The following is a 57671-nucleotide window of genomic DNA, read 5'->3' as shown; positions in this document are numbered from 1 at the left end:
CACTTATTTTAATTCGCTAATAACCTTTATTTCCCTAGACTACTTTAATACAACAGCCATAAAGAATCGATTGAAATTTATTTAGGTATTATGCTTGATCTGATTGTAGAACATGTACATGGTTTTATATATTTTCAACCGAATATTGTCTAAAGGAACTGGAGACATTATTAAATACGAAAGGAGGGAAAATCATGAAGAAAAAACTTTCATTTATTTTAGGTGCCCTTTTACTAACTATTATGGTTTTTGGTACAAGCGTCCATGCTGAATACGATGGATATAATACGAATAGAGTTAACGATAATAATATTACAACTCGAGTTAATGACTATAACACAAATAGAGTTAATGACTATAACATGAATAGAGTTAATAATGATGTGAGAACTCGAAATGTAAATACGACAAATGATTTAAATGATAATCGTAATAAAAATAATAATTGGACTTGGCTTGGTTTATTGGGACTACTAGGATTATTTGGTCTTAGAAAAAAAGACAAAGATCCAGAAACACGTTAATGTAGAACATTGTATTTAATTTTAAAAGATATTTATTTATCAAAAGAATGCAAAATGAATACATTATGAATCGCCTTTAATAAGGCGATTTTTTATTTTTTAAAATCAATAACAATCACATAAAAACGGATACAATGAATTTCTTAACTTGATGGTAATGGAGCATTACTTCCATTTGACGAACTACGCTTCTTTTTATGCCGTTTCTTCACTTACCCATATCTTATATTGTGTGTAACTAAGCCAAATGCTATAGCCCTTATTATTCATTGTTTCATATCACTTACCTTTTTGAGTTACACAGTACGATAAACATGGGTAACTATGAAGCAATAATCTTGTTCATCTCCTATCTAAAACTTGTATTTCCTTTAAAAAAAAGAAGCTGTAAAATAACTACAGCTTCTTTTTTTTAATCGCATTTTTCTATTTGGTCGCCTTCTTTGCCTGCATTTACTGCCGAACTATCCGTTCCTCCTCCTACTGCATGTTGCTGTTTAGTATTAGAACTTTCGATAGCAGCGTTGGTTCCAGCTGCACTGTCATCTCCACCACCACTTGCCACTTGAGTAGCACTAGCCTGTTCCTTACGGGTTTTATTAATTTGATTATTGATGACAATTACAAATTCTTCCTCTTCATTCGAAGTTTCTTTTTTCATTTTATGCGGCTCAATCTGGTCCCCACTAATTCCCTTATTTATGGCTTCGCCTCCCGCGCCCACCGTTTGTTGCTGTCGGGTATTCGATGAATCTATTGCTGCATTACTTCCTGCTGCACTATTTTGTCCGGCTCCACTGGCAATTTGTGTTGTATTTGGTGCAAATGTTATCTGATTATTAATGACAATGACAATTTTTCGTTTACCAGCAAGATTTCCCAAATTAATTTCTTCTCCATCTTTTTTTACAAATCGAAACGTGATTTCTTCATTGTTTTCCATGTTCTCCCCCCTTTGTAATATTAAATGACTGGAGAATGATAATGGATTGGACAAGCGTATTTTTTTATAAATATGTGCCCCCGCTCACAATGAAGGATGTATTATCAGATTCCGGTATTTTGCTCATTTGAGGTACGTCGACTTGACGACAGTCCAACATCCGCCAAATTTCGGGATGCATAGAGAATAATCTTACAGGAGATATAGAAAGAGAGATTAGTAGAAACATTGGTATATAAAGGTTTCATTTTATTTTTCTACTTTCCTTTTCTTATTTAGATCTATCAGCCAAATATCTAGCGTAGTGAATTAAATTTCTAGCTACATCTAATTCAAGATTAAATATATTAGGTACCCCTGGTCTCCAATTCACCTCAAATAACCACAATTTTTGATCTTTATCAATCCCTACGTCAATTCCTAGCTCATCAAATAATACATCCCTAAATAAAGAATTAAAATGGTTAGAAAAAGTTACTGCGAATCGTTCTAAATACCTTTTAATATTATACCAATCGTTATCAAACTCCGATTTTAAAAAAACATCTAAATAAGTACTATAACCACCCTTAGCCATATTTGATACAATACTTCCTAATGGACCTATTCTCGGGAATATAGAAGTAACAACCCACCTACCTTCCCCATTTCTTTGAACATGCAATCGAAAATCATAAACATGACCAGATTTCATTTGACATGAGATAAACTGCTGAACTATGTATCCTTGCTCTTGAATTTTATCCAATATAAAGCTCCGTAATTGTTTTTTATTAATAGTTGAAATTTGTTCTGACTCATTCATACTGTAATCTATTCCATTTTTTTCAATGAAAACAATACCACTACCTTGATGTCCAGAAATAGGTTTAATAATAATTTTTTCATAACAATTAATCAAGTCAAAAAACTTATTAACATCATTTAATTCATAAAAAGGAATAAGATATTGCTTAAATTTTTTTGCTCTATTTATTCTGTTATATACACTTAATTTATTTCCAATTGAATGACTTGTAAAAGGAACTTTGTCATGCAGATAATCATAGATTTGCTGAGTTTTATCACTAATATGAACACTTGCATTATAAATAACATCTGGAAAAGAAAATTCTTTTTCAATCCATTTACCATTTTCATAAGTTTTACCTAAAATCTTCTTCGTTTCTAAATTTACTTTCCCTAAAGTGAAATAAAAAAAATCCACACCTTCAGCTTTAGCTACAGCAGCGTAAGTATATGCTTTCTTTACGTCATTCGGATCTTTCCGATGATGAAGCATACCAATTATAGTCATGTTAGTTCTTCTTCCCTTCTTTCTAAAAATCTTTTTCAAAACAAATATCAAATTCATTATATATATATTCATGTTCTCCCTCATTCAACCATTTTTCGAAAAATCCGGAACAAGCTTAACCTCATTTTAATATTCTACCTATAGAAATAATAAACCTGAGGTTTTATAAAATGATAAATGATAAAGGTTAAGGTGACATAAAATGGATACTATCGTTTTCATTGAAACAAATAAATCCGGATCAAGTAGGGAAGCAATCAAAGCAGCTGAAAAACTTAATTTCTTTACTGTTTTATTAACTAAAAAAACAAAATTTATTAATGAACGCACTATATTCCCTGATGTACATCAGATGATTTTCACTGATATAAATGACTATGATAATATAATTACAACAATTGAAAAATTGAATAAATCAGGAAAAAACATAAAAGGGATTTTTAGTTTTATTGACCCTTATGTTTATACGGCTGCACGTTTATCAGAAAAATTTTGCTCAAATATTGTATCTACTAAAGCTATCCATCATATGGAAAACAAAATATTAACTCGTAATGTACTTAAAGATTTACCAATCTCACTCAACTATTCAATTTACAAACCAACAGAATCATTATCATCTTTTTTAAAAAAAAATAATAAGATAAATTTCCCTCTTATTGTGAAATCCCCTAAATCAACAGGATCAAAAGATGTATTATTAGTAAAAAATAAAGATCAATTAATTTTATCTATACAAAGTCTTTTAAACAAACTACCTAATGAAGAGATTTTACTTGAAGAATATATAGATGGACCTCAGTACTTAGTTGAAATTTTAGTTCAAGATGGAAAAGTCCATATTATAGCAGTAATTGAACAAGAAATTACATTTTTTGAACGATTTATTGTTACTGGTTATTCTTTACTAGGAAGGGTAGAAAAAAGACTATATAATAGTCTTTTCAATGCAATTAATTCTGTTATTCAGGCTTTTAATATGAAAAATGGAGCGTGTCATCTAGAACTCCGGAGAATAGATAATGTTTGGAAATTAATTGAGATAAATCCCAGAATATCAGGTGGAGCAATGAATGACATAATTGAAATTGGGCATGGAATTAACTTAGTGCAAGAGACTATTCGGTTAATGTTAGGAAATAAACCTTCACTAGTAAAAAAACATTATAAATATGTGTACGCTCATTACCTAACAGTTAAATCTACAGGAAAACTAATTCGAGTTACAGGAAAAAACCGTAGTTCTAAATATCCTGGTGTAGAGAAAGTTTTTATAAAACCTAAAAAAGGAACTACCTTAAAACCACCTACATCAATGGGACATCGATGTGGATACGTTTTAGCAGCAGCCGATTTTAAAGCAGAAGCTAAAAAAATAGCTTTAGAAGCAGCTAAAGAAATTTCATTTGAAATCCAAGAAGAATAAGAACAACTTATATACACCAACAGATAAAAATATAATAAAAATCATATTTCATATAATTCTAATTATCATAATCTATCATTATTTATAATAAAAAAAGTCACTACTTATCTATTTTTATATAAGTAGTGAGCTTTTTTATTATGAAATTTTAATTTATTTACTAAATAGATAACTGCAAAATGATTTCTTACAAAATATTATTACGTTCATTGTTTTCCTTCAGATATTCTTTAATCTGTTGTATTTGCTCCTGATCACGTATTGGTTGAACGAAATTCATTATTCAATACCTCCCGTTTCTTCTGTCTCGTAAACTTCTAATCCAAGTGCAAAAGCAAGTTTATAAAATGCTTTATACTTCCAACGTCGATAAGTACGCTCAGACATCCCTATTTCGTTATAAACCATGTAATCACATACGTCCTCTTCTTCTAAATAACGTTTATAAATAATATCTCTTTGAATGCTTCCTGCACGTCCGTTCCCTAATCGATTTAGAAACTGATCAATACGTACTGACATTCTTTCAAGCCACTCTTCTCGTTTGCTTTGTTGGATATTTGCTATAGCAACATCTTCTAACAGCTTACCAACTGTATGTGTAGGACCGTGCTCACGTATTTCATAAGAAGGAGTGACTTTCATTTCTTTACGCATCATCCCAAATTGTCTATGTATACGTACACTTTCCAACACACCTTCTAATTCCTCTTGTGTCGCTGTTCTATCAATTTTTGGTAAGAAAGATAATTGTTTAGTCATGTAAGACCACTCCTTTTTATTTTTAAATTACTTTTGTCTTAATGCTCCACGTCTGCGTTCATAACAAGGTCTATGCACCCCCATCAAATCCTCAATTTCACGAGTACTAAATTTCTCTTTTGGTTTTTTCTTATTTTTCTTTTTCGATTGGTTTTTCCATTCACGTAGCTGATTCTTTAACACCTTCATTTCCCCATCTCCCTTTCCAAAATAAAAAAAAGGACACCTATTCCTAAAGCAGCTTGAATTGCTGCTTTAATGAATTGGTGTCCTCTAGTTTTCTAGCCGGACTATATTTGTTTTTCGTTCGCTTAAAATACCAGCTTGTATAAAAATATTACTCATATCTTTTTCCGTTGTAGGTAACAAACCTGACTCCCTTTATTTCCACATCTTTTTCAAGCTCTTTTATACTACCCGTAACATGTATAACGTGTTTTATTGTTTCCATACTTCCACTTCTTTATCTAATTAACGACCTGTCCACATATCTTGTACAATTCCATTTTCAAATAATTCATATGGGAAATAACAATATCCTTTATCTCCCCACTCTTCTCCCCAGCTGTTTCGAATAATAACAGTTTTCTTATTATCATCATATCCAGCAGCACAAACAGCATGTCCTGCCTGTTGACCATCTTCAACAATTACATCATCTGTTCCTGATACCGGAACTATACCAGTCTTTTTAACTTCTTCTGACATAAAAGATTTTGGCACAGCAAATCCAAGTACAACAACTAATCCATGGGCAAGTGCAGCCTTTAATCCCGATAAATCTTGAATACGATGGTAGGTTCCAATTTTATAAAGCGTTGCATCTGATTCAGCCTTTGGTGATGGCTTATCTCTAAAATTCTCAGTATAAGGAAAATCCTCTTCAGGACATACCCCAATTTTTTTAAGAACATCCATACCATCACGAACATTCGCTCCGCTATCTTCCTGAATATGTCCTTCTATTTCTCGCTCATGATAATATAAAAACAAACGAGATAAGCAAGTAAATGGACGACCTGATTGTAATAATAGGTATTCTCTTAACCCTGAAACAATTGCATTCGCCGTACAAGAACCTATATTCCATTGGTTTACTATACCTGACATTTTAGGACGAAGATCGACTTGCGTTGGAAAATCCGCCTCATTACTAAACAAGTAACTCCGAAATATTTTGTCTCTTAAATCAACAGGGTCTTTTCTTACATTAAGGTACTTTACAATATCTTTGTTACTGGTAAAACTGAAATTTGATTCATTTGAGCTCATTGCAAAAATCCATCCTTTCTTTATATCTAGATGATTCATTTCTTTTCTATACTTAACTTAAAAATTAAAATTATACCTTTTTAATTTTAATTTCATTTGCATTCACTACATCCAAATTTTTAATTATTTATCTTTTTAATTATCAATTTCTATTTTCAATTTATCTCACAACCACTTGAACTCTATATCTTTTTTCTTCCTTATTTGTTTCGATTACTTTTTCTATTCACTTAATTGATCTCTTAACACATTCATTTCCCCATCTCCCTTTTCAAAATAAAAAGGACACCTATTCCTAAAACAGCTTTAATGGCTGCTTTAATGAATTGGTGTCCTCTAGTTTTCTAGCCGGACGATATTCATTTCAAAGGATTATTTTATAAAAATATTAACTAGCAAAATAATTAATATTACTAAGCTATTACTCCAATCGTTCTATTTAATTTATACATATATTAATAGTAATTTGAGAAAAGGAGGTGTTTTTATATGGCTGAGCATACAAAATGTGTTTGCGAACAATTAGAAAGATTACAGTTAGGTACAGAAGTAGATGTTTTCCTTACAGGAACAACACTAGAGGATCTTATTTTTACTAACTTTAATCCAGATAATTTTTGTGTAACATTTGTGGATAACACAACAGAACCTGGCTCTATAATTGTTTTGGACTGTCGTGATATTCAAGCGCTTAGAATTGAAGCTGAGTAGAGTAAAGATGGGGCTTTGAAAAAAGCCCTATTTCACACAGCATATTTCAATATAAATTATAAAATAGAGGAGCCGGAAAAATGTCAGTTTTCATCAACTATGCTATTACTCCCAAAGTATTCAATCCTAATCTAACATCTCTTCCAAATAACCGACGTTCTTTTATCCCAACCCAAAAAGAGAGTTCTAAAAATATTTGCTATCTTTTAGAAACATATTACTTAGGAAAAAAAATAAAACAGCTGTTAGTTAACGGCACAATATTAAAAGCTTCTATATTTGTAGGATTCCATAATAGATCCCGCCTTGCTACATTTATAGATGAAAACGGAGATATCACTGTAGTTAACTGCGAGCGTATTGATGCGATTCTACTCTAATTATGAATTTACATTTAAATAAATAATCATTATTTTCAAGATACGCGTTAGTTCTTACACATAATACCAATAACTGTTACCATAAAAAACTTGGTCCAAAGTGCACTTATATACAGTACCTTTTTTATTTGACCGAATAAGCCTCCAGATTCCGTCAATAATGTAGACAACCCATTAAGTTACTTTCTCCTTGTTCCCCCTTGGAGAACCGAACAGTTAGCTTTTGCTAGCTGCTCTTTGTTAGTAAAAACGCACTCAATTGACTGGATACACATATAATATTTTGTGCTTCTCTCTTTATAAAATGAAGGTTTAATTTAGTTTTCTTTCCTGCATAATATTTTGGTATTTGTTTATACCATAGATGTAACTATTTGTTACAACATATATCTGTATCCAGTGAACTTCTAAAATTGTACAATAAAGCAATTAGCTACTTCAGCTAGCTGCTTTGTTGTGCAAAATAAAGGTTTTATTTCTCAACAACCATTATTGGAATTAAAACCCCAATAATGGTAATATGAAAATACCTTTCAGTCATAATTTTTAACATGTCAAGTGTTGTTCCCTTTTAAACTTGTTCCTTTCTAAAATAGCGTTTTTATTAAAAACTTCTCACATTTAAACCGGACAAGCATATGTTATTCTATCGAGGCTTTCCATTCATAGCATTCTACCTTTCTTATTTGAGAGCACGCTTATATGTGTGCTCTTTTTATTTAAGATAAAATAAGGATTTTGTTTAAAAACCGCACATTTATTAAGAACATACATAAAATATCATGCGGTATTCTTTTTTAATATTAGTTTTGGTTAAAGAGCGCCTTAAAAGCGCTCTTTATATTTGTTAATAAATAACCATTTTTCTCAAACACACTCACGGTTTGTATAAGCCAATCATATATTTACATAGACAAGAAATAGCTTTTTATTATACATGCGCAATTTTTGTGCATGTTTTTTCTTTAATAAAATAACTATTTTGTTTAATTTTTAACATACAACCGCTTGTCCATGTCACTTTGCTCAACGCCTACATTTACTATCAGTAATATAAATTTTTTAGAGGTGAATTATATTGGACGAGTTTTTATCTTCTGCTGCATTAAACCAGAATTCGATTGGACCAACACTCCCACCTATGCAACCTTTTCAATTCCCTACTAGACCGACCGGTAACACCGGACCACCTGGCATTGTTTCAGTTACATTTAACCAAAGTCATATTCCTGCAACTAGCCCAACTAACCTCGTATTACCAGCTATTAGTGTAGGCGTTAATCAAATAGTAAAGTTAGAAGGAGTTTTCAGATCTGATTATGTTTCCCTAAGTCCCCTTACAGAATTTACTGTATCTTCAATTCTCGCTCTAAAAAGAGGCGTCTTTACTATTGCGGTTCAGATGGAGCTTCAAGAAGATATTTAAAAACCAGTAAATGTTTCAACAAATTTAACACACAACGTTTCAATAGTCTGGATAGATACCCCTCCCCCTGGTACTTATGTATACAGGCTATCTCTGAATGCCACGGGAATTGGTACATCCACTAACACTATTAGTGAAAGAAACATAACTGCTACAGTAATAAACATTTAAAGTGTAATTCCTGGTCTATAAATCGTAATATGAAGTAAAACAAAAACAGCTTGTAGAAACAAAGCACCTTATTCCATGTTCTAAATTTTGAATACTAGAGCAGTGCATTTTATACAAACAGTTACGTAGTTTTGTTACGTTTCAAAATTAATCAATAGTAATAAAAATAGATTATTAAATTTGTTAATCCCAATAAATAGCTTTTAAAGTTGCGCTCACTTCCACCATTCATACTGATTTTCACATATTTCATATAAAGTATGAGAATGAGCAGAAAATCAGGTATAACAGCAAAAGATCGTAAAGATGCGGGGAGAAAAGCATTAAAATCGGCAGTTGTTAAAGGTTGGATAAATGTAGGTAAATGGGGATTATTTGGTGACATGGTTGCATTTATGGACAGATATTATACAGGCTATAAGAATTACAATCTTAAAAAGAAAAGAGAAAGAAGGGCTGATAGCAGCTCTTCTTTTTGGTTCTGGTGCAATAAATCTGCTTATAAAAGTCAAAGGGTGCGTCAAGAGTATAATACATAAAAAGACATTCGATTTTTGATTTGAAATAAAGTCACAATGTTTATAAAAGGTTGGATAAATTATTTCTCTAAATTAAAAGATGCTACGTGTGTTTTGATTTATCTCTTTTATAAAATTGTATAACGCTTTACAAAGTAGATTCCTTTTCTCTCTTATCAATATTCATATGTTACAATAGTACCAGTAGTATCAGTGGTACCATTAAAACCATTAAAACAATTAGAACAACCACCACAACTACCACAACCACCACAGCCGCCACAACCAAAACAACCGAAGCAACCAATACAACGGAATCCACCACAACGGAATCCACCACCACCACAACGACCTCCACAACCGCCACAACGACCGCAACCGCCACATCGACGAGCAGCATCTTCAAAATAGTAGTATGGATATTGGTTTTGCTGGTCCCAATACACAATATTTCCAGACTGGTAATCATTAAGGCTTAACGCTTGTAGTTCTTGTTGAAACTTATTCATTTTCATGACCTCCGTTTATAAACTTTAACCTCATCGATGCTTTCCAATATTTCTGTTCGTTAAATCTAAGTAGAAATAACGCTATAAACTAAGTTCAATACGTACACCTATAAAGTATGACCTATCACTAGACGGTGCACCTTGTTCATATACCTATTTTTACTATGGGCTCATGTTTATAAATAGAAATTATAAAATGTGAATTCTTGCGTCATATCTTCATGCTTACTAAGTTCAATTCATTTCTCAATAACCATGATGCCGTATCCTATGTATTCCCGTATGCCGCTTAGATTTTTCTGTACTGTAAATGCCTCTCGTTATAACACTTCCATATACTTTCTGAGAGCACCTTCGGATATTCCTAACTTTTTATATACTTCACTAGGCGAATAAACAATCTAGTCCGTCGTAGCGTCAAAACACCTACTAGTGACAGGATTCAATGACGGTTAAGAAATTCCTACAAAAAAAAGCCCTGATTAGGACTTTTCATTCTACTTTTCCAGCAAGCTCTCCATGAAATTGCTAATTGAAGAAAATTGAAAAAAAGACGCACTTAGATTGATACGTCTTTTTTGCGATACCCCTTTTTTGAAATCATATAAAGAGGTATTATCCATACATATGTATAACAATACCTCTACTCTTTATCCAATTACATCTTTTACTTCTGTATCCACTGGCCATTTTTCTAATGTATAAGCCATTTCCCAAAATGAATATTCATATTGACTACTAATAATGAAATGCTGTTTCATACGCTTCTGATCAGACTCTGTCACTTGTTCAGCGATAGTATCTAATCGTGTAATTTGCTCTTCAACTAAAGTACGGAACCAATCAGATCCATAAGCAGAAATCCACTCTTTATAAATCGGCTCTTCTGGCTGGCATTCTTTTAAACGTTCACCAATTTCATAATATAGCCAGTAGCAAGGTAAAATTGCTGCGATAATATCCCCTAAATGCCCTTCATACGCCGCACGGTACATATGTGAAGTATACGCATATGCAGTTGGAGCAGGGATAAAATGACCTTTTTCTTCTTCCGTAATTCCTAATTTCTTTGCGAAATTCTCATGTAATGATAATTCTGCCTCGTATGTATTTTGAGCATGGTGTGCCATCCGAGCTGTCGTTTCTAATTCTAGAGCCTTTGCAGCTCCTAAAGTTTGTACTCTAGCAAAATGACTTAAATAATATGAATCTTGAAGTACGTAATAACGAAAACTTGCCAAATCTAACGTACCTTCACCAAGTTTTTTTACAAAAGGATGATGAAAACTTGCCTCCCAAATAGAATCTACTTCTTTACGTAATGTTTGTGAAAAAGTCATTTAAATTCCTCCAATAATGTATAAAATATACGTATTTATCCACAGTTATTAAATCTGTAAAACAAAAAAAACTTTCTTTACAGGCGTAAAGAAAGTGAAATAGACAATATTAATGTATTCTTTAAATATAATCGTCTTCCCACTTCCCTACGCTGGTATTAACCAGATCAGGTACTAAGAGTCTCAAAATTATGTTTGATCTCAGCCTACAAAAGGCCCCCCTAGTGGATAAATATTTAGTTGTCGTATTGTAATTATCATAGCATACTTCGTGAAACTATCAAAAGTTTTAATTGTATAATTATCTTAAAAACCTTCTTCTTTCCTCACTCTTAATGAAGTTTCAATTATCATATCTAATAGTTTACTATAATTAATCCCCGCGGCATCTGCACTTTTTGGCAGTAAACTTGATTGGGTCATCCCCGGTAATGTATTAACCTCCATTACATATGGAATTCCGTCCTTCACCATCATATCAACCCTTGCATAAACACTACATTTTAATGCTTTATAACAAGCCAATGACGCTTTATTTACACGTTCCTTAATTTCAGTTGGAAGTTCAATAACTTCTTCAATTGTACTAACATCATCGTATTTTGCATTGTAGTCGAAAAACTCAGCTGCATGTCGAATTGAAACGATAGGTAACTGTTTACCATCAAAAATTGAACATGTAATCTCGTCACCCTTTATATACTTCTCAATTACTACTTCAGAATCCCATTCGAATACAGTTTCCAGCATTGAGATCAATTCATTTTTATCATTGACGATCTTTACGCCAACACTGGAGCCGCCAGAGTTTGGTTTTACCACTAACGGAAATCCTAACTTATCTAAATCATCAAGCTTTAGATCCGCCATTTTTGTAAGTTCAATCCAATCTGGTGTTTCTACTCCTTCATAACGCAAAATCTTTTTCGAAATATTTTTATCCATACATATACCGCTAGATAACATATTGCTGCCGCTATATGGAATACCTAAACTCTCAAGCGTCCCTTGAACCGTACCATCTTCTCCGTATTTTCCGTGTAATGCTAGCAATGCAAAATCAATGTCTTTCGCTTTTTCAATTAAATCCATTTTTTCATTTAACGTAATTGGAACGATTTCATACTTATTTTTATCTAAATGTGCAATCATTTCATTTCCAGTCATAATTGATACTTGTTTTTCAGAGGATACTCCTCCCATAATAACGCCAATTCTCATTTTCTCAACTCCAAGTTTCATTTTTTAAAGTTTCACCAATTATTTGAATCCCACTAACTATTTCCTTCTCCTTCAAACGTGAAAAACCTAAGCGGAATGTATTCGCTCCCCCTCCATCAGAATAAAAAACATCTCCAGGAGAAAACGTTACACCTTTCTCATAACACTTTTGTAAAAGTGTGCGAGCGTGAATTTTCTCTTCCAACTCTATAAACAAATGAAGTCCGCCATCTCCAGTCATCCTTTTAAACGGAATGTACTGATTGCAAGCCCCAACGGCTAACTCATATTTTTTCTTGTAAACAGATCTTGCCTTTTTCAAATATTTTTCAAAATATCCTTCATGTAAATATTGAAACAGAACAGCTTGATCTAACGTAGATGTGTGAATGGTTCGTGCTCTTTTAACACTTTCTAAATAATGAATCAGTTCTTTATCGGCAATAATCCACCCTACACGTAAACCAGGGAAAAGTACCTTCGAAAAGCTACTAATATAAATCACATTATTACCAGCCCCAGCAAAAGTTAATAATGGCGATAAATGTGAACCTGAATAACGTAATTCTTCATTAAATCCGTCCTCTATAATAGGAACCTTATATTTCGAAAATAACCGCATCAATTCCGTTCTTTTCTCCGAACTTGTAACAATACCAGTTGGATTATGATAAGAAGGAATTAAATACGCAAAATCAAAATCCTTTTCACGTAAACTTTTTTCTACTTCAGTCGTATCAATACCATCTTCATTCATATCTATCCCATGAACTTCAAGTCCATGTAAACGAAAAAGTTTCAATGCAGCATGGTGAGTTGGATTCTCACAAATCACACGCCCTGATTTTTTCGCTAAGGAAGATAGTACAATATCTAATCCTTCTGTAAATCCATTTGTAATTAAAATATCTTTGTTCGAAATATCTACACCTTTCATTTCCATGTAATGAAGTAGATATTTCATTAACGGTCGGTAACCTTTTGCATATCCGTAGTTCAATACGATATCCCCTTCAATGGACATACGAGTAAGAAAAGCTCTTTTGAAATTTTCAACATCAAATAGCTTTTCGTCCGGGGCTATACTATTAAAAACAACCATTCCTTTTTCCCAGCGAACTCCATGCTTCATTAAGTCTAATTCATCCGCTAATGTGGTAACTGTATTAAGTTTATTTTTCCAATCTATTTCAACAGACGAGGTGTTAGATATATCCACCTTCGCAACGAAATTTCCTTTTCCTTTAACTGCATAAATAAGTCCTTCTTGTTCTAAATCCGCATAAGCAGAGAGTACTGTATTTCTGCTCATTGATAATAATTCACTCAGTTCCCTTGTTGATGGGATTTTTTGATCACCGAGCAAATGCCCTTTCATAATCATCTTTTTAAAATAATCCTTTAATTGAATATAAACGGGACGATCTTTTACAACTTTAAAATCTTTAAACAATTTCTTACCCCCTGCAATTATTTTTGCATATTTATTTCATTCTCAAAAGGTCCACTACATATGTATTTTTTATTAACAGCGGTACGGTCTTATAAAGTGAAACTTTAATCCGTGGGAATTTTATTCATCCCCCACCGATTTTTAGCCCGAATCGGACATATATGGGCAAAAAGGCTCCCACCTAACTTTTTTTCTCCATCCGAATTTTGAAGGTGTGAATTTTACTTCTATAAATCTCTACGATATAAGTTAATTACATCTTTTAAAGCAGCTGCTGCGGCTCCGCGTGGATTAGAAGCTCCACCAATTGTAGTAACTTGTCCCATTGTATCTGTAAAGAATGTTATTCCTTTTTCAGTTCCATTTACTTTTGCTAGTGGATGGTCTTTTTCTATTTCAAGCGGTTCTACATTAAGATTCACTTTACCATCCATATCCTTATATGCTGAAGCTATTAATTTAATATAATTGTTTTGTTCCTTAGCATGTCGAATTTGTTGTTTTGTAACATTTTCGATTCCTTTTATATGCATATCAGTAAGCATATTCTCAACACCCATCAAGCTGTTTGCCAAAAGTAATAATTTACACGCACTATCCGAACCACTTACATCTAATATTGGGTTCGTCTCAGCAATTCCTTTATTTTGCGCTTCTTTCAGTGCTTCTTCAAACGTAACATCTTCTTCATACATTTTTGTAAGAATATAATTAGTTGTCCCGTTTAATATTCCTTCTATTTTTTCAATATTGCAGCCAGCCAAACTAAATTGTCCAATATCTAATGTCGGTAGTGCTGCAGCAGTTGCGCCACTATAGCGAATTCGTACATTCGCTTCTTTTGCTGCTGCCTTTATTTCTCTCCAGTTAGTAACGAGTGCACCTTTTGAAATTGCAACAATATCCATATGTTTCTCAATCGCTTGTTTTATATATTTTTTTCCCGGATTTCCATCTTTAAGATTTGTAACTGTTGATTCTACCAATACAGTACCACTTATCCCTCTTGTTGCACGGTCTTTCGGGTGATGTTCTATATACTTTTCAATTGATGCAGTACCGCTACCATACATTAATAAATGATGAATAGACAAACCTTCCTCATTATGTATTGCAATATTTCTACCTAATACGCCACTTACAACTAAATGGATTCCATATGTTTCGTATATATATAAATATTTTTCGTTTACCAATTTTATAAACTCTCTTCCTACTGTCCCGTATCCTGATAAAACAACTTGTATTTTCATAATATCCCCCCATATTTTTCTTCCATATCCCTCTTTCAATATAATATAAAGCGCTCCCGAATTCCATCGAGAACGCTTTATTATTAACTATTGCGGTAACCGTGATAACTTTTCTGCAACTGTTCTATAAAACTCTTGAATATTAGAAAAACCTAACGTGTCTGAAACGCTTAGTCCTACCATGTCTAAATGATCCCAATTTTCTTTCGTTTCAATATGATTCCATTTTCCAACCTGTAAAAACTCATTATTATTTACAGCAATACTAGTTGAAGGCGCAATCATAGAATTTGTATTTACTACACCGTCATTTTGCCACCAAGATGTATCAATTAATGGGCGATTTTCTTCAAATCTTGCATAGGAACCTAAGAAAAATGCATTCCCCATTAATACTTTGTTCATTGTAATATGAGGTAGTTGTAAACCGGTTATAGGTGCTGCTTGTGATGCATGTCCACTATACGATAAGTAATACACATCCGATTGCGTCTTTACCCAACTATTTAACTCCCTTGCTCCATCAGTACTTAAATCCCATTGACTAATATCTTTTGTATTTTCCCAAATTGAACTATTTAAAATCCGATCAGTATATTGGAAGAAGGACTCTCCAGCGTTTTTTTTCATACCCCATTGGTCCAATTTAAAATCATATAATGATAAATTATTGTTTCCTCCTAAACTCGCAGCTGTAATGAGTAAATCTTTAACGAACGGCAATAGAAGACTTCCGTCCGCGAGTGTTGTGCCATTATGAGGAGTTGCTAAAGTTGTAACACTATGAACATACGATTTACCGCCTTCAAATAGTGGTGATATCTTTGCGTTCGGATGATTTTTCACATAGTCTTTTTCTTCATAACTGCCTTCTTTTAATAACTGCACTAATGTTCTTGTCGTTTGTCCACCCATGCTATGCCCAACTAAATGAACTTTATTTGCTTCACTCCAATTCGGTACAAATCCACTATAAGTTCTACCAAAACGATTATGTCCATGTTTCTCAGCGTGTGCCGCACCATAGTCTACAATTCCACCGTTAATTTGTGCATATAATTCACATGCACGGTCCCAGTTACTGGAAACAGGACCAACAGCAGCCGTATGTACTGTATAACCATTTCTTTTTAAATCTTCCTGTATATCATGAACACCACCCCAATATTTTACCCCTAACATTTCTTCCCTACCCCATCCAGCAAATCCATTCACTAAAATGATAGGATAATTATTTTGTTGCCTCTCTTCAGCGTAAGTTGTTTTCGCTATGAATGAACAAACAGTCACTAATGTGAAAAAACATACTTTTAAAAATAACTTCCCCATACTTTCTCCCCCTAATTAAACGCTTTCATTTTTCTATAAAAAATATTGACACATTCAGTTTTTAACTTACACATAATGTAAAGTATTTTATATACGTTGTATATATAGAAAACATACACAAATGTTGATAAATATTAATTCAAGTAAACATTTGCTTTTTACAATATAACTTGTAAATCTGATTATTTGAATTTATAATTGAATGTAGTTTCCTCATGTTACGTGGATTTAAAAATCATAAGAAAACTAATTTTATTGCTTGAAAAGGAGGAAAAAACATGCAAATCGGATCAAACATTCATACATTAGCTCAACCTACTAAAATAACTCCATCTAACCTTGAGCATAATACTATCTCTTCTACTAAACTTGAAGGTAAGAAAGCAAATGATCCTATCAAGTTCGATATTCGTTCATCTGAAAAAGAAATGAAACAGCCTGAGCATAAATTTAACGAATTAGATTTATGGAAGATGTTAAAGGATAAAGGTGTTCCATTATGGATCATCCTTGAAATGCTACAAAAGTCTCGTAAAGAAAAAGAAGCTCAAAGTAATTCGGTTCAAAACCCAAATGTGATTGAGGAAACAAACGAGACTCGATTAAATGAAGTAATGTAATCTAAATGGCATAAAACTAAAAAGGGTTCGAGGTTGATAAAGTTTCTATCAACCTCGAACTCTTTTTAAGATTTTTCTCCAATCGTTACAAACTGAAAAGATACTTCTCCTTCCAAACCTTTAATTAGCTTTTTTACTTTGACATTTTCATTAACCATTGTATTATCTGTCGACATTTTAGGTTTTTCGTCACCTAAAGATTTCTTAAATTGAAGAAGATGCATTTTCGTTTCTTTTGCTTTTATTTCCTTATATACACTATTTTTTGCTACGATCACATACGATTGCGTTGGATATTTACGATTGTTACCTATCCAAGCGTCACTATCGTATGTAACAGCAATCTCTTTTCCTTCTATTTTAATACTTTTCATAGTCTTTTCGTCTTCACTTGTAAACAGTAGCGATCCTTCTTTTGGGAATTTCGGTAACGTATCTATAATATAATCGGAGTCATTATCTCGTTTACGAAAAACTTTTTCTTTAATCAACGCTAGTGCTGTAGATTCATTTAAAATTAAGACATGTCCATTTCCAACTTCACTTTTTTTCACAGAAAACACTTCATTTTCTTTCGTAATTTCCTGATAATGATTAATAATTGGTGAAATATTATTTTCATCTCCAATAATTAATACACCGTTTGCAGGGAATGCGTTGTCCTTTTTAGAGCATGCACTAAAGCTTATTAAAAGTATTATAGTTAACATAAAAATAGTTAAAGTTCTTTTCATCACGGTTCCTTTCATAATTCATATCATTTTTTACATGTTTTTTTGTAATTTTATTAGTTAATATCCTCTATCTCGCATTAACGGGCAGTAAGACCCCCACCTCAAAATTCAGCGAGAGCAAAGAAGTTAGGTGGGGGCTCAACTGCCCGCAAAAGCCCGATTGGTGAAGGCTAATAATCAGTGGGGGATGAAGGAAACCCCCACTGATTAAAGTTTCACTTTATTGCTCCATAGTCTTATAAAGCTTTTGTAGGTAACGCCAACGAGTGATAAAAAAATATAAAACTTGTATACATATAAATGAAATTAAAATAAAGATCGAGCTGTTTAAAATAGAAAAACTGACTAATTGTTGCAGTGCCGTATACGCAACTACAGTATGAATCACTGCAATGATAATTGGTAAGAAGAACATTAATACTAACTGTCTCGTTACAACTTTTTTTAACTCTCGTTTACTTAATCCCATTTTCGAAATCATTTTATATTGTTGTTGATCACGGTCCAAATCAGTATATAATCGGAAATAAATAAAACTAGCAGCAAATGTAAAGAAGACGATTCCGACTAAAACACTTGCCATGAGTAATAAACCATTCTTTTGCTTTGCCTCTAACAAGTTTAATGTTAAAGCTTCAAAGTAGAAATCTCTGTCCCTAAGATCTTTATCGAGTATACTCTTTAATTGATTTGAAATCTCTTTCGTTTTTATCCAATCATCTACAACAAATCCATAAGTACGATGTTGAATATTTTCATCTTGTGGATTACTCGTCAGAGGAATTTCATCATACACATGATCTTGAACAGCAATATAAATACTACTAGAATCATGTGGTAAAACTAGATCCCCCACAGTTTTTTTTACACGAAATGTCTTTGTCCAATCTCCTTGAATAACTTCAATATTTTTTTTATAGTCACCATTTTTAAATTCTTGTTTTTGTGACACCCTCCCAGGGATTAGTAAAATTTCATCTTCTTTTTCAATCGTTTCTTGTTGATACCCTAGTGCTCTCGTAAGTTCGTTATATTCACTTAATTTCAATACATTTACGTTACTTTCTGTAAATTTACTTGAAGATGAAGCCATTCGGTACGGAATATTTGCATCAGAGAGATGTTTTTTTATAATAGAGAGATGTTTATCTACTAATTTGTTGTTTTCAGAGCTTTCATACAGAAATGTATATGGGTTTGTCATCCACACTAAATTCCTATTACCAAGAGCGGCTGTTGTACCTATTGCTGTAAATGCAACTGCTGAAATAATAGATACTATAAAAAACATCGTTGCATTATCTTTCATACGGTAAATCAATTCTGAAAATGTTAATATATTTGTTCGCTTTAAAAAGAAAGATTCTCTCCTTTTAGCAAGATACAATATATAAACGCTATACTGTGTATATAAAAAGTATGTTCCTATAATGACTAGAAGTACACCCATTCCGAGCGTAATAAAATTAATACTTGGGATAAAGCGAAATACTGAAATATATCCATAGCCTATACTAATTAAAGAAAGTAGCGATAATAAAATGGAAAATTTCGGTTCAGGCTTTGGCTTTTCCTCTGCTTGAATAAGTTCCACAAGTTCCGTTACTTTTATCATTTTAAAAGTAACAAGCGAAACGATTAAAAATAAGAAAAGAAATGTGATGAGTGTTAATAGTACGGCCTTCACTGGTATATAAAAAGGTAAGCCATTACTAATCATTAATACACTTGCACTAATCAATAATACTAGTTTAGAAAATATGAGACCGATGAAAATCCCTATACAAATTGACCCAAGTCCAATTAACATATTTTCAATTAATAATAATTTCTTTAGTTGCCTCATTGACATACCTTGCATCATTAAAATGCCAAATTCTTTCTTACGCGTTTTTAAAAATGAACTTACTGAATATAGAATAAAGAAAAATGAAAAGACAAATATCAAGCCTTGCGAAACTGTAAATCCTAATGTACCAAATGCACTTATTGTTGCACTTGTCGATTTCAACTCCCCTTGTAAATCAGGATGAAATAACAAAAGGGCATACGTAAAGAAAATCATAATAGAAAATGTACAACTTAAAAAATGAGCAGCATATGTACGCTTATTACGAAAAATATTATTAAATGCGAACTGACGAAAAGTCATGCCTTTTCCCTCCTAACAAAGAAAGGACATCCATAATCTTTTGATAAAAGGCTTGCCTGCTTTCACCACAATAAATTTCATTATATAATTGACCATCTTTAATAAATATAACTCTGCTGCAAAAGCTCGCTGCATACGGATCATGTGTAACTAACATCATCGTTGCTTTTTCTTCTTTATTAAGAGTATCGAGCATCTCCATTACATCATTTGAAGATTTAGAGTCTAAATTCCCTGTCGGTTCATCTGCAAGTAATAATTGCGGTTTATGAACGATAGCACGAGCGATTGCAGTTCTTTGAGCTTGCCCCCCTGATATTTCAAACGTTCTTTTACTCAATATATCTGCAATATTTAATTTCTCTGCAATATCTTCCACTCGTTTGTTCATTTCTTGTACAGATACACCATCTAGTGTCATCGGCAATACAATGTTTTCTTTCACTGTAAGTGTGCTAAGTAAATTAAATGATTGAAAAACAAATCCTAATTGTTTCCTACGAAATAAAGCTAAACTGTCTGATGATAACTGGAAAGGATTTGTACCATTTATTAATATTTCTCCCGATGTAGGAGAATCAATAGTAGATACCATATTTAATAACGTTGTTTTCCCGCTTCCTGATGGTCCCATAATCCCTACAAATTCACCTTCTTGAATTGATAAATCAATATCTACCAATGCCTTAAAAGGTATTTTCCCTTTATATACTTTACTAATACTTTTTGCATGTAAAATTTCCATTTATATTCTCCCTTCATTTCCACTGCTCACTATAAAGTGTAAATGAATTGTCTTATAGCACATATTGATTCATCTTTCATTTATCTTACACGCTTGTAAGATTTCTAAAAAAACTGATAACAAATCTATTTCCAATATATAATCAATGTATATCTATCTTATAATATTTGTATAGTGGTATGGAATACAATGCTTCTTATTTCTAGTCGCTGAAACAACTTGTATTCTTTATTAGCAACATGCAATATATTATAAAGAATAACTATACAACTTCAAAACAATGAATAACAACTTATCATATAGTACGAAAAAAAGCTCAGAGTTTTAGCTCTAAGCCTTTTTACTGATTTCATATGCAATATAGCTCCCTTCAAAGAGCTATATTTTTTATCCACTCTGATTTACTCAATACATAATGATTATATAGTTGATTTTCTATCGTCTGTTCACTCATATAAGTAAACCCACATTTTTCAATAACTTTATTTGATGGTACATTGTTAATTAAAGCTATCGCATTTAAGACATCTAAAGTGGTGTTTTTAAACAAATAGTCAATTAAGCCTTTAGTCGCTTTTGTAGCATAGCCAGTATTTTGATATTCACTTGAGATAGCATACATTATCTCTCTGTTTGGTGTAGGGAGTTCTTCTTTAATACCTGTGCAGCACCATCCAATGAATTCATTTGTAGCTTCCTTAAATATTCCTAGCTTTAACATATGATTATCTATGTTATTCGTAGTTTTCACTGCCTCAAGAAATGCTTTGTTTGCTGGTATTTCATCATTGATAATCCAATTAACCCTCTGTTCTTTCGTTGATTTCCAGTCTGGCAAAAATTTTTCTATTTCCGGTTGATTCGATATTTTATAAATACTCTCAGCATCTTTCATAGTAAACTCTTGTAGGTATATATCTCCACAGTCTATTCTAAATAACTTAGTTGAACTCTCTGCTCCCATGTTAATCCCCCTAAATAATTATAGCGCCTTAATCTGTTTCGTAAGTTCTATGAATCGTTCGTCAAGTTTTTTATATTCTTTATCATTAGAAGTTAAAAAGCTTAATTTTCCTAATACTTCTTGTCTCTCTGTTTCTAACGTTAAACGTAGCTCTTCAATTTCATCTCTTGTTTTAGGAGGTTCTTCTAGCTGTTTTTGTATCGTATGATTTGAAAACGCGAGTTTTGTGTTAGTTGTTTTCTCTAGAAAATATCGATCGTGAGAAACGATAACTAGTGTTCCATTATACTCCGCTAATGTATTTTCAAGCTGTTCACGTGAAGGCAGATCAAGGTGATTTGTCGGTTCATCTAAAATGAGTACGTCTTTTTCATCTAAAATATAAACCATTAACTTACATTTCACTCGTTCTCCCATGCTCATATGTTCAATCGGCTCTTTCCATTGAGAAGCTTGGAACCCTAAATGTTTCATTAAATTTTGGACTTTCCCTCTTTCTTCAAATGAATCTTTAAAAAATAAATCTTCTGGCGTTTTATCAAGTGGTAAATCAAATACTTCTTGTGTTAAATAACCGATGTTTGCAGATGGTGAAACCCATACTTCTCCTTCCACAGTTTCCGTTCCCATAATCATCTTTAGTAATGTTGTTTTCCCACTACCGTTTGGTCCAACAATCGCAACCTTCTCACCGTGCTGAATTGTAAAATTAACGTTTTCAAATAATATTTTTCCATGAAAGTCTTTTTTTAGTTGTTTTACTTCTAAAAAGCGTTTTCCTACTTTTTTACTCGCTTGAATAGAGAACTCAACTGAGTACTCCTCTTTCACACGTTCTACTTTCGTTTTCTCTAGCTCTTTTTCGAGACGTTTTCGTTTTGACTTAACTTGCGCATCCATTCGCTTCGCTTTTACACGATAAAATTCTTTAACACCTTCTTGTTTTGTAGACTGTGCGTGTGCCTTTTGTGACCATGAACTTAATTCTTTTATATGTGTTTCTACTTGTTCAATCTTCTTTTGCTGCTTTTCATATTCACGTTGTTGCGTCAGTCTTTTTTGCTCACGTGCTTTCATATAACTCGTATAATTACCGCTATGCTCAATTAATTTTTTATCCTCAATTGACCATATTTTTGTTGCGACAACATCTAAAAAATATCGATCATGCGATACAACGATAACTGTACCTTTCATATTTTTTATTTGTTTAATGAGAAATTCCGTACTCATCTCATCTAAATGATTTGTCGGTTCGTCTAATATTAAGACATTAGGATTTTTCGCAAATCCTTTCGCTAAGCGAACTTTCAGCTTTTCACCACCACTTAAAGTATGAAAATCGTTCGTTGGCACGCCCCATTTTGCAAGAAGCTCTGCTTCTTTTGCAATCACTTCCTTACTAATAAAAGATTCTATTTCTTGTTCAACATATGCTGTTGTCATATTCATTTGCTGCCACTCAACATTTCCTTTTGATGGCTCAATCTTCCCAATTATTAATTGAAGTAACGTTGATTTACCAGCACCATTTTTACCAATTAATCCGATTACATCCCCTTGTTTTACTACTACATTCATTTTTTCTAACAAAGCATTTTCCTTTATATCAACATACACATCATTTAATTTTAAAAGCTCTTTCATATTACCGATCCCTTTCATAAAGGGAGAACAAAAAAATCCTCCCAAAGTAATTTTGGCAGGATTAGTCATTACATTATTTATACCCAAATAAGCTATTACGCAAATCAAATAGCAATACCGTTGAATGGAATTGGGCAGACTAATCCTATTTTTTACAAATTGAAATTTATTTAATTTCAACATTTAAAAATAAGATTAGTTAATCATCGTCCACCCATCATTCCTTTCCGTCGTTAGTAACCATATTGTACCATAATAGTACTGTATGAGTAAATGTAATTATATGTGCTTTTAAAAAGATTGCTTTCTTTAAGGTCTATTTATCAATTCTAAACTTCATATTGAACAAGCATACACCACATTTGTTGTACTACTTGTTTTAGATTCCCCTAGTAATAAAATTCTAAACATCCCCCTCTTATATAATTTTTATATAGATTCATCATAAATCATATATTATACATACTAAATTTCAGTTCTTATAATAAAGGTATCATTTTTAAGGGGGGATTCTACAATGGAATTTAGCAAACTCGGAAACAGTGGGTTAACAGTAAGTAAGATTGCATACGGGAACTGGATAAACCATGGCGGAAAGGTAAATGAAGATACTGCAAATAATTGTGTGAAAACCGCACTAGATGTCGGAATTACAACGTTTGATACTGCTGATGTTTATTCGGACACGATAGCCGAAGAAGTACTAGGCCGGTCTTTAAAAGACATACGGAGAGAAAGTATAGAACTATGTACAAAAGTATGTCATCCGACCGGACCTGGAAAAAATGATCGTGGATTGTCGCGAAAACATATTATTGAAAATTGTAATGCATCATTAAAACGGTTGCAGACAGACTACATTGATGTCTATTATGCACATAGATTTGATACAACAACTCCCCTTGAAGAAACGATGTTAGCTTTTGCTGATCTTGTAAGACAAGGTAAAGTCCTTTACTTAGGCATAAGTGAGTGGACATCAGAACAAATCACCCGTGGTGCAGCACTTGCACGAGAATTAAGCATTCCACTTATCGCTAGCCAACCTCAATATTCGATGTTGTGGCGAGTTATTGAAACTGATGTAATACCAACATGTCAACGTGAGGGACTTGGTCAAGTTGTTTGGTCTCCCCTTGCACAAGGTATTCTCACAGGAAAATATCAACCTGGTAAACCATTGCCGAATCAATCACGTGCTAACTCTGATGCTGGTAAACCATTTTTCCAAAAACTCGTGCAACGCTGGATGAGCGATGATGTACTCAATGCAATTCAGAAACTTAATCCCATCGCGCAAGAAACTAATCTTACCTTACCTCAACTTGCAGTTGCTTGGGTATTACAAAATCCAGCTGTTTCCTCTGCAATTATTGGTGCATCAAATCCAGAGCAAATAAGAGAAAACGTAATTGCTTCTAGCGTTAAATTACAACCTGAAATTATGGATCAAATTGATGGTGTACTAAAAGATTTCATTGAGTATGATCCGAGCAAAACAGGTTAAAACACCTTTTTGTTCTACCTATAAAGAAGCTTTCCTTTTCAAATCTACACTGCCCATCCTATACAGATGGGTTATTATCTTTTACATTCACATTGTGAAGTTGTATAAACCTCTCTAACAACAGTTAAAAAGTTCTCTAACACAACAGACTGTTCATCTAGTCTCCATCCAGCATATAAATTTATTTTTGGGGTATTTTCTTGAATTTCTTTATATATAACTCCCGTTTTTTTATAACTTTCCACTGATGACGGAACGACAGAAATCCCCATTCCTGCTGCAACTAAATTCACAATCGTTTGCATTTGAATCGCTTCTTGAACAATATTTAAACTTACTCCATGTTCCCAAAAGTAACTAATAATTACATCATAAAAGTTTGTACCAAAATGACGTGGAAATAAAATAAATGGTTCATCCACTAATGATTTAATTGGAATGTTACGTAACATAACGAAAGGGTGCTCTTCATGCAAAACCAATTTTAAATATTCTACAGAACAAACTTCGGAAGTTAAAATTTCATTATTCTGCTTGGAACGAATAAATCCAATATGAATTTGTTTTTCATAGAGTGCTTTTATTTGTTGATCTGTTGTCATTTCGCGTAATATAAGCTGAATTTTAGGAAACCGTTATAAATTTTTTTAATACATTTATAACGGTTTCTGTAGAATCGACAAACCCAATTATTAAATGTCCTATCTTTCCTTCATCCGCAAGCTGTGTTTCTTTAATCGTTCTATCAACTTGAAGCAGCGTTTGTTGCGCACCTTCTAAAAATATTTTCCCGGCATCGGTAAGCTCAACCATTCTCTTTGTCCAGTAAAAAAGTTGAACCCCTAATTCATCTTCTAATTTACGAATCTCTTGGCTTAAAGGCGGTTGTGCCATCATAAGACGCTCTGCTGCACGACTAAAGTTTAATTCTTCTGCCACTGTTATGAAATATTTCATTTTTCGAATATCCATTACAATCCCCCTAACATTCACAACTAGTAAAAAATCCCTCCTTCTAATAAATTGTAAATAAAAACAGGAGGAAACTATATCAATCCCTTTTCTTTTTTATCATAAATCATTTCATTGTAAATACGAGATGAAAATCATTAAAAATTCTAAATTACAAGTATAAGAGTGAATGTTATCCTCAAGAGCATCTTATGATAAGTTGAATTATGTGTTTTCAGCAATTTTATTACTTGCATTTATTATTTCATTTACCATTTTGGTTGAGTAACTAGTTTTGATATTTTATTCACCTAATTATAAAAACAAAGCACCATTCGTTATTCAATATTTTTTTATTGTTTTTCGATAAAATTCGATTGATTATTTTTCCTTAATAAGCTATTATAAGTTTACAGAAAATATTAAAGTAAGGATTGAATTTATGGACAAGACATTAAAAATCATAAAATCAAATATGTTTTTAAGGATTTTTCTCATCCCGATTATAGTAGGGGTTTTTGTTGGTATACTAACTAAATTGGGGCAGGGTATACTTCCAGGACATTGGAATTCATTAGCTAATCTAGGAAGTGTTTGGTTAGTTCCATCCTTTTTTGTGGCTAGTCTTAGTTATTCTAAGCGTACAGCTATGCTTTCCGGTATACTTGCGCTGCTAGGTATGGTTTTAGGCTATTATGGTTATGCAATAATTATTAAAAATGTAGCTCACTCTATTTATTTTATATCTGTATGGATTGTATGTGCATGTATAGGAGGAACTATCTTTGGAATTGCAGGTTTTCTATGGAAAGATACTACAAATCCACTTCATAAATTCGGAAGCGCACTTTTAAGTGGAGTTTTTGTAACGGATGGACTTCACATTCTTTTAAATTTTGACGACTATAGTCACATGTTACCTGTTGGATATACCGAAGTCATAGTTGGGATTATCTTGATTCTTGTATTAGAACACTCTAATGCTAATCGAATTTCTTCTTTTTTAATGATGATTCCTATCATTATTTTAGGGTTAATTGGATATAAAGTATTAAGTTTGCTTACTTAATTACAATACTATATCATGAAAAAAAATAAACGACTAACTCTATTATAATCCACAAAATTTATCACGAATTCGTACATTATACTTATTAATGTTGATGCACTTATTCATAGGATGGATTCATGAAGCTATCTCTTTCAAAGGGGTGGATTTTTTCTTACAAAAACTATTTATCAGCTTTTTATTAAATCCTTCTAATTTAACAATCGTATTTATTAGCGTTTCATTATACATACCAAGATGACCTTTTACCATTTCAAATAATCGCTATAAAATAAGGCTAAAAAACTTATCTTCAAAGTTCTTTAGCCTAAATCACTTATTTACACATTAAAAAATATAATTCGTACAACGGTACCTTTACCAACTTCTGAATGAATTTCTACACGATGCCCTAATTGTTTCGTAATTTCATATACAAGATATAACCCCATTCCAGTTGATTCTTTAAAATCTCTACCATTTTCTCCTGTAAAGAACGGTTTAAATACTCTTGGTAAATCTTGCTTCGGTATCCCGACGCCACTATCGGCTATTTCAAGTACAACAGTATTACCTTCCTTACATGCTTTCACTTTAATCTTTTCTCTACTACCTGATGAGTATTTAATTGCATTCGATATAATTTGTCCAATTAAAAATTGTAACCATTTCGCATCACTTTCTACAGTAATACCCTTATCAATTTCAAGCTCTGGATATACGAAATTCCGGATAAAAAAGCGTTTATGTTCATGTACAGAATCATTCACTATTTTATGTAGTTGTACTCTTTCCACATAAAAATCTTGTGTAAATGCCTCTAAACGTGCGACATACAGTGCCATCTCTAACCCCTTTTTCAGCCGATCTGTTTCCTCATTAATACTTTCAAAACGCGAATCCACTTCATCCTGTGTAATTAATTCTATTACAGATAGAGGTGTTTTCATTTGATGAATCCACTGATTCATAAAGGTTAATTGATCATTATTTTTTCTCTCTTGTAATTGCAGCTGATTTTGATAATGACGATATTGTGCATCAAGTAAATCTTGGAGAGCAGTAGATACAACTGCAAAATCAGATTTTTGAACGGATTCATCCAAAGATTGCAATGGATTTGCTAAACGCTCATAAAAAGAACGATGTGTAAAATAACGAAATATTAAGTAGCTTACCATAAAAAAAGCACCTAAAAACATTGCATATAATGCTGTTGTAATATGATTATGTCCATCAAACCAATATACGAGGAATATGGCTAGTAGTTGGAGCACTGTAAAACAAATAAGTGGTATATGGTCACGTATAAACAGCCTTATCATTTTTCCACACCATTTTCCCAAGTAATATGCAACCTATATCCAACACTACGAATTGTTTCAATCGCATCCTCAATATGTAATGTTTTTAACTTTTTACGCACACGTGTTGTATTTACACTTAATGTATTATCATCAACGTAAGATTCACTATCCCATAACTTATTAAGCAACACTTCTCTACTCACAACACGCGGATAATTTTTCATTAACATTTCTAATAAAATGGCTTCGTTTCTCGTTATATCAATCTCTTGATTTCGCAACTTCAATACAAGCCTTTCGGGATATAAACTAAGTCCTTGTTGCTCAACCATTCGTTCTTCTAGTTTCGGTGCATAATCACCGTAAGCACGTCTTAAATGGCTACGAATTTTTGCCATTACAACTTCATAATGAAAAGGCTTCGGAATAAAATCATCGCCACCATTTTCTAACGCCATAACCTGATCCATCGTACCTTCACGGGCCGAGATAAATAAAATTGGACATGTGGAAACTCCGCGAATTTGACGACACCAATAGTAACCGTCAAAGCTTGGTAAATTAATATCTAATAAAACTAACTCTGGTTGTTCTTCTAAAAATATGTCTAACACATTTTGAAAATCCGATATTACAATTCCTTGGTAACCGTATTTCGCAACATAAGTTGATAATAGCTCCGCAATTTTCATATCATCTTCAACAATCATAATTTTGACCATTCTTAAACTCCTTTTAATTCACAATCTCAAATATACTTATACAAAGTAAATACTACCTCTTTTTATTTCATCCGTAAATTAAAAAAGGATACTTTTAAAAAACAGCATCCTTCTTCTAGTATTCTTATTTAATATTAAATTTACTCCAATTAAAACCTAGCTTTTCCGCATATTCCATTCCTAGTTCCATCCGCGTCGTTTTTAGTGGATCCACAACTTGGCAAAATTTTAAATTACCCGCTACTGATAATAAAAGAGTTGCATCTGCTTTAGACATTTCTAATTCCTCATGTAAAAATGTCACCATATTATGTACAGCACGATTCGCTGCATCGTCTAACAATTTCTCTGAAGCAATCGTCATTACTTTTTCTTTTTGGATAGCCATTGGTAGTGGCCATTTCTTTCCTTTTATAATCTGAACTGTTACCGTCACCTCACCAGCAACCTCTACTCCACTAACACCAATTTCACCATCACCCATCGCTGCATGTAAATCGCCTAATGCTAATAGAGCACCAGGAACATTTACAGGTAATAACAATGTTGTCCCTTCTTTTATCTCTTTACAGTCCATATTTCCGCCATGGTCATGCGGTGTTCCACAGGAAATACTCTCCTCTTTCGGCGCAGTACCAATCACACCGATCATTGGATTAATCGGAATTTGCAGTTCATTTGAAAACAAAACATGTTTATTATGTATTGGGACGATTTTCACTGTATTTTCATTTAGCACTTCACCCATTACACCGAGGTTCGCACCTGTAGTTAAAACACCCTGCTCTGCAATTTTAATCTTTTCAATCGTTACGGCCAATATATCATCCGGTTCTGCACCTGTAATATATACAGGCCCAGTCGCTGGATTAATTCGGTTCCAATCTAATTCTTGGAACACAACATCTTCAGAATCAATTTGGTTTTCAAAGCAATCATATGTTTCAAATACAAGACGGCTCCCAATTTCCACTTCCATACACGGCTTATTTTCTGGTGACATTGCGTAAATAATGTCATCTTTATGAATTCGATACATAATACCTCTCCCCTTTTCTATTTATCTACTATTACTAATTAACTTTTTTTATACAAACTCCTATTAAAATCAAATATTATTTTTATGTAAAAAAGCACGTAGCTTATTTTATAACATACACTCTTTACTATAACAGAAAGGTGGTATCACTATGCCCCTTATTCCATATAACGAAAGCGATGTTGATTTACTAGCTCGTTTAATTCGTGCTGAAGCTGAAGGAGAAGGCCGACAAGGTGAACAGCTTGTTGGCTGCGTTGTTGTGAATCGTGTATTTTGCGATTGCTTAGATTTCAAACAACTCCGTACCGTTCGTGATGCTGTATATCAAAGCCCCGGTGGATTTGAAGCGGTACAATATGGATATTTTTATCAACGCGCTCGTGAGTCAGAAAAAGAAATTGCAAGAAAGGTTTTACAAGGTGAATGGCGCTGGCCAGCACGATGGGCTCTTTGGTATTTCCGTCCAGTTGGAGCTTGCCCACCTGAATGGTATAATCAGCCGTTTGTAGGGCAATTTAAAAGCCATTGTTTTTATGAGCCAAGTGGTGATGAATGTCCAAAACTGTATACACGGTAGTAAAATTTACAACGCAAGCACTTAGATCTTTGAGTACTTGCGTTGCTTTTAGCTATATATTAGAAATCTAATAAAGTGATGACTTTTTTGATGCCTACCACATGTATTAATAACGGTATACGTGGGCCACTTGATTGATTCATAACGAGCCTATATATAATGGTGAATAATAGCTTTTGATTTCCTTTCATTATTTTTTTATTTTCATGATGACAAATCGTATACAGTTGCTCCATTAAATTAGAATATTCTTTATTAGAACGAAGTGTTTTACAAACTTCTTCCACCCAGTTTTTCTGTCTATCTTCTAATGTGTTATAAAACTCCGTATTCTTCTCTTTATTTACCGTAATCAATTTTTTAGATTGAAAATTTCTTATCCAATACTCTGCACGATTACTTATCGCAATCATTTCAGGTAATGCATAACTCCTATCTATTTTCTCTAATATATTTTGTAAAATAGAGGAATCAAAATTTAATAGTGGTAAAGTACTTGCAACTTGATTAAACTTTGGATATTCTTTGAATCGGTTATCAACTCTAGAAAGTTTAATTGCATCAAATAAATCTTCATTTTTTAGTGCTTCATTTTCATAACTATCTTTCAATCGTTCATACTCTGTATAATTTCGGATCACATCTTCATCAAGACCAATATGAAAAGCTGCGCCTGGCCTATATTTTGCAAACATAAAAAGAATTACTTCTGGTACATACACTTTTAATAAGTCGCTAGGTGTAATGCTATTTCCTGAAGAACTAGACATTTTTTCATGATTACCTTTAAGACCAATGAAATCATAAGCAACGTAATAAGGCGCTTCACGATTGAATATTTCCCTTACAATTTCTTTTGATACATTGTAACTACCTGTTTCCGATGAATGATCTCTTCCGCCGGGTTCAAAAATAACATCCTCTATCATCCATCTCATCGGCCAATCAATTTTCCAATTCAGTTTCATTTTATTTGTATTTACTACCGATAATTCATTTTCATTTCCGCATTCACATGCATACCGTACTGTTTCTAATACTTCATCAAATTGTGTAATCGTTGTTGCATCTTTCCCGCACCTCTCGCAATATAACGTAACTGGATAAAATTTTTCTCTATCTTCTTCAAAGTGAACTCCTGTTTTAAAACGCATTAAAATATCATATATTTCTTTTCTTTTATGCAAAGCCTCTAATATATTGCCATTATACCTTCCGCTTCTATATTCAGCATGTTGATATATGAATTCCACTTCAATCCCAAATGCTTGAAGCGATTTCTCAAACTCTTTTTCAAAATGCTCTGCATATGAGTTATGACACCCATGCGGATCAGGGATATCACAGTACGGCATACCAATGTATCTTGCAAAAGATGGATCAATATTTTTAGGAACTTTTCTAAACCTGTCATAATCATCCCATGAAAAGATAAAACGAGTCTTTTTCCCTAAATTTTGCAGAGCTCTTACAACAAAATAAGTCGTTACTATTTCACGGAAGTTTCCAATGTGAACAGAACCAGATGGACTAATTCCAGATGCACAAACAAAAGTTTCTTTATTTGGATGTTTTCTAATTAATTCATGTGCTACTTCATACGCCCAATGCATATGTCACTCACCTCAATTATTTTTTGTTTTCACATTTTCAGTTTTATACAACAAAAAAACTCCCACCCCCAAGATTATTCATCTTGAGGACGAGAGTTATTAGCTTCGCGGTACCACCTCAGTTTGTTAATACGTCACCATATTAACCTTTTCAGGTACGGCAAAATATGCTTATACCCTATCTCTATAACGGGAGAACCCGTCGCACCATCCCTAAATAAATTAGTTCCTTGCGCAGCTCCAAGTCTTTTTTCATTAAGATGTATACCGCTCTTTCTCAGCTACCAGAGCTCTCTGTACGTATTCTTTCTTAACTACTCTTCTCTTCCATGCCATTTTAAATGTTGATTTTTACATATGATAATTTATTACACGTTTATTGTCAAATTTTTCTGAACGGTAATACATTACATATAATTATCTAAAAAAATGTTTTATCGCTTCTAATTGAATCTTGTGGCTACATTCATCACAACAATATATCCCTTTCGATTTCTCTTTAAACCGCTTATATTGTTCACTACCTTCATATACTCGGAATATATTTTTACAAGAAAAGCAAACAACCTCATAAAACATCATATGCATTTTCCTCTCTGTGTTTATACACTTTTTTAATATGAGAAGGTCTGTTTTCTACATTGCAAATCTTAAGATTCTCTCGCTAAAAGGTTTACCTCTATTTTTATCGAATTATATAAATATCTTATAATGCGAGGTGAACATCTTGTTTAGTAATATAGAATTAGTTTTAGATGCTAAAGCAACTTTAGCTGAAGGACCATGTTGGAATGAAAAAAAGCAACTTTTATATTGGGTTGATATTATGGAGAAAACATTATGCATCTATAATCCCACTAACAATACAAACCGGGTAATTGCCCTTAATCAGCAAATCGGCTGTGTTGTTCCATATGTAGAGGATGTAGTACTTTTAGCAATGGAAAACGGATTTTACTCTCTTAACCTGAAAACAGAAAAACTGACACATATTTATGATCCTGAACCACATTTAGTAGAAAATCGTTTTAATGATGGGAAATGTGATCCAGCTGGTCGCTTCTGGGCGGGTACTACTGATTTAAATGGAATAAATGCTGCAGGTTCCTTATATTGTTTATATAATAATTTGAGCGTTGAGAAAAAAGTTTCATATGTAAATACATCAAATGGAATCGCTTGGTCACCTGATCATACATACCTTTATTTTATTGATACACCTACTAAAAAAGTAGTTCGTTTTCATTATGATATACGTACTGGAGAAATTAGTAATCCAACTGATGTTATCCTTTTTCCTGAAAATGATGGTTTACCTGATGGGATGACAATCGATGAAGAAGGTTGCTTATGGATTGCACATTGGGGTGGTTCGAAGATTACTAGATGGAATCCTTTGACTGGAGAACAAATATTAAGTGTTCCAATTCCTGCCTTATATGTAACGTCGTGTACATTTGGAGGCCCTAATTCAACTGACTTATATGTTACGACAGCCAGAACAAGAATGACGGATGAAGAATTAAAAAAGTACCCACATGCTGGTGGTATCTTTCGAATTCAAACGAATATAAAAGGCTGTCCTACCTATTCATTTTGCAGTGAACATATTGGAGCTGAAACAATATGAATCGTATCGATTACATAAGACAAGAAGAAAAGAAATATCATGACCTTTGTTATGAACAATATAAACTATTTGAGACTGGATCTTGGCTTTACAAACCAGTTAAAACAGTTATGGACATGATGGACTATTTCGAAAGACAAAACAACTTGCAAGTACTTGACCTCGGATCTGGCGTTGGAAGAAATAGTATTCCAATTGCACAAAAGATAAAAAATTGTAGCGGCACTGTTACTTGTGTCGATTTACTTCATTCTGCTTTAACAAAGTTACAAGTTTATAGCAAAGTACATGGAGTATTTGGAGTAATAAAAACGGAACAAATAGCAATTGAAAACTACGATATTCCTCCTAACACTTATGACTATATCGTTGCAGTATCAAGTTTAGAGCATGTTAAATCAGAAGAAGATTTAACAAACGTGCTCCATTCTATGAAAAAAGGGACAAAAAACGGCGGTATTAATTGTTTAATTATTAACTCTAACATACAAGAAATTGATTTAAAAACGAATGAAGAATTAGAAGCTTTAATTGAAATTAATCTCCCAACCGAAGAAATGATACGTCTATTAAAAAGTATTTATAAAGGATGGAAAGAAGTAAAAGTTGAAATAAAAGAATTAGCTTTTGATATAGTTCGAAATGAAAGACACATTCAATTAAAAACAAATGCTATTACTTTTGTCGTTCAGCAATAATCGTATAAAAAGAGAAGAATATTTCTCTCGGACTCATTTTTATTATATAAAATTTGTATATTTAAATATTTATGAAACAAAACGAAAAAACCATGCTTTGACGTTGTCTATCTAAAGCATGGTTCCTATTCGAGATACTATAAAACTACTCAATTATTAAGAGAATTCATTAACTGGAAGAAATAATCAGGTTCATGAGTCTTATGTAAGTTATACCATGAATGAAGTGTATCCGGTGCGAGTACATCCAATTTTTTCAGTACTTCCATTGCAAACTCCAGAGGGGCTACTCCAGATGCAGTAATGAGATTTTGGTCAGATGCTACAGGTCCCATTTCATACAAATTTTCTCCATTATAATTCGGGCAAACCATTTTCATATAATCTAAACTATTACTTGTATGCTTTCTATCATCTAAGAATTCGTAATTTGCAAGCCCTATAGTTGCACCGCAAATCGCAGCAACAATTACGCCCATCTTTAAAGCTTCATCAACTTTTTGCAAAATAGGTTTATGTATATTTTCACTCCAAGTATTTCCTCCAGGTAAAATTAATAGATCGTTACTCTCAAACACACATTCATCTAGGAAAATATCTGGCTTTATATTCAAGCCTCCCATTGAAATAACCGTTTCTTTATTTACTCCTACTGTAATTACTTTTAAAGGCGCTAAACCTTTTTTGAAATATCTTCCTGTATTCAGTTCAGCAATTAAATGTCCGTATTCCCAATCTGACATCGTATGAAATACATATAAATAAGCTTTTCTTGTTTGCATTCAATAACACTCCGTTCAAGTACTTTATTCTCTATTACAGCACAACTATTAATTTCAACAAGTGCTACATTAAGTTTAACATTATATTCTATATTTATGGTTTAAAATTCCAAATAGAATACCCATAAAAATCTATTATCACATAAATAAAAGAGCACTCGTTTCCGCAAGTGCTCTTTTCGGGGATTTTGAGATATCCTATTAACGAAAGTTAAGGTTACTTAAAGTTAAGAGGTATTTATAATATATGCTCGTCCTCTTTATTAGTTCATATTCAACATATAGAGATTGTTAGTAATGCTTACAATTCTTTATTTATTGTTCTTTCTTACATTTTATCATTAAAAAATTGATTGAAGGCTTATTTTCCATGTTCTTATTTGGTTCGTCAATTTCCGAAACTTGTACTAGTCCATATTCATTAAAATCACGTTTTATAGATTCAGAATCATAGAAGAACATTTTTACACCTTCCATTATCTCAAAATAATCTTGGTCCAACTGTTTCCCTTTTCCGTACATTGGCGCTTTTTTAGAAACCGTTGTAAAAACCATATATCCGCCTGGTTTTAACTGATTATAACAATCTTTAATAAATTTCTCACGCTCATGCTTATTCAACAAATGAAGAAGTGCATGACTAAATATCCCATCATAAAGATTGTTATCAAAAGGCATATCATTTACTGAACCGTGATACATACTAATATTTTCTAGTCCGTTTTGCTTTGCTAAATCGATGGCTGTTTTTGAAATTTCAATACCTGTTACATTTATCCTATTATCAATAAAAACCTTTGCATTTCTTCCATATCCAATACCCGGAACTAATATATCCTTAACGTTCTTTTCAAGAAAAAAATCTTTCGTCATAATTGCGGATTCTGTAGGTTCAAATCCCCACATCGTTTGTTTTTCAATAAAACTTGATTCCCAAAATTCCATTATGTATCTATCTCCTTATTTTCAATCCATTTTTAGTATCAAAGTAAAGGCAAATTTTTTGTGTTGTTGGTATATAGTTTTTTCTTCTATTCATACGACTTACCTTAGTCATCGTAGCCCCATTGAATATAGCATAATAATAAGCCTATATCTATTATAAAGATTGGTTAAAAATCTCCCCTATTTTATTAATCCTTACGTTTATAGAAAATAAAAAAACAGCCTATATTTTTATTGTAGTATTGGCTGTTTCTCATGAAAAATTATCTTTTTATATTGTACTGATCTAATACTTTTTCTAACATTTCTAAAGTTATTGGTTGTGCTTGTTTTATTAATTGATAGCCAATACGCCCATTCGGTTCCGCTGTAACTTGCTGTAAACGCTTTACATCATGGATCCCTTTTTCTCTTAATTGCATATAAAGTTGTTGTTCTGACATTTTTGCCCGTATCAAATTTGCTTTTACAATCTTTCCGTTTTCAACAATTACAATGCTACTTCCATTTAGAAATTGCTCCACCTTCCTTGATTTCAATTCAAAGAAATGAATGATAAGTAGAATGCTCGAAAATATGATAGCGGCAAAGATAGATGGAACTACTTTCCTACTTAATACAGGTTCTACAATAATACGTCCAATTGATACAACTATAATTATTTCAGCTCTCGTCATTTGGCTAACAGATGTACTACCTGTCATTTTTAAAACAATAATTCCAGTAAGGGTTAAAATAATACTTTCCCAAATTATATTCATAATAGCCCAATCCTTTAATGGTGAATGTTAGTAGCATTCCCATTAAAGGATTATTTTACATACTTATCAAATTTTTAAATCCTTCAGACCATGATGGAAATAAAGGTGTCCATCCATACTCTTTACGTGCCTTATAATTTGAGGCTCCTCTTTCCCAACTATTTTTCCCAGCTTGAGCTTTAGGAGCCGGTGCCCCAATTGCAGCTGCGTATATTGGTAACCATTCTTTACTAGTTGCTGGGGAATCATCTACAATATTTACGATTCCTGGAGGCCAATTAAGAGCTAACATAGTTGCTCTAGCGGCATCTTCGACATGTATAAAAGAGCTTATCCCATCTGTTGCAATCATTTCATTATTACGAACTTGATTTGCAATTAAGCCGTTTTCCGCATACCATGTTCCCGGTCCGTATAGTGTACCGTAACGAAGAATAATCGATTCTGGTAACTCAGAAACAGCTGATTCTAATTTTAATATGCCATTAACAGTGATTTGCCGAGGCATAGGAGCATTAATATGTAGTGAATCTTTTTCTGTCGCAAATGTATCCCCTGCTTCATACGCCCATGAAATACTTTGAGCGATTATTTTCTTTACCCCTACATTTTTTGCGGCATCGACAAGGTTACGAGTGCCTTTTGTTCTAATTTTTGCATTATCCTCAAAATTCCATGTAGACAATGACGTTAATTGATGTATAACTACATCGGGAGTTGTTTCTTCCAATACAGAAAATACAGCCTGTCGATTAAACACATCGGCTATTACTGGTATAGCACCAATTTTCTTCATTGCTTCTACTTGTAATTCATTACGAATCATTGCAAATACCGTATGCCCCTCTTTTATTAACATAGGTAATAAAGAACGTCCTATAACACCCGTTGCACCTGCTACAAATATTTTCATATATGTTCCTCCTCATTTAGTAATCATAAATGTGACGAAACAGATGTGAGGTTTGTGACAAATATTTTCTCTATTTTTTCGTTATTCATATGAAACATATACTTTTGTTTAATTACCCCTGATCTCAATTCTTCAAAACATTGTGTGAGTGAAGTATAATATATTTCATGTGGATGTTTTATCCAAATTTTAAGCTATAACGTTGGCTAGCACCCAGCAGTGATAACATGATAATTGAATTTGATGGATATGGAATAAATGAGTATGTTATTGGCCATAACTGTTCTATTAACGAATTAATAACAATGTATTTAAATATAAAAAATGAAGAGATATCTAATGAGGACCTTCTAAGCTTATTTTGTGTACGATATCAATACGAAAAAATTCCAAAATTATTACAAGAAGACGTCATAAGCGATGTTGTCATCGATTTAGATACAGACTATATTTATACACCTAATAGATAACAGTAAGCTAGATTGAATGATTAGAATTTACGATTCAGCTAAGTGTTTAATAAAATAAGTAATTGCCCAAATTAATGTCGCAAATTGAGTGACAAAATACATTGTCCATTCGAAACCACTCAATTTTCTCTCTCGTTTAATCTTTTTTAAATATCTGTAAAATATAAATGTACTTAAAAACATAAGGAACAAAGATAATTGCTGTAAATCATCGACTATACGTACCGCCATAGACTCCATCACCCTCCTATTCAAAATAAAAGCTATATTTTAAGGATATCATTTATTGGTATCTTTTTCCATGTAGTGCACTTATGTCATACACAAAAAGAGCACTTAACTATTGAGTGCTCTAAAAAATTATCAATTTTGATTTAACATACTCACCTTGCATTGGTTTAAAATGATTCTTCTTACTTTTTATACTCTATCTTTATTACTTTTGGTATATGTTCATTATCATATTTTCTCGTATAAATTCCGCCATCTGGAGTAACCACTTGTAACGCAATTTCACCACAAACACCATGTGGTATCTCAAATTCACCTTGTGCATTTGAAATACTACGTTCCTCACTTTCAATAGAATCTTCATAAATTTTCACATTAGATATAGGTTCGTTATTTTGATCTACGATAATACCTCTTGAATATTTTGCAACTGCTATGCACTGATCATCATCTATATAATATTTAATAACTACCATTGCTCCAATACCTAAATACATACAAGGTTATTATTTTCCCTCTCACAATAAACCTCCTTATTCGTATTATTCTTTTTTAAATTGAAAATCTAGACGTGCCGATTGCTTTACTTCCTCGATTACTTTGCGAATTCCTTCTTCAATCTTATCTTCTTTTACATTCGATACGTTTAACTTTAACAATCTCTCTTTAGGAAAACCTTTGACGTAATTTTTATCAATAGAATCAATATTTATTTGAATGTCACTCAATTTCTCAAAAAACATTTCCGAAATACTTGTTTTATGTATTTCTAAACAAGTATGAATTCCTATCGTACTATGCTTTTTATATGTAAATAAAAGTGGGTTTTCATTTTGCACTTTTTCTAATATTTCTGCTAGTTTTTTTGATCTATCGTAATAGGAAGAATTAATTTTATTTTTATGGCGTTCGAACATGCCACTCTTTATATAAATTTCTAATGCAGCTTGGGATATCATTGGACTATCGATATCTAAAATCTTTTTATATTTATGAAAAGCATTTGCAATAGCTGGTGGAATAACCGCCACACCGACTCGTAAACCAGGAAAAATAATCTTCGAATAACTTTTCAAATATATGACATGATTACAATTATGTAAGCTATATAAAGGATCTGCTTTTGAATCATTTTCTAAATCTGCTAAATAATCATCTTCCACTATAAATACATTATACTTCTTAGCCAATAGTACGATTTTTTCTTTCTCATCTTTAGAATAAGAAGTTCCAAGTGGATGATGATATCTTGGTATCGTATAAAAAAATTTTATTTTTCCTGTTCGAAATATACGTTCCAACTCATTCAAGTCGATACCTTCATTCGTACGTTTAATACCTATTACAGGAATTTTATTTATTTCTAGATATTCAATATATAGATGATAGGTTGGCTGTTCAATTAATATCGTTTCATTTTCATTCGGAAATGGTATAGATGTTAATATAGCAAGCGCTTGCTGTACACCTGACGTTATAAAAATATTTTCTTCTTTTGTGAAAACTTGATAGTTTGTCAGCTGTTTTTGAATAACTGGAATTAGAGTTGGTAAACCTTTCGGCGTTCCATATATGAACAAATCGTTTTTATATGTATCAATGGCCTTATTAATACAATGTTGAAAATCTAAATACGGAAACACATCTGGATCTGGTGCTGAGGAAGCAAAATCAATTATCTCGTTAGTTTCTATGATACTCCCGGATTTCTTAACAACGTAGTATCCACTTTGAGGGACGGAATAAATAATATGACGCTTTTCTAATTCATGAAGTGCACGTATAACTGTCGCCTTATTACATTCATATTGCGTAACTAAAGCCCGAATAGACGGTAATTTTCCCCCTTCTTTTACCTCTCCATTTTGAATCATACTTTCTAAGTCGTTTAAAACATGTAAATACTTATACATCATTACCACCTCAACCTTTAATTTGTACCGGTACAGTTTGTATTTGTTCACATTGTAGCACTAGATCAGAAAGATTACTATGTACGTATACTGGCCAGTAAGAAATCAACTACTATGAGGTGAAATTATGAAACATACAACAAAGGCATATTTATCAGCATTACTCTATTCATTTATTATTGGATTCTCCTTTATGTTTGTGAAATTAGCATTAACAGTTACGAGCCCCCTTGATACTCTTGCTCATCGTTTTACAATTGCTTTCGTAGCTGCAAGCATTCCCGTTATTTTCGGTTTTGTAAAGTTAAATATATCGTTTAAAAACATACTTGCCCTTTTACCAATTGCAATATTTTATCCAGCACTATTTTTTGCTTTCCAAGCGTTTGGCTTAGTGTATACAAGCTCATCTGAAGCTGGAATTATCCAAGCGGCAATTCCTATATTTACGATGATATTAGCTTCTTATTTTTTAAAAGAATATACGAATATATGGCAAAAAATCTCTGTTTTCATTTCTGTCATCGGTGTCGTTTATATATTTATCATGAATGGTTTAGGGGCTCATGAAACTAGTCTCATCGGTGTTAATCTTATTCTGTTATCGGCATTATCATCTGCTTGCTATAATGTGTTAGCTCGAAAAATGACAAAGAATTTCAGGCTAATGGATCTAACTTACACAATGACAGCGATTGGTTTTATTAGTTTTAATGTAATTGCTATCACTAGCCATATAAACAAAGGTACATTAACTATATTCTTTAAGCCATTTATGAATGGAACATTTCTTATTTCCATTTTATATTTAGGATTACTATCTTCTTTACTGACCGCATTGTTATTAAACTATTCATTATCTTATATTGAAGCAGCTAAAATAAGTGTTTTCAGCAATTTATCTACACTTATTACCATTATCGCAGGAGTTGCATTCTTACATGAACAAATCGCATACTACCATATCATCGGCACAATTCTGATTGTTCTTGGAGTAGTGGGCACAAACTTTTTAGGAAAAAAAGGGATTGTAATAAAGAAAAAGAATACTTCCTTAAGTAAATAAAAAGTGAGGGATATATAATGCAGCGCGTAAATACGATTGATATTAGTAATATACTTGAATTGGAACAAGCTCTTTCAACTTTAATAAATAAAAAGATTTCTTCAAAACTAGACCTTGAACACTGGTTAAAAGAACAATCTACATTAATTTGGGAAATCGAAGAACAATTACGATTACACTATATCGCCTTTCAAAGTAATACAGATAATAAAGAAATAAAAGATACTTTTGAACATGATCAACAATTTGTAAAGCCACTTTTAAAACGTTATCAAAATTTATTTAATAATAAATACTTACAGTCACCATTTCGAATGGAATTAGATTCTAAAGTATATGGTTTATTAGATGTAAAAACAAAAAATGCTCAAACTTTATTTTGCGAGGAAAATATCGAATTAGAAATTAAAGAAGACCAATTAGTAACAGAGTACTTTGAAATTACAGGAGGACTAAGTGGAAATTGGGACGGCGAAGAAAAAACGATAACGGAATTACAATCCTATTTACAAAATCCGAATCGTGACATCCGTAAAAAAGCAAAAACAATTATTTCTGAACAGTTTTTATCTGTTGAAAAAGAACTCCAAAGCATCTTAAATACATTAATTAACATTCGCCACCAAAAAGCAAAAAACATTCAAGTAGAGAATTATCGTGATTATATGTTTAAAAAATATGAGCGTTTTGATTATACAGCGAAAGATTGCTATGAACTAGCCGAATCAATACGAGAGTACGTTGTACCACTTAAAGATAAAATATTACAAGAGAAAAAAGAGAAACTACAAGTAGATATGCTTCGCCCATGGGATGTAACAGCTGTAGCACCTGATCAAAAAGTGCTTAAACCAATTGCAAATGAAAAAGATTTAATTGAAAAATGCACTTATATCTTCAATAAACTAGATGTTGAATTTTCAGCTTTATTAAACCAAATGTATACTCATGATTGCTTAGATTTAGGAAGTCGTAAAGGAAAAGCAGCTGGTGGTTTTTGTGAGTACTTACCTGCTTCTCAATTATCTTTTATTTTTATGAACCTAAACTATACACAAGATGATATTATTACTTTCATACATGAAATGGGTCATAGCATTCATAACGAGTGCGTAAAACCATTAGAATTACGACAGTATATAGAAATTCCCGCTGAAACGGCTGAACTAGCTAGTATGACAATGGAAGTATTCACAATAGACTATTGGGATACTTTCTATACAGACAAAGAAGATTTAAAACAAGCAAAAATCAACTACTTTAAAGATGTTATTTCATATTTACCTGTTATGCTTATCGTAGATCAGTTCCAACACTGGCTGTATGAAAACCCTAATCATACTACTGAGGAAAGAAATGGAAAATACTTACAACTTCAAAAACATTATCAGTCTAGCGTCATACATATTGATGGTTACGAAAACTGGATAGCAACGAGTTGGTTGCCAGTACTTCATATTTTTGAAGTACCATTCTATTATATTGAATATGCAATCGCACAACTTGGTGCACTGCAAATGTATAAACAATATAAAGAAAATCCTAAACAAGCACTAAATAATTATAGGAAGGCATTATCACTAGGAAGCTCAAAATCTATAAAAGAAGTGTATGAAGCAGCTGGTATTCGTTTTGATTTCTCTGGTGAAACTATTAAAGAATTAATGCTATTTGTAGAAGAAGAGTTAGATTCACTTGAACGTATATAAATAGAAAGCTGCACCTATATTTTAGGTGCAGCTTTCTTCTTTATTTTATTAATAAGTTCTATGTACTGAGAATCTCCATATCCGATTGCGGGAAAAAGATGAAACAACTTTATTAATAATTCTTGGTTTGATAATTCTTTATTTTTGTAGATGAATTTTGTTACAGCATTATCTTCTTTTAACATCTCTAAATATAACTTTATAGCCTGATACATCACTGGGAGTAAATCCACAGATGGTTTTCTTTGGTTTACCAATACCTCTTTGTATACAGAACAATAGTTACCTAACTTAAGTTCAGTTTGACTGACTTTGAATTCATCTTCCCTAAAGCTATTTAAAATCACTCTCCCCTCATAGCCTGACTGCTCAAGATAAGAAAGTATTGTCACTAGGTTCATTTGGCAAAACATATCTTCACCAAACCATAAAACAATACATTCATAATTATTCTTAAAAAACTTTTCTAATGGATCTATAACCTTTTTTATATAATTCTCTACTGAACTATTATGCCCCCTCGCTCTTACTCCAATGAATTCTTCATCAAAAATTTGTGTACTAGAAGCATTTACACACATCGCTTCATTAAATGGGGCGTAATCAGACTCTCCCATTAATTTTTCGTTTTTAAATTCTTCATACATAAATTGGCCATTTAATATATTTAGTACGTCTTTATCGAACAGTTCACATTTCCTATTTCGCAACTGCTCAACCTCTATTTTTCTAGAAATATTCATTTTAAACTCCTCTTCTTTATTTATATTGAGTTTAACAAATGATTGAACAGGCATCTTGTTAAGTTGGAAATCTTTTGGGGTTATACCAAAAACAGTTTTAAAAGCTCTACCATAAGCCTCTTGCGAAGAGTAATAGTAATCCATTGCGATATCTATTATCTTTCTACCGTTCGTCAAGTCCTCCGTAGATAAATACAATCTTCTAAGAAGAACATAACGCCTAATGCTGACACCTGTTACTTGATGAAATTTGAAAGAACAATAATAAGGGGAATATCCCATGTAATGCGATAATTTATCCAATGAGAATGCCTTCCTCAAATTGGCCTCAATCCAATCAATCATTTGCTGTATATGCTCATTCATTTACTTCACTCCTCACTAAAAATAATAAGAGGTATACGTTTCTTTCATTTGATATTTCTTGTGGTTTATAACATGATCCATTCCCTAAAATCTTTAAATACAATATGTAATTATTAGTTTTATATTTAAAAGTAAACATTCCCTAATCAATATGTAAAGCAGATGTTGTTTAACGACTAGTATATCTATAGTTGAACAACATTATATATACGTAAATTACTTGCTTACAAGGTCGGATTTTTAAAAGTTATACATACTGATCTAGCACTCCATTTAAATAAACTGCGTTTTGCGGAGATATCTTCTCAGCAAATCTAGCTGTAATAATAATTGGAGCCCATTGAAAAATCTCATCTCGTGATAAGCCAGTATTTCTACAATACATATGTAAATACATTTCAGCTAATTCTACTGAGGCCTGAGCGTACAATAAATATGTACGAAATACATCTGCACGAATATCACCTGAACTTGCATCTATCCAGTCTATAATTTTTACGTTATCGTTACTCAAAATCAAATTAAATGGATGAAAATCTCCATGACATAGCCTAGAATCAAATACAATTGAATCTAATTTTTGTAAAATATTTTTCTTTTTGCTTTCATCCAATGTATGTACAGATTTAATTTGACGCTCTAACCTTTCTCTCATTGGTTCCATTTCATCTATATTCACACATATAGCATGAATCTTATTTTGTTCATTAATACAAATATTGATGTAATGTTCTGCCTTATTTAGATTATTAAGCAGGAGTTCGCCAATACTTTCCCCTTTTACATATTCCATAATAATTGCCTGTCTATTTTGTATCTTTGTCACTTCAAATACGTTCGGAACTGGTAGTCCACATGAATAAGCATATTTTTGTTTTTTTGCTTCATTTGTAGACTCTGTATCTGGAAGATATTCTTTAAATAATTTCACAATCTTATTATCATACATATAGATTTCCGCTGTATTCCCTTTTGCAATTGGATTACCTAAAATCACTTCATTTCTCCCCTTAAAATAAATTAGAATAACACCTTGCACTTCTCTATAAATTCATTATAATCCTAACTAAAACCCTCTTCACGAATATACAAAAAAACTTACCGCTTTCCATCCTTAAATAGAAAGCGGTAAGTTTAATTTCTTAGGAATATCGGAATGAAACTCTGGCGTATGCACAATTGAAAATACATATCCCTGCTCAATAAATAATACTTCATTATGTTTACATTCATATGGAACACTATTTTTCTTCAAATTATTTTGTATTCGTTGTAAAAATGCTTGATCTGGTGTTCCGAAAGAACCATGTACTTTCGGTGGTAAAGCTTTCATCGCAATTGGAATCCAAGGTCGCTGCCACCAAGTTGCAACGATGTATGCAGTGCCACCTATAACAAAATTGAAAATGTCCCCATCTTCCATCGTTCTCATATTTAAATTTGATTTCAACCACTCCGTAAATACAGGTACACTTTTAACAGGAAGACCAATTTCCCTTACGTATAAAACGTTTAACGGTGAATGTGGAACTAATACCTCTTCATTAATATAACTATGTGCGATAATTTCAAGAAGATTTCCATCACCGTCTTTAAAGTATAAATTGAATAGACCATTCTCTTCACCAATTACATTTCCATTTTTCCATTTCACAATGAGTAATCCAGCGTCCTTTAACCATCTTACTGTTTCATGGAATTTTGAATATGGGATTTCAAAAGCAAAATGTGCAGGTGCGATTGGTTCATACACTTCTTGAAAACTAATTGTTGTATAAGGTGTTACTTCAAATTGAATAAATGATGCTGTTTCTTTTTTTATTGGAAAAGATAATATGTCCTTATAAACTTGTTTTACCCCTTCTATGGAAACCGTTTGTAGTTTTATATCTGATATATGTGTAATCACTTTACATTCCCTCTCATTTCTTATTATCTATTCGTATTGTATTACACTTATAAATAGATAAAATCAAACGGAAGGATGGATTTTTCATATAGAAACTACAACTTTAGTATGAATATGTTAGCTCCAATTATTTTTTATTTCCGCTATAATAATTTCTGGTTTATCCCAGTGCAACATGTGTGTAGTATCAGGTACTACTTTTACTATACTGTCAGTTTTCTCTTTGAAAACATTTACTGTCTTATCTCTATAATCCGCCCAAACTTGTGGAACTGTAGCTCGAAGTAATACAATATTAGCTGGCAGCTTCTCATATATATCTATCGTTTCATCCTTATGCATACCTCTTACGATATTACCAGCTGTTGTACCCCTCGCATGCCACCATACTTTATTATCTATTTCTATACCAAGATCCTTAACTGCAAGTTCTAATAATGGAGACCATCTTGTATACACTTCTTTTTCACTTTTAAAGAAATTATCCCAACTATTAAAAACATACTCTTCAAAGTCCTTTTCATAATAAGCAATTTCTTCTTCCAACGTTTCTTCTTGAAGCCTTTTCGTTTGGTACCCTCCATCAATGAGAATACTTCCTAATACTTTTTCTGGATTATGTAATAAATAAAATAGCGCTACAAAACTTCCCCACGAATGTGATAGAAAATAAAAATGTTCAATTTTTAGTTCATTTATTATTTCATTTAACCAATTTGCTAAGTTTTGCATCTCATAATCTTTTGTTCTTTCAAAGGGCGGTGTTTTACCATGCCCAGGTGCATCAATGGATATAAGTCTATACTCTTCCTTTAGTTCTTCTGCGATTTCTATAAAACTTAAACTTGTACTACCTAATCCATGTAAACAAAAAATAACGGGTTTATCCTTTTCTCCCCATTCAGTAATATGTACGTTTAATTTTTCATTGTTAATATAGTAACGTTTCAAAACAATTATCCTCCATATTTCGATTTTTTGATTAACGCTTAACTTATTTCTATTATTTTCAAGTTTTTCCTGCATTCTTTTCCATACAAAAAAGCTTATTTTCTTTAATAGAAAATAAGCTTTCACACTAAAATATATTATAATTTAACAGCAATAATCATAAACCTCTTTGAATTCGTATGAATCCCCTTTTCAGAACTATTCGGGTCGATGAATTTTTGTAAAATAGTAAAATCCTCTTCCCCTTCTCCAAAATTAGGAATAATAGGCGTATGTTTTAATAAGAAAATGAGATCTTCAGGTGTACTGTAATAATCAGTAACATCATATTCACGTACTTGCACGAGTTCAAATCCTGCACTAATAAGTTCACTCATATACTTTTCTTTTAAAGTGCCATCTCTTTCACCTAAGCATTGTCCTCTGCCAAATGCTTCTTTAAGGTTTAATTTATCATGTTCACAAACTTGTTGTGTTAAGAAAAAAGCACCTTTTTTCATTACTTTTGCTAACTCAGATGCTAGAAACGGTGCATGACAACTAGAAGCAATATCAAAATAAGCATGCGGAAACGTTAAAGCTTCAGAACCCATTTGGAGAAACTCAACATTTTGTACACCTGCTTTTTTCAAGTTGGAATGTGCTGTTTCAATCATGCCATTAGAATTATCTATTCCAATTAACAATTTAGCTGAAGATGCTATGTTAAGTACATTTTCTCCTCCACCTGTACCTACATCAAGTAGCATGTCTGATGGTTTGCATCTTTCTTTCACTTCGCCATAAAAGTCCCAAGTGTCTCCTACCGTTTCACATTTCAGCTTACTGAAATCCCACCCATTTAATCTTCCTACTTTATCATAAAAGTTTATGTACTCTAATTCGTTCATTTTATTATTTCCCCTTTGTAAAATGCATGAAATGTTTAATACTGATGATTCTCAATATAGACTCATAGTTTATATTTTCGTAAAGCTTCTTTTATATCAAGTATGCATTTTTCATCCCCGAACTACTAGTTACTTCTAATAATATAGGATTTCATCTACCCCACCTCAATTGGAAGATTTTATGTGTAATAACATTATTTAATTATATATTATAAAATACAAATTACTAAAAAAGTACCTTTCTACAAAAACATTTAGTTTACATAATAATTTTATAGTCTATTATTATCAATAAATTCTAAATGTCCCCTACCCCAACCACACATACTATCCAACACAGCGCTTACCGTTTTTCCATGTTCAGATAAGCTATATTCCACTTTAGGTGGTATTTCTTGATACATTTCACGTTTTATTAGTTGATCTTGCTCTAATTCACGAAGCTGCTTCGCTAATGTTCCTTGAGATATATCGGGTATTAATCTCTTTAATTCACCAAACCGTTTCGTTCCATCTGTTAGCAAAATAAATAAAATCAATGGCTTCCATTTCCCACCGATTATTTGTAATGTCGCTATTACCCCTTTTAATTTAGGTTCTTGTAAATCCATCTTCTCACCTCTCCTCTCCTCTCCTCTCCTCTCCTCTCCTCTCCAATCCCATCATAGATCATAATAAATAATTTTTCATGTTATTTCTCCGTTCACTGACTCATTAGTACGAAAGTTGCGACTAAGTACAAGTAAAGTGCGTACTTTTCAATAACCATTTTTTAACGAATAATAAAAACAACACACATTTATTTTTAATTTTATATTAAGGGAGAGACTTAATCATGTCTTTTACTACATTAAAAGATAAACGAATCGTTATTATTGGCGGGAGTTCTGGTATAGGATTAGCAACAGCTACACAAGCAATTGAACAAGGTGCACATGTTATTATTGCCGGACGCTCAGAAGAAAAGCTAAAGGCTGCTCAAGAATTAATAAATAACAATCACCTTCAAACTTTTGTATTGGATAATCAAAATAAAGAGCAATTACAAGATTTTTTCAAGGATATCGGGAAATTTAATCATTTATTCACACCTGGAGCTTCTTACACACTTGGGCCAATAACCGCTACGGAGGAAGTTGCTGAAAGTAGCTTTATCGGAAAGTTTTGGCCTCAATATTATGCCGTAAAATATGCCATTCCTTTTCTTTCAAACTCTGGATCTATCGTGTTAATGTCTGGTGCATTTAGTCAAAGACCACTTAAAGGCGCACCTGCTTATGGAGCTTGTAATGGTGCTATTAAAAGTTTAGGAAAAGCTCTAGCTGTTGAATTAGCTCCGATTAGAGTTAATGTTGTTTCTCCTGGAACGATACGAAGAGAGAATGAACAAAACGAAAAAAGACTAGCTGCTTATGAAGATTATAAGTCTCTTTCTCTTGTACAGAGACCTGGGCATAATGATGAAATTGCACATACTGTCCTGTATTTAATGCAAAATGGGTTTACTACGGCTAGTGTATTATTTCCTGATGGAGGATACACATATCATTAAATTATTTAAGACAAAAGCCCCTTATTACGGTCGCTTTTGTTGCTAATGTAAACACTGCTGAAATTTCCAAAAAGATGGCTGCATTTCTTTAGTACCAACAGGTTGGTTTTTAGAGGATTCATTAAAGGAATCCATTACAATCCGCTCATTTTGTACATTTGCAAATAAAGTAGTGCTAGTAGTTGACGAATCGAATCTAGAAGTAATTTGTCTTAATATTTATGGATAAGTTGATAAAGAAAAAAGGCATATAAATAATGCCTTTTTTCTTTATCATCATTTAACTGGATAACAAACCTCTGTAACCCACTTATTAGGATCCGGTTCCATCGCTGGGCTCACATGATAAATATTAAACATCGGGCCTGCTAATTCGTAACCTTCCGTCTCAATCCATTTTGCGGCTGCTTCATTTACGTTTGTCATTTGTTCATAACTTCCGCTTACTGTTATAGAAGCTACTTTGATTGGCTCTATTTTTTGAAAATGAACATCTTTTGTATTTTCATGCTTTCCTAAGATATTTAGCTGTATTTCTATATCCACATCATTTTCTTTGTATTCTTGATCATGGAAGACAGCGATACTATAACTCGGGTGAGCCATACTAATATTTTTCATATGAATTTCTTGCATTAATATACTCCATAAATCGCCTTCACAATTATACGATGGAATAACCTTTCTAACAGTAGCTACATTTCTTTCTGGAATTTCTTTTATTGAAACATGATAATTCATCTTAACAACATCCTCTCTCATCGTTTTCATTGAGTTTTCGAGGAGACGTAATTGTTTTTGGAGGTTATTCATGTCTTCTTTAATTTGAGCACTACGATTTAAAAATTGCTCTTTTTTACTATCTATATTATCGCATTCTATTATTTCTTTGATGGTAGCAATATTAAACCCCATACCTTTTAACGTTTGAATTTGATTTACTTTCTTTAGTTGAGCCGCTGAATAATATCGATAACCACTTTGCTCATCGACTTTTACTGGCTGTAATAGCTCCACTTTATCGTAGTGTCTCAACATACGTATACTAATGGAAGATAATTTTGAAAAATCTCCAATTTTAAACATGGTTTCCTCCTAAAAATTCCCATCCACTTCGAAGCTCAACTTCATTTTAAACAATGACATCGTGTGAGAGTCAACTGTTTATAACAACTTGAACTATAATTCTTTAATTAATTACCTTCTTTCTGCCTTCTTAAGGCAATTAAGATTGATATTAGTCCGTTTACAGCAAATAAGATTATTATAATTCTAGTTAGTAAAGCTACATCTGCTGAAAATACTTCAATCGTATGCCACGGTGAATTTGTGCTATAAGTAAGAGATGGGATTAAAATAATTGATAATATTAGAAATAGACTCCCTATGAAAAACCAATTGAATTTTTTACGGTTTTTCTTATGTTTATATTTTTTAATTAACATAATTGATGTAACGGAAAGTGTAAGTATAACTAACGACATAACAATTTGTGTGATTGGGATATTTTTAGGAACTTCATGAGGTTCTTCACCATTCAAAATACTAATAATTCCCTTTTTCAATACCACTAGTGTCGCCTCTTCTAATACATGATTTTTATTCGTTAAAATCACACCACCCCAGCCGCTATTATTGAAAGTAAACATTTCAGCATGAGCATCGGGGGTAGATCCTGAATGCCAAATCATCGTTTCGTTGTCATTTAAATTCGTTGTTCTTAATCCAAACCCATAACTTTTTTCTGGATTTATTTTATAAAGTGGTGATAGATAAAGGTCAATGTTTTCTCTCTTTAAAAATTGAGTGTGCTCTTGGCGATTTAAAAACATAATATATTGAATCATATCTTCCAAATTCGCCGTAATATAACCATACGGTGCCCCAGCATTATCATAGGACACTTCACTTTTTCTTGGTATACCAAACCAAGATTGATAGCCTGTTAAATATCCTTTTTCATATGCACTATCTTTATTTGTTGCCGCACCATTCATTTTTAATGGCTGAAAAACATGCTTTTCCATATATGAAGAATATGTTTCATTTGTTACTTCCTCAATAAGTGCACCTAAAACAATATAATTCGCATTACTATATTGATATATTTCCCCTGGTGGAGCAGTTAATTTAACATTTGAAAGTTTCATTACATTTTCTTTTAATGATGTAGAACTTTTTAATTGCTTATCTGATAATGCTAAACCTTCAAATGTATTTATTCCACTCGTATGAGTTAGTAGATGTTGGATTGTTATATTCGAGGTTAATTGAGTATCTTTTAGTTTAAACCAAGGGAGATGTTGTTGAACTGGATCCTCTAGTTTTATTTTTTTATCTTCTATTAACTTTACTATAGCTAAAGCTGTTAAAGATTTACTTATTGAACCGATGGCAAACGGTGTTTTACTAGTTACCTTTTTTTCAGACTCTCCAGTAATTCCCCACGATTTTGCGAAGAATACATCTTTATGATGTACAATTGCAACAGAAGCTCCTGGAATGTTCTGCTCCTTTATAAATTTTTCAATGTACTTATCTAAAGTAACTTTAATATTTTGCTCAGCATAAACTTTTGGATGTACGATACATAATATTAATACATTACAAAGAATACAAATTTGAAATACTTTATAGATAATTTTCTTCATTATACTTTGGATAGCTTTCTTTTTTTATAACTTACTAGGCTAATAAATACTAATATAGAGAGTGTAAAACTAATCATTATTAATACATAGTTCCACCACTGATTCTCTGCTATACGATATAAAAGATTATAATTAAATGAATTTTTACTATGAGTTGAATGAAATGATTCAGTTAAAAATATTGAAAGTGTAGTTTGTGAGATGAGGTAAGTAATAAATGCGATGAATATGCCACTTAATAGTAGTGCATTTGATTTTCCATTTTCATTTTGAAATTGTTTCATTTTTACTCGTATATCAATTTCATTTATTTCCAAAAAATCTTGAACAAATAATTGAGGAGTTCCTAGATTATTTATACTATCCTCGCCATCTTCACGACATTCTTGAAAATGTTCTAATAATTGTCATTTAATATTTTCCCTTTCTTCTATGCTTATATCGTATTGCTTTAACTCTTTAAGTACGTCAGTTAAAAATTGCTGTTCTTTACCTTTTAGTTCATTCCTCATTTCAAAAGGTCTCCTTTCAAACCGCTTTTTAATAATGTTTGAATATCAGATTGCAATTCTAGCCACTCATTAATTTTCTTCTCAAGTCTTATTTTCCCGCTGTCATTAATTTCATAATAAATTCTAACTTTGCCACTGGCTGTTACTTCTTGATATGTATTAACCCATTCTTGATTTTTCAACTTAGTTAAAATGGGATAAATACTTCCTACTCCTTTCAACTTTAAATTGTGTACTTCAAGCTCTTTCATGATTTCATATCCATAACTTTTCTTTCTCGATAAAATCGATAATACACACATTTCTAAATGGCCTTTAATTAAACTTGTTCTGTCCATAGGATAAATTTAACAGAAATATATACTTCATTCAAGTATATATTTCTGTTAAATTTAAAAAATCAGATAATAAAACAAAAAGGTTTACACACAATCAGCACTCATGACCTATATTTATCTCTAATTTCCACTTTTATAATATAATTATTACATAATATATCAACCTTTTATCCCTTTTAGTTTTCATTCTCCCTTCCACTTATACTTCTTTCCGTAGTGAGAAATATTGTATGTGGGACATAAAAATACTAAAAAATCCAACTTCTTAATTTTGATATTAAGAAGTTGGATCTTCTTTCGTTATTTCGTAATAATCATACTGTGCTATTACATTCACCATTAAGAATATACGCTTAATATTAATTGTATTAGTGGTTTTAATAACACATAAACTAATAAAATTTTACTTGTTAATCTCCAGACATTCATAAACCGCCATCATATCTCGTTTATCCAACTCACGAATACGATTAAAAATCGGTATTTGTGCAACAGCCTCCGTTAATAAACTTTCATCCACAACATCACTAACTGTTCCAGTTAACCATGTTTGCACATCTATGCCATCAACAATTTCTTTAAGCCCTTCATCATTAATACCACTTGCATTACAAGTTACACATGGAATTGTTAATTTAAACACGCCATCATGTAGATTATCTTCAGTTATAACTTTCTTTCCGTTACAAAATGGACATGGGTTGCTTTTTTTAACTTTATTAATTTGTGTAACTAATTTTTTGTAACCAAATGCTTCGTATACATATGTTAGTTTTTTATATTTTCCATTTGTGAAATACTGATCTATAATGGTTTCTCTTGTTTCATAAACATTAGAAAAATCACAAATAGTTACTTGATTATTGGCGCTAATGGATTCTATATTCCCTTTAATTTCGTCCCAGAATGGTAAAACATTTTGTAACACCATTTCATAGTTTGAAAAACTTGCTTGTTCTAATTCAAACATTTTCAGTGCGACTTGTGCTTTTCTTGGCAATAAAGAAACATCTTCTGTCAATCTCATATCTCCACCTATTATAAACTTCAATTTAACGAGTGCCGGTAAATCACCAACTGTGTTCAACACTTCATCCATAGGCTGATTAATTATTTCACGAATGTCTGAGTTTCCAAACTTAAGCGGTTTATGATGATTTAAAACCGTCCCCTCACAAATTGGACATGTCATGATTTCTTTAGATTCCTTAATTTGTTCTTTAATAGCTGCTTTAGAAATAACAATATATCCACCAATGATCGTATTAAATCCTACCCATGTTCTACGTGTCTTACCTTTCTTATCATAAAATGATTTTTCAAAATACCCGTACCAAAATGTATGTTTTTCTTCTTCTGACATATCATTATAGCTCTTTGATAAATCATGACCGAGTTCATTTTTAATTTCTTCAAATAAAAATTCTATTTTTTCATATTGATAAAATTTCAATACTTTCATGATTTCCGGATCGAATAAACCATCCCAAAATGGAACATTTTTATCTTGTATTGTAATGTCTTTATTAAAGACTTCAATCTTAAGGCGACCTGAACAAGACGGACAGTGATTATCCTGTGAATAAAAATCAAAACTTCTCGTATCTTTATTGGTTGGATGGGCAGCTATAATTTGATTAATTAATCCACCAATCTCATATAAGAAACTATATTGACTATACAAATGTCTTTCAAGATCAATAGCAATTATTGGTGCAATTGTATCAGATTCATATTCGCCATAAATTAATCGGGCCATTGATGATAAACTTTTTAAAATCCCCCCCTTATAGACGTTTTCAGCATTTTTAAAATAGTTAATATGATTTTCTTTTACATAGTGAATTCCTTCTTTACGCTTGAGCGTTGAAGAAATATGTATTTGTGCAGCCTTTTTCACACTACTTTTTTGACGATAATAATCATCATGACTACTAACATCCAAATGCTCTACAGATTCATTCTGCCTTTTTCCAAAATCAACTATATAATCAGAGCTTTCTAACATGTAACTATTATGTTCAATCATTATGATTGAGACTGATTCATCTTGTAAAATCCCTCTGACACTATCTATAAATTGATTTAAAATATTTTGTGATAAACCTTTTGAAGGCTCATCAAAAATAAATAAAGTATGTGGGTTTCTTGTGTTGGCAAATAACTCCGACACTAAATGAACACATTGAAACTCACCTGTTGATAATGTTTGTGTTTTTCTTTCTAATGTTAAATAGCCGAGTCCTAATTTGATTAGTAAACTCAAGCGCTTATATACGATATCTTCATTTGGAAGATCATCAATAATATCCTCAATTGAACGTTCAAAAATATCATCAATTTCTTCACTATACTTTGTCAGTTTCTTTTTAATATCAAGGAAAGTAGCAACGGTTGATCGACTTGTAATTGACTGATTGCGATCTTGTCCTACCATAACAAGTTTGTCTTTTGGATATCGCTTTTGAAAATCTTTAGCGATACATTCATTAACAAGTGTAGATTTTCCACATCCTGATTCCCCTGTAACAGTTACAAGTCTATTTTTAGGAATCTGAAATTTAGTCATTTGGATATTTCGACAATATAATTCGCGAAATGTATAATATTCTGTTGGCATTTCGTTATTTCGTTCTGACAGTATTGGCTTTGGTCTTGGTGATTCTTTCACAATTTTCCCGCCATATTTTCCACTACCAGGTCCAAAGAATAATTGCTCATCAGTCGTATCCAGTACTGTATCTGAATGATCAATGAGCCAAATTTGATTTTTGCACCCTAACTTTTTGATTTCTTCTAATATTTGTAATAATGTTACATGATCAAGCCCCACAGAAATCTCATCAATAATAATTACTGCATTTTCACTTACTGCCATGAATTCAGCTAAGTAAAGTCGTGTTAATTCTCCACCTGACAACGTACCCATAATTCGATTTAATGTTAAATAGCCAATGTTCATATTAATAATATTTTGCAGTATATGCTGTTTTTCTTCACTAATATTTAATTCTTTTGCTAGTGAAAGAATAGATTCAACACTTAAATCATTAATATTTGAAATTGAATGCGGATTAGCGAACAAATCAATTTCATATTGTTCAATTTCTTCACTATAACGTTTTCCCTTACATTTTTTACACTCAACATTTTTTGTAGTACCACGACCTTTACAACCAGTACACCAGCCTAGTTGATTATTAAATGAAAAGACCTCTGGAGAAAGATTAAATACTTCAGCAAGTTTTTCCCGAACCGCTGTAAAAACACCAGTATGAGTACCAATCGTTGAACGCGGATTAGACGAAATCGATGATTTTCCTAGAAAAAGTACTAATGGCATTTCTTCCATCTTAATAGCACTAAAATTTGTTTCCATAATGTTAGGAAATAAATATTGATATTCAGCCTTTGGTAATAAAGAAACTAATCGTTTTTTTGACTCTTCACCAATTGTTTGGCAAAAAGTTGTTTTACCCGATCCAGATAAACCAGCAATTCCAAACGATTTATTAAATGGTATAGTTGCATCTAATTTATTTATGTTATTAGCAATTAATTGATTTACTTTCATATTAACCTCTATTCTTATTTTCTTTAAAAAACATTTTTATAATATAATAATTACACAATTAATATTACCAATTATGTAATTAACCTTTCAGTTCATGAATCTTAACCTTGTATTTTCCAAACCATTGTTGCCACTCATCTTTTGGAAATTCCTTCTCTTTTCCTTCTAACACGGAAGAAAAAAGTTCTAAACAAATATGCCAACCAGCAATATCTTTCGGTGTATGATCTGTTAATTCATGAATGAATTCTTTAAGAAGTAATAGGGATCCATTTCCTGCTTTATGTATTTCAAATCGGACACGACCTTTATCCCATTTGAATTCAAGTACTGCATTTAGTTGACACTCTAAAATATCAATATTTAAAAATGAACCGTCCATCATATCGAACTTTATCATTCCACCTGTTTTAAGATTTTCAATCTGCAAATTAGACATCCATTTTTTAAGCTTACTGTTTTCAGTTAACACAGACCAAACTTCCTCTATCGTATAAGGAAATTGGCGTTCAAATTTTACAATATACCCATTAGATTGTTTCTCTATCTCAGCTAACATATTTCTTCCCCTCACTCACGTACAGAATGTATGTTCTTATTTTACACGAATTTATGCATAAAAGAAATCTCTATGGCAACTAAATATTAATTTAATGTGTAGATGACATTTTGAAAATTCATTGATTTATTATAATTACAGCACAAATAAAAAAGCCGCATTTGCGACTCATGCACTCATACCTACTTTATTTGAATGACTTATCTTTTAATTGCGTCAACAACTAACGATGGAAAACCAAGTTTATCGCCTCGATTTCTAGAATCATACCTTTTCGAACGGAAAATAACACCGTCATTCGCATCCCATTCGTTGTAATAAAATTGACCATTTTCATCACAATA

Annotated in this window: 56 protein-coding genes, 5 pseudogenes, 1 riboswitch and 1 other annotated feature (1 of these 63 running past the window's edge); of the genes and pseudogenes, 16 read left to right on the top strand and 45 right to left on the bottom strand. The window is 32.2% G+C overall.

The window, feature by feature from the left end:
• The first annotated feature begins 194 nt into the window (after positions 1-194).
• Positions 195-524 carry a WGxxGxxG family protein gene (locus ACS2MN_RS03410; protein ID WP_000728109.1) on the top strand — a complete coding sequence of 110 codons (330 nt, stop codon included), beginning with the start codon at positions 195-197 and terminating at the stop codon, positions 522-524.
• A gap of 412 nt (positions 525-936) precedes the next feature.
• Here the strand turns inward: ACS2MN_RS03410 and ACS2MN_RS03405 are convergent, their stop codons facing one another.
• Both ACS2MN_RS03405 and ACS2MN_RS03400 read right to left on the bottom strand, forming a co-directional pair.
• On the bottom strand, positions 937-1467 hold the full coding sequence (locus ACS2MN_RS03405) for a hypothetical protein (RefSeq protein ID WP_000429652.1): 531 nt from the start codon (positions 1465-1467) through the stop codon (positions 937-939).
• Positions 1468-1738: 271 nt separating this feature from the next.
• Positions 1739-2836 (bottom strand): YheC/YheD family endospore coat-associated protein, encoded by a 1098-nt coding sequence (locus ACS2MN_RS03400; RefSeq protein WP_001028915.1) that lies wholly within the window; start codon positions 2834-2836, stop codon positions 1739-1741.
• Between the two features lie 130 nt (positions 2837-2966).
• Between ACS2MN_RS03400 and ACS2MN_RS03395 the strand changes: the two genes are divergently transcribed.
• On the top strand, positions 2967-4190 hold the full coding sequence (locus tag ACS2MN_RS03395; protein ID WP_000379778.1) for an ATP-grasp domain-containing protein: 1224 nt from the start codon (positions 2967-2969) through the stop codon (positions 4188-4190).
• 190 nt (positions 4191-4380) lie between these two features.
• Here the strand turns inward: ACS2MN_RS03395 and ACS2MN_RS03390 are convergent.
• The 5 genes and pseudogenes from ACS2MN_RS03390 to ACS2MN_RS03370 form a co-directional block, all read right to left on the bottom strand.
• Positions 4381-4470 (bottom strand): annotated as a pseudogene (locus ACS2MN_RS03390) (site-specific integrase); the annotation flags it as partial.
• The gene (locus tag ACS2MN_RS03385; protein ID WP_000166178.1) at positions 4470-4952 is read right to left on the bottom strand and encodes an ArpU family phage packaging/lysis transcriptional regulator; all 483 of its coding nucleotides are present in this window, start codon (positions 4950-4952) and stop codon (positions 4470-4472) included. The gene ACS2MN_RS03385 and the pseudogene ACS2MN_RS03390, both read right to left, overlap by 1 nt.
• Before the next feature lie 27 nt (positions 4953-4979).
• A complete protein-coding gene (locus ACS2MN_RS03380) occupies positions 4980-5141 on the bottom strand; it encodes a hypothetical protein (protein ID WP_000866206.1) in 162 nt (53 codons plus the stop codon).
• A 148-nt stretch (positions 5142-5289) separates the two neighbouring features.
• A complete protein-coding gene (locus ACS2MN_RS03375) occupies positions 5290-5403 on the bottom strand; it encodes a hypothetical protein (protein ID WP_000447744.1) in 114 nt (37 codons plus the stop codon).
• Between the two features lie 20 nt (positions 5404-5423).
• Complete coding sequence (locus tag ACS2MN_RS03370) at positions 5424-6224, bottom strand: C1 family peptidase (protein ID WP_346994177.1); 801 nt, start codon at positions 6222-6224, stop codon at positions 5424-5426.
• Positions 6225-6713: 489 nt separating this feature from the next.
• Here ACS2MN_RS03370 and ACS2MN_RS03365 point away from each other — a divergent pair, with 489 nt between their 5' ends.
• The 4 genes from ACS2MN_RS03365 to ACS2MN_RS03350 all read left to right on the top strand — a co-directional run bounded on the left by ACS2MN_RS03365 (position 6714) and on the right by ACS2MN_RS03350 (position 9451).
• Positions 6714-6935, top strand: a complete 222-nt coding sequence (locus ACS2MN_RS03365; protein WP_000807684.1) for a hypothetical protein — start codon at positions 6714-6716, stop codon at positions 6933-6935.
• An 80-nt stretch (positions 6936-7015) separates the two neighbouring features.
• Positions 7016-7315 (top strand): hypothetical protein, encoded by a 300-nt coding sequence (locus ACS2MN_RS03360; RefSeq protein WP_000110270.1) that lies wholly within the window; start codon positions 7016-7018, stop codon positions 7313-7315.
• 1078 nt (positions 7316-8393) lie between these two features.
• Complete coding sequence (locus tag ACS2MN_RS03355) at positions 8394-8741, top strand: exosporium leader peptide-containing protein (protein WP_000343263.1); 348 nt, start codon at positions 8394-8396, stop codon at positions 8739-8741.
• A 437-nt stretch (positions 8742-9178) separates the two neighbouring features.
• Positions 9179-9451, top strand: coding sequence for a hypothetical protein (locus tag ACS2MN_RS03350; RefSeq protein ID WP_000088128.1), 273 nt, complete (start codon positions 9179-9181; stop codon positions 9449-9451).
• A 155-nt stretch (positions 9452-9606) separates the two neighbouring features.
• Here the strand turns inward: ACS2MN_RS03350 and ACS2MN_RS03345 are convergent, their stop codons facing one another.
• The 7 genes and pseudogenes from ACS2MN_RS03345 to ACS2MN_RS03315 form a co-directional block, all read right to left on the bottom strand.
• Positions 9607-9945: a heterocycloanthracin/sonorensin family bacteriocin gene (locus tag ACS2MN_RS03345; protein WP_346994178.1), complete on the bottom strand. Its 339-nt coding sequence runs from the start codon at positions 9943-9945 to the stop codon at positions 9607-9609.
• Between the two features lie 236 nt (positions 9946-10181).
• Positions 10182-10340, bottom strand: a pseudogene (locus ACS2MN_RS03340) (DUF3967 domain-containing protein); the annotation flags it as partial.
• 249 nt (positions 10341-10589) lie between these two features.
• Positions 10590-11279 carry a thiaminase II gene (gene tenA / locus ACS2MN_RS03335; protein WP_000144531.1) on the bottom strand — a complete coding sequence of 230 codons (690 nt, stop codon included), beginning with the start codon at positions 11277-11279 and terminating at the stop codon, positions 10590-10592.
• 127 nt (positions 11280-11406) lie between these two features.
• Positions 11407-11512, bottom strand: a riboswitch (TPP riboswitch).
• A 73-nt stretch (positions 11513-11585) separates the two neighbouring features.
• The gene (gene ddlB, locus ACS2MN_RS03330) at positions 11586-12500 is read right to left on the bottom strand and encodes a D-alanine--D-alanine ligase (RefSeq protein WP_002043544.1); all 915 of its coding nucleotides are present in this window, start codon (positions 12498-12500) and stop codon (positions 11586-11588) included.
• Between the two features lie 4 nt (positions 12501-12504).
• Positions 12505-13953, bottom strand: a complete 1449-nt coding sequence (locus ACS2MN_RS03325; RefSeq protein ID WP_346994179.1) for a PLP-dependent aminotransferase family protein — start codon at positions 13951-13953, stop codon at positions 12505-12507.
• A 227-nt stretch (positions 13954-14180) separates the two neighbouring features.
• Complete coding sequence (locus ACS2MN_RS03320; RefSeq protein WP_000701776.1) at positions 14181-15206, bottom strand: homoserine dehydrogenase; 1026 nt, start codon at positions 15204-15206, stop codon at positions 14181-14183.
• A gap of 87 nt (positions 15207-15293) precedes the next feature.
• The gene (locus ACS2MN_RS03315) at positions 15294-16535 is read right to left on the bottom strand and encodes an esterase/lipase family protein (protein ID WP_088056201.1); all 1242 of its coding nucleotides are present in this window, start codon (positions 16533-16535) and stop codon (positions 15294-15296) included.
• A gap of 278 nt (positions 16536-16813) precedes the next feature.
• Here ACS2MN_RS03315 and ACS2MN_RS03310 point away from each other — a divergent pair, with 278 nt between their 5' ends.
• Positions 16814-17155, top strand: coding sequence for a DUF3914 domain-containing protein (locus tag ACS2MN_RS03310; RefSeq protein WP_001165487.1), 342 nt, complete (start codon positions 16814-16816; stop codon positions 17153-17155).
• A 65-nt stretch (positions 17156-17220) separates the two neighbouring features.
• Here ACS2MN_RS03310 and ACS2MN_RS03305 read toward each other — a convergent pair whose 3' ends face one another.
• The 5 genes from ACS2MN_RS03305 to abc-f all read right to left on the bottom strand — a co-directional run bounded on the left by ACS2MN_RS03305 (position 17221) and on the right by abc-f (position 23397).
• Positions 17221-17889 (bottom strand): lipoprotein BA_5634 family protein, encoded by a 669-nt coding sequence (locus ACS2MN_RS03305; protein ID WP_438894659.1) that lies wholly within the window; start codon positions 17887-17889, stop codon positions 17221-17223.
• A gap of 220 nt (positions 17890-18109) precedes the next feature.
• A complete protein-coding gene (locus ACS2MN_RS03300) occupies positions 18110-20041 on the bottom strand; it encodes an FtsX-like permease family protein (RefSeq protein WP_000144135.1) in 1932 nt (643 codons plus the stop codon).
• Complete coding sequence (locus ACS2MN_RS03295; RefSeq protein WP_000404263.1) at positions 20016-20786, bottom strand: ABC transporter ATP-binding protein; 771 nt, start codon at positions 20784-20786, stop codon at positions 20016-20018. Before ACS2MN_RS03295 ends, ACS2MN_RS03300 begins: the two co-directional genes overlap by 26 nt.
• A 370-nt stretch (positions 20787-21156) precedes the next feature.
• Entirely contained in the window at positions 21157-21750 is a 594-nt protein-coding gene (locus ACS2MN_RS03290) for a GNAT family N-acetyltransferase (protein WP_098709327.1), read from the bottom strand.
• Between the two features lie 18 nt (positions 21751-21768).
• Positions 21769-23397, bottom strand: coding sequence for a ribosomal protection-like ABC-F family protein (gene abc-f, locus ACS2MN_RS03285; protein ID WP_087950325.1), 1629 nt, complete (start codon positions 23395-23397; stop codon positions 21769-21771).
• Between the two features lie 517 nt (positions 23398-23914).
• Between abc-f and ACS2MN_RS03280 the strand changes: the two genes are divergently transcribed.
• Positions 23915-24904, top strand: a complete 990-nt coding sequence (locus ACS2MN_RS03280; RefSeq protein ID WP_346994180.1) for an aldo/keto reductase family protein — start codon at positions 23915-23917, stop codon at positions 24902-24904.
• Positions 24905-24978: 74 nt separating this feature from the next.
• Here the strand turns inward: ACS2MN_RS03280 and ACS2MN_RS03275 are convergent.
• A pseudogene (locus ACS2MN_RS03275) lies at positions 24979-25876 on the bottom strand (LysR substrate-binding domain-containing protein).
• A 421-nt stretch (positions 25877-26297) separates the two neighbouring features.
• On the opposite strand from ACS2MN_RS03275, the gene ACS2MN_RS03270 reads away from it, so the two are divergent.
• On the top strand, positions 26298-26924 hold the full coding sequence (locus ACS2MN_RS03270; RefSeq protein ID WP_000361814.1) for a DUF6518 family protein: 627 nt from the start codon (positions 26298-26300) through the stop codon (positions 26922-26924).
• A gap of 320 nt (positions 26925-27244) precedes the next feature.
• On the opposite strand, the gene ACS2MN_RS03265 is transcribed toward ACS2MN_RS03270, so the two are convergent.
• The 3 genes from ACS2MN_RS03265 to ACS2MN_RS03255 form a co-directional block, all read right to left on the bottom strand.
• Complete coding sequence (locus ACS2MN_RS03265; protein ID WP_000620175.1) at positions 27245-28228, bottom strand: sensor histidine kinase; 984 nt, start codon at positions 28226-28228, stop codon at positions 27245-27247.
• Positions 28225-28932, bottom strand: a complete 708-nt coding sequence (locus tag ACS2MN_RS03260; protein WP_000239006.1) for a response regulator transcription factor — start codon at positions 28930-28932, stop codon at positions 28225-28227. The genes ACS2MN_RS03265 and ACS2MN_RS03260 overlap by 4 nt, the downstream gene beginning before the upstream one ends.
• A 124-nt stretch (positions 28933-29056) precedes the next feature.
• Complete coding sequence (locus ACS2MN_RS03255; RefSeq protein WP_098954896.1) at positions 29057-29971, bottom strand: acetamidase/formamidase family protein; 915 nt, start codon at positions 29969-29971, stop codon at positions 29057-29059.
• Positions 29972-30122: 151 nt separating this feature from the next.
• Between ACS2MN_RS03255 and ACS2MN_RS03250 the strand changes: the two genes are divergently transcribed.
• Positions 30123-30551: a cell wall hydrolase gene (locus ACS2MN_RS03250; RefSeq protein ID WP_001128414.1), complete on the top strand. Its 429-nt coding sequence runs from the start codon at positions 30123-30125 to the stop codon at positions 30549-30551.
• 59 nt (positions 30552-30610) lie between these two features.
• Here ACS2MN_RS03250 and lysS read toward each other — a convergent pair whose 3' ends face one another.
• Together lysS and ACS2MN_RS03240 are read right to left on the bottom strand one after the other, a co-directional pair.
• A complete protein-coding gene (lysS, locus tag ACS2MN_RS03245) occupies positions 30611-32164 on the bottom strand; it encodes a lysine--tRNA ligase (protein ID WP_098709325.1) in 1554 nt (517 codons plus the stop codon).
• Between the two features lie 82 nt (positions 32165-32246).
• Positions 32247-32503: a binding site (T-box leader), on the bottom strand.
• A 78-nt stretch (positions 32504-32581) separates the two neighbouring features.
• Positions 32582-32752, bottom strand: coding sequence for a DUF2197 domain-containing protein (locus ACS2MN_RS03240; RefSeq protein ID WP_044810524.1), 171 nt, complete (start codon positions 32750-32752; stop codon positions 32582-32584).
• A gap of 139 nt (positions 32753-32891) precedes the next feature.
• Between ACS2MN_RS03240 and ACS2MN_RS03235 the strand changes: the two genes are divergently transcribed.
• Positions 32892-33794 (top strand): SMP-30/gluconolactonase/LRE family protein, encoded by a 903-nt coding sequence (locus ACS2MN_RS03235; protein ID WP_000492437.1) that lies wholly within the window; start codon positions 32892-32894, stop codon positions 33792-33794.
• Positions 33791-34492: a class I SAM-dependent methyltransferase gene (locus tag ACS2MN_RS03230; protein WP_001079473.1), complete on the top strand. Its 702-nt coding sequence runs from the start codon at positions 33791-33793 to the stop codon at positions 34490-34492. The genes ACS2MN_RS03235 and ACS2MN_RS03230 overlap by 4 nt, the downstream gene beginning before the upstream one ends.
• A gap of 149 nt (positions 34493-34641) precedes the next feature.
• Here ACS2MN_RS03230 and ACS2MN_RS03225 read toward each other — a convergent pair whose 3' ends face one another.
• The 4 genes from ACS2MN_RS03225 to ACS2MN_RS03210 form a co-directional block, all read right to left on the bottom strand.
• Entirely contained in the window at positions 34642-35274 is a 633-nt protein-coding gene (locus ACS2MN_RS03225; protein ID WP_001194784.1) for a type 1 glutamine amidotransferase family protein, read from the bottom strand.
• Positions 35275-35589: 315 nt separating this feature from the next.
• A complete protein-coding gene (locus tag ACS2MN_RS03220) occupies positions 35590-36219 on the bottom strand; it encodes a class I SAM-dependent methyltransferase (protein WP_087949929.1) in 630 nt (209 codons plus the stop codon).
• A gap of 263 nt (positions 36220-36482) precedes the next feature.
• Positions 36483-36980 carry a DUF421 domain-containing protein gene (locus tag ACS2MN_RS03215; protein ID WP_001021709.1) on the bottom strand — a complete coding sequence of 166 codons (498 nt, stop codon included), beginning with the start codon at positions 36978-36980 and terminating at the stop codon, positions 36483-36485.
• Positions 36981-37035: 55 nt separating this feature from the next.
• Positions 37036-37893 (bottom strand): NAD-dependent epimerase/dehydratase family protein, encoded by an 858-nt coding sequence (locus ACS2MN_RS03210; RefSeq protein WP_000689421.1) that lies wholly within the window; start codon positions 37891-37893, stop codon positions 37036-37038.
• 227 nt (positions 37894-38120) lie between these two features.
• Here ACS2MN_RS03210 and ACS2MN_RS03205 point away from each other — a divergent pair, with 227 nt between their 5' ends.
• Positions 38121-38363, top strand: coding sequence for a hypothetical protein (locus tag ACS2MN_RS03205; RefSeq protein ID WP_000582705.1), 243 nt, complete (start codon positions 38121-38123; stop codon positions 38361-38363).
• Between the two features lie 27 nt (positions 38364-38390).
• Here ACS2MN_RS03205 and ACS2MN_RS03200 read toward each other — a convergent pair whose 3' ends face one another.
• The 3 genes from ACS2MN_RS03200 to ACS2MN_RS03190 all read right to left on the bottom strand — a co-directional run bounded on the left by ACS2MN_RS03200 (position 38391) and on the right by ACS2MN_RS03190 (position 40507).
• Entirely contained in the window at positions 38391-38594 is a 204-nt protein-coding gene (locus ACS2MN_RS03200) for a hypothetical protein (protein WP_000290881.1), read from the bottom strand.
• A gap of 182 nt (positions 38595-38776) precedes the next feature.
• Positions 38777-39091 (bottom strand): carboxypeptidase regulatory-like domain-containing protein, encoded by a 315-nt coding sequence (locus tag ACS2MN_RS03195; RefSeq protein WP_002038770.1) that lies wholly within the window; start codon positions 39089-39091, stop codon positions 38777-38779.
• Between the two features lie 45 nt (positions 39092-39136).
• Positions 39137-40507, bottom strand: coding sequence for a PLP-dependent aminotransferase family protein (locus tag ACS2MN_RS03190; RefSeq protein WP_346994182.1), 1371 nt, complete (start codon positions 40505-40507; stop codon positions 39137-39139).
• Positions 40508-40634: 127 nt separating this feature from the next.
• Between ACS2MN_RS03190 and ACS2MN_RS03185 the strand changes: the two genes are divergently transcribed.
• Positions 40635-41573: a DMT family transporter gene (locus ACS2MN_RS03185; protein WP_000683319.1), complete on the top strand. Its 939-nt coding sequence runs from the start codon at positions 40635-40637 to the stop codon at positions 41571-41573.
• 17 nt (positions 41574-41590) lie between these two features.
• The gene (locus ACS2MN_RS03180; protein WP_001190006.1) at positions 41591-43282 is read left to right on the top strand and encodes a M3 family oligoendopeptidase; all 1692 of its coding nucleotides are present in this window, start codon (positions 41591-41593) and stop codon (positions 43280-43282) included.
• 14 nt (positions 43283-43296) lie between these two features.
• On the opposite strand, the gene ACS2MN_RS03175 is transcribed toward ACS2MN_RS03180, so the two are convergent.
• From ACS2MN_RS03175 to ACS2MN_RS03150, 6 genes are all read right to left on the bottom strand, one after another.
• Positions 43297-44391, bottom strand: coding sequence for a helix-turn-helix domain-containing protein (locus tag ACS2MN_RS03175; protein WP_001002089.1), 1095 nt, complete (start codon positions 44389-44391; stop codon positions 43297-43299).
• Between the two features lie 247 nt (positions 44392-44638).
• On the bottom strand, positions 44639-45388 hold the full coding sequence (locus tag ACS2MN_RS03170) for an aminoglycoside phosphotransferase family protein (RefSeq protein ID WP_000600421.1): 750 nt from the start codon (positions 45386-45388) through the stop codon (positions 44639-44641).
• 117 nt (positions 45389-45505) lie between these two features.
• Positions 45506-46300, bottom strand: coding sequence for a VOC family protein (locus tag ACS2MN_RS03165; RefSeq protein WP_000627934.1), 795 nt, complete (start codon positions 46298-46300; stop codon positions 45506-45508).
• A gap of 117 nt (positions 46301-46417) precedes the next feature.
• The gene (locus ACS2MN_RS03160; RefSeq protein WP_000833431.1) at positions 46418-47251 is read right to left on the bottom strand and encodes an alpha/beta fold hydrolase; all 834 of its coding nucleotides are present in this window, start codon (positions 47249-47251) and stop codon (positions 46418-46420) included.
• Positions 47252-47388: 137 nt separating this feature from the next.
• Positions 47389-48141, bottom strand: coding sequence for a class I SAM-dependent methyltransferase (locus ACS2MN_RS03155; protein ID WP_346994183.1), 753 nt, complete (start codon positions 48139-48141; stop codon positions 47389-47391).
• Positions 48142-48413: 272 nt separating this feature from the next.
• Positions 48414-48752 carry a winged helix-turn-helix transcriptional regulator gene (locus ACS2MN_RS03150; RefSeq protein WP_000365531.1) on the bottom strand — a complete coding sequence of 113 codons (339 nt, stop codon included), beginning with the start codon at positions 48750-48752 and terminating at the stop codon, positions 48414-48416.
• Positions 48753-48976: 224 nt separating this feature from the next.
• Here ACS2MN_RS03150 and ACS2MN_RS03145 point away from each other — a divergent pair, with 224 nt between their 5' ends.
• Positions 48977-49693 carry an SDR family oxidoreductase gene (locus tag ACS2MN_RS03145; protein ID WP_346994184.1) on the top strand — a complete coding sequence of 239 codons (717 nt, stop codon included), beginning with the start codon at positions 48977-48979 and terminating at the stop codon, positions 49691-49693.
• A gap of 276 nt (positions 49694-49969) precedes the next feature.
• Here ACS2MN_RS03145 and ACS2MN_RS03140 read toward each other — a convergent pair whose 3' ends face one another.
• From ACS2MN_RS03140 to ACS2MN_RS03110, 7 genes and pseudogenes are all read right to left on the bottom strand, one after another.
• Positions 49970-50779 (bottom strand): MerR family transcriptional regulator, encoded by an 810-nt coding sequence (locus ACS2MN_RS03140; protein ID WP_087969214.1) that lies wholly within the window; start codon positions 50777-50779, stop codon positions 49970-49972.
• 107 nt (positions 50780-50886) lie between these two features.
• Entirely contained in the window at positions 50887-52344 is a 1458-nt protein-coding gene (locus ACS2MN_RS03135; protein ID WP_000721129.1) for a serine hydrolase domain-containing protein, read from the bottom strand.
• Positions 52344-52856: pseudogene (locus ACS2MN_RS03130) on the bottom strand (hypothetical protein). The gene ACS2MN_RS03135 and the pseudogene ACS2MN_RS03130 overlap by 1 nt, the downstream one beginning before the upstream one ends.
• Positions 52853-53194 carry a PadR family transcriptional regulator gene (locus tag ACS2MN_RS03125; RefSeq protein WP_000376294.1) on the bottom strand — a complete coding sequence of 114 codons (342 nt, stop codon included), beginning with the start codon at positions 53192-53194 and terminating at the stop codon, positions 52853-52855. Before ACS2MN_RS03125 ends, ACS2MN_RS03130 begins: the two are co-directional and overlap by 4 nt.
• Before the next feature lie 403 nt (positions 53195-53597).
• A complete protein-coding gene (locus ACS2MN_RS03120) occupies positions 53598-56768 on the bottom strand; it encodes an ATP-binding cassette domain-containing protein (RefSeq protein WP_346994185.1) in 3171 nt (1056 codons plus the stop codon).
• Positions 56769-56847: 79 nt separating this feature from the next.
• Positions 56848-57327: an SRPBCC family protein gene (locus tag ACS2MN_RS03115; protein WP_000879006.1), complete on the bottom strand. Its 480-nt coding sequence runs from the start codon at positions 57325-57327 to the stop codon at positions 56848-56850.
• Between the two features lie 200 nt (positions 57328-57527).
• Positions 57528-57671 (bottom strand): annotated as a pseudogene (locus tag ACS2MN_RS03110) (class I SAM-dependent methyltransferase) (it continues 419 nt past the right edge of the window).

The sequence above is a fragment of the Bacillus cereus group sp. BceL062 genome, assembly GCF_051780025.1.
Classification (GTDB): Bacteria; Bacillota; Bacilli; order Bacillales; family Bacillaceae_G; genus Bacillus_A; species Bacillus_A toyonensis.
Note: the sequence above shows the minus strand (reverse complement) of the source record. Positions and strands in the feature narration are given on the sequence as shown.

What these genes read in the sequence shown, in the direction of transcription:
- ACS2MN_RS03205 (WP_000582705.1), top strand. Translation starts at nt 38,121, where the DNA reads ATGATAATTGAATTTGATGGATATGGAATAAATGAGTATGTTATTGGC.
- ACS2MN_RS03405 (WP_000429652.1), bottom strand. Translation starts at nt 1,467, where the DNA reads ATGGAAAACAATGAAGAAATCACGTTTCGATTTGTAAAAAAAGATGGA.
- ACS2MN_RS03360 (WP_000110270.1), top strand. Translation starts at nt 7,016, where the DNA reads ATGTCAGTTTTCATCAACTATGCTATTACTCCCAAAGTATTCAATCCT.
- ACS2MN_RS03410 (WP_000728109.1), top strand. Translation starts at nt 195, where the DNA reads ATGAAGAAAAAACTTTCATTTATTTTAGGTGCCCTTTTACTAACTATT.
- ACS2MN_RS03395 (WP_000379778.1), top strand. Translation starts at nt 2,967, where the DNA reads ATGGATACTATCGTTTTCATTGAAACAAATAAATCCGGATCAAGTAGG.
- ACS2MN_RS03180 (WP_001190006.1), top strand. Translation starts at nt 41,591, where the DNA reads ATGCAGCGCGTAAATACGATTGATATTAGTAATATACTTGAATTGGAA.
- ACS2MN_RS03345 (WP_346994178.1), bottom strand. Translation starts at nt 9,945, where the DNA reads ATGAAAATGAATAAGTTTCAACAAGAACTACAAGCGTTAAGCCTTAAT.
- ACS2MN_RS03290 (WP_098709327.1), bottom strand. Translation starts at nt 21,750, where the DNA reads ATGGGAGCAGAGAGTTCAACTAAGTTATTTAGAATAGACTGTGGAGAT.
- ACS2MN_RS03400 (WP_001028915.1), bottom strand. Translation starts at nt 2,836, where the DNA reads ATGAATATATATATAATGAATTTGATATTTGTTTTGAAAAAGATTTTT.
- ACS2MN_RS03150 (WP_000365531.1), bottom strand. Translation starts at nt 48,752, where the DNA reads ATGGATTTACAAGAACCTAAATTAAAAGGGGTAATAGCGACATTACAA.
- ACS2MN_RS03230 (WP_001079473.1), top strand. Translation starts at nt 33,791, where the DNA reads ATGAATCGTATCGATTACATAAGACAAGAAGAAAAGAAATATCATGAC.
- ACS2MN_RS03190 (WP_346994182.1), bottom strand. Translation starts at nt 40,507, where the DNA reads ATGTATAAGTATTTACATGTTTTAAACGACTTAGAAAGTATGATTCAA.
- ACS2MN_RS03370 (WP_346994177.1), bottom strand. Translation starts at nt 6,224, where the DNA reads ATGAGCTCAAATGAATCAAATTTCAGTTTTACCAGTAACAAAGATATT.
- ACS2MN_RS03295 (WP_000404263.1), bottom strand. Translation starts at nt 20,786, where the DNA reads ATGGAAATTTTACATGCAAAAAGTATTAGTAAAGTATATAAAGGGAAA.
- ACS2MN_RS03350 (WP_000088128.1), top strand. Translation starts at nt 9,179, where the DNA reads ATGAGCAGAAAATCAGGTATAACAGCAAAAGATCGTAAAGATGCGGGG.
- ACS2MN_RS03135 (WP_000721129.1), bottom strand. Translation starts at nt 52,344, where the DNA reads ATGAAGAAAATTATCTATAAAGTATTTCAAATTTGTATTCTTTGTAAT.
- ACS2MN_RS03215 (WP_001021709.1), bottom strand. Translation starts at nt 36,980, where the DNA reads ATGAATATAATTTGGGAAAGTATTATTTTAACCCTTACTGGAATTATT.
- ACS2MN_RS03115 (WP_000879006.1), bottom strand. Translation starts at nt 57,327, where the DNA reads ATGTTAGCTGAGATAGAGAAACAATCTAATGGGTATATTGTAAAATTT.
- tenA (WP_000144531.1), bottom strand. Translation starts at nt 11,279, where the DNA reads ATGACTTTTTCACAAACATTACGTAAAGAAGTAGATTCTATTTGGGAG.
- ACS2MN_RS03155 (WP_346994183.1), bottom strand. Translation starts at nt 48,141, where the DNA reads ATGAACGAATTAGAGTACATAAACTTTTATGATAAAGTAGGAAGATTA.
- ACS2MN_RS03210 (WP_000689421.1), bottom strand. Translation starts at nt 37,893, where the DNA reads ATGAAAATATTTGTAGCAGGTGCAACGGGTGTTATAGGACGTTCTTTA.
- ACS2MN_RS03375 (WP_000447744.1), bottom strand. Translation starts at nt 5,403, where the DNA reads ATGGAAACAATAAAACACGTTATACATGTTACGGGTAGTATAAAAGAG.
- ACS2MN_RS03220 (WP_087949929.1), bottom strand. Translation starts at nt 36,219, where the DNA reads ATGGAATTTTGGGAATCAAGTTTTATTGAAAAACAAACGATGTGGGGA.
- ACS2MN_RS03365 (WP_000807684.1), top strand. Translation starts at nt 6,714, where the DNA reads ATGGCTGAGCATACAAAATGTGTTTGCGAACAATTAGAAAGATTACAG.
- ACS2MN_RS03175 (WP_001002089.1), bottom strand. Translation starts at nt 44,391, where the DNA reads ATGAATGAGCATATACAGCAAATGATTGATTGGATTGAGGCCAATTTG.
- abc-f (WP_087950325.1), bottom strand. Translation starts at nt 23,397, where the DNA reads ATGAAAGAGCTTTTAAAATTAAATGATGTGTATGTTGATATAAAGGAA.
- ACS2MN_RS03300 (WP_000144135.1), bottom strand. Translation starts at nt 20,041, where the DNA reads ATGACTTTTCGTCAGTTCGCATTTAATAATATTTTTCGTAATAAGCGT.
- ACS2MN_RS03265 (WP_000620175.1), bottom strand. Translation starts at nt 28,228, where the DNA reads ATGATAAGGCTGTTTATACGTGACCATATACCACTTATTTGTTTTACA.
- ACS2MN_RS03140 (WP_087969214.1), bottom strand. Translation starts at nt 50,779, where the DNA reads ATGTTTAAAATTGGAGATTTTTCAAAATTATCTTCCATTAGTATACGT.
- ACS2MN_RS03320 (WP_000701776.1), bottom strand. Translation starts at nt 15,206, where the DNA reads ATGAAAATACAAGTTGTTTTATCAGGATACGGGACAGTAGGAAGAGAG.
- ACS2MN_RS03315 (WP_088056201.1), bottom strand. Translation starts at nt 16,535, where the DNA reads ATGGGGAAGTTATTTTTAAAAGTATGTTTTTTCACATTAGTGACTGTT.
- ACS2MN_RS03250 (WP_001128414.1), top strand. Translation starts at nt 30,123, where the DNA reads ATGCCCCTTATTCCATATAACGAAAGCGATGTTGATTTACTAGCTCGT.
- ddlB (WP_002043544.1), bottom strand. Translation starts at nt 12,500, where the DNA reads ATGAGAATTGGCGTTATTATGGGAGGAGTATCCTCTGAAAAACAAGTA.
- ACS2MN_RS03385 (WP_000166178.1), bottom strand. Translation starts at nt 4,952, where the DNA reads ATGACTAAACAATTATCTTTCTTACCAAAAATTGATAGAACAGCGACA.
- ACS2MN_RS03380 (WP_000866206.1), bottom strand. Translation starts at nt 5,141, where the DNA reads ATGAAGGTGTTAAAGAATCAGCTACGTGAATGGAAAAACCAATCGAAA.
- ACS2MN_RS03260 (WP_000239006.1), bottom strand. Translation starts at nt 28,932, where the DNA reads ATGGTCAAAATTATGATTGTTGAAGATGATATGAAAATTGCGGAGCTA.
- lysS (WP_098709325.1), bottom strand. Translation starts at nt 32,164, where the DNA reads ATGCATTGGGCGTATGAAGTAGCACATGAATTAATTAGAAAACATCCA.
- ACS2MN_RS03305 (WP_438894659.1), bottom strand. Translation starts at nt 17,889, where the DNA reads ATGAAAAGAACTTTAACTATTTTTATGTTAACTATAATACTTTTAATA.
- ACS2MN_RS03145 (WP_346994184.1), top strand. Translation starts at nt 48,977, where the DNA reads ATGTCTTTTACTACATTAAAAGATAAACGAATCGTTATTATTGGCGGG.
- ACS2MN_RS03125 (WP_000376294.1), bottom strand. Translation starts at nt 53,194, where the DNA reads ATGGACAGAACAAGTTTAATTAAAGGCCATTTAGAAATGTGTGTATTA.
- ACS2MN_RS03255 (WP_098954896.1), bottom strand. Translation starts at nt 29,971, where the DNA reads ATGTATCGAATTCATAAAGATGACATTATTTACGCAATGTCACCAGAA.
- ACS2MN_RS03120 (WP_346994185.1), bottom strand. Translation starts at nt 56,768, where the DNA reads ATGAAAGTAAATCAATTAATTGCTAATAACATAAATAAATTAGATGCA.
- ACS2MN_RS03200 (WP_000290881.1), bottom strand. Translation starts at nt 38,594, where the DNA reads ATGGCGGTACGTATAGTCGATGATTTACAGCAATTATCTTTGTTCCTT.
- ACS2MN_RS03310 (WP_001165487.1), top strand. Translation starts at nt 16,814, where the DNA reads ATGCAAATCGGATCAAACATTCATACATTAGCTCAACCTACTAAAATA.
- ACS2MN_RS03225 (WP_001194784.1), bottom strand. Translation starts at nt 35,274, where the DNA reads ATGCAAACAAGAAAAGCTTATTTATATGTATTTCATACGATGTCAGAT.
- ACS2MN_RS03240 (WP_044810524.1), bottom strand. Translation starts at nt 32,752, where the DNA reads ATGCATATGATGTTTTATGAGGTTGTTTGCTTTTCTTGTAAAAATATA.
- ACS2MN_RS03195 (WP_002038770.1), bottom strand. Translation starts at nt 39,091, where the DNA reads ATGTATTTAGGTATTGGAGCAATGGTAGTTATTAAATATTATATAGAT.
- ACS2MN_RS03280 (WP_346994180.1), top strand. Translation starts at nt 23,915, where the DNA reads ATGGAATTTAGCAAACTCGGAAACAGTGGGTTAACAGTAAGTAAGATT.
- ACS2MN_RS03185 (WP_000683319.1), top strand. Translation starts at nt 40,635, where the DNA reads ATGAAACATACAACAAAGGCATATTTATCAGCATTACTCTATTCATTT.
- ACS2MN_RS03270 (WP_000361814.1), top strand. Translation starts at nt 26,298, where the DNA reads ATGGACAAGACATTAAAAATCATAAAATCAAATATGTTTTTAAGGATT.